The organism is Paenibacillus sp. DMB5, assembly GCF_001517085.1.
Classification (GTDB): domain Bacteria; phylum Bacillota; class Bacilli; order Paenibacillales; family Paenibacillaceae; genus Paenibacillus_AQ.
The window spans coordinates 57672-115342 of sequence record NZ_LRAC01000109.1; the positions used below are offsets into that span (position 1 = coordinate 57672).

Genomic DNA, 57671 nt, shown 5'->3' on the forward strand with positions numbered 1-57671 from the left:
ATCTCCTTTACCGGACCGTCGGTACTGCCTATTCCGATTACAACAGCTATACAGGCCAGCACAAGCGCCGCCTTGTCCGTTTTCATGCAACTGTCCTCCCCGGTTAGATACGGTCTACATCGTCCCGCACAGCACGTACAGGACGCTTTGTCCCAGCCTATGAATGACAGAAATGAAATATGACACTTCAACTTTAAAGTAACCGGCTTCAGGAGCAAAGCTGCAGGAACGTTAAAAAAGAGCCAGAATGCATAAGCTTCTGTCTCTTCTTCATACATATTCCTTATAGACCGGAATGGGAAGGCTTAGGCCTTCGCACCGCTCTCAGCAGTTAATACCGCCTTGCGTGACAGGTTAACACGGCCCTGCTGGTCGATTTCGGTTACTTTAACGGTGATGGTATCACCGATGGCAACAACGTCTTCAACCTTGGCTACGCGCTCTGTGGACAGCTGGGAAATGTGAACCAGACCGTCTTTTCCGGGAATCAGTTCCACAAACGCACCGAACTTCTCAATACGGCGGACTGTACCCACATAGATTTCACCCACCTGAACTTCCTTCACGATACCTTCGATGATACCGCGGGCTTTCTGAATCATCGCTTCGTCGGAGGAACCGATAAATACGCGTCCATCCTGCTCAATATCGATCTTCACGCCGGTTTCTTCAATGATCTTGTTGATGATCTTGCCGCCGGCACCGATAACATCACGGATCTTGTCCGGATTGATATTGATGATGATGATCTTAGGCGCATATTTGGACAGGTTAGGTCTTGGCGCAGAGATCGCTTCATTCATTTTGTCCAGGATGAACAGACGTCCTTCTCTGGCTTGATCCAAAGCTTCCTTCAGGATTTTGCGGTCAATACCGGCAATCTTGATATCCATCTGGATTGCAGTTACGCCTTCAGCAGTACCTGCTACCTTGAAGTCCATATCACCGAGGTGATCTTCCATACCCTGGATGTCAGTCAGAATGGAGACATGCTCTCCGTCTTTGATCAGACCCATCGCTACACCGGCTACAGGAGCCTTAATCGGTACGCCTGCATCCATCATTGCCAGGATACTGGCGCAGATGCTTGCCTGGGAAGTTGAACCGTTGGATTCAATAGCTTCCGATACCAGACGAATGGTGTATGGGAATTCCGTTTCACTAGGGATAACCTTCGACAAGGCGCGTTCACCCAGTGCTCCGTGACCGATCTCGCGGCGGCCCGGTGCTCTCAGCGGACGGGCTTCCCCTACGCTGAACGGCGGGAAGTTGTAATGATGCATGAAGCGTTTGGTTTCAGCCGGATCGATTCCATCCAGAATCTGCACGTCACCAAGCGCACCAAGTGTACATACGCTGAGGATTTGTGTCTGTCCGCGTGTAAAGAGCCCGGAACCGTGTGTACGCGGCAGCAGTGCCGTATCACATTCGATCGGACGGATCTCATCCAGCTTGCGGCCATCCGGACGCACTTTGTCATGCGTAATCAGGCGGCGCACTTCATCCTTGACGATATCATGCAGCACTTCCTTGACATCCTTCAGCAGCTCAGGTGTTTCTATGTATTTCTCAACGAAATACTCCACGGTTTCGCTGTTGATCAGATCAATTGCGTCCTGGCGCGCGTGCTTCTCGGCGATTTTAACGGCTTCCACCAGACGGTCTCCGGCAAAAGCACGAACCTCAGTATTCACGTCAGCATTTACAGCATGCAGCTTCACGGCCATCTTTTCTTTACCGGCAACAGCTACCAGCTCTTCAATAACGGCTACGATCTTGCGGATTTCTTCATGCCCGAACATGATGGCTTCCAGCATCACATCCTCCGGCACTTCGTTTGCTTCTGCTTCAACCATCATAATGGCATCTTTGGTTCCGGCAACCACGACATAGATGTCGCTGGCTTCCTGCTGGGCAACGTCAGGATTAATAACGAATTCGCCATTGATCCGGCCGACAGCCACTCCGCCGATCGGACCGTCAAACGGCACATCGGAAATGCTCAGCGCAGCAGAAGTACCGATCATTGCCGCGATATCCGGCGCACAGTCCTGATCCACGCTCATTACCATGTTCAATACCTGAACATCGTTACGGAACCCTTCCGGGAACAAAGGACGAATCGGACGGTCAGTCAAACGGCTGGACAGAATCGCTTTTTCGCTTGGTCTGCCTTCGCGTTTGATGAATCCGCCCGGAATTTTACCTACTGCGTATAGTCTTTCTTCATAGTTCACTGTAAGCGGGAAAAAATCAAGATCTTTAGGCTCACTGGAGGCAGTAACCGTACACAATACTGCAGTATCTCCGTAGCGGACCATTACAGCGGCATTTGCCTGTTTAGCAAGACGCCCGGTTTCCAGCACAAGGCGTCTTCCGCCAAGCTGCATCTCAACACGTTGTTCCATAAAATCCCTCCTTGATGGGTAATTTGTTGCGATTCATTCTACAAGCAAAAACGGCTTGTCCTCCATAAAGGTAAAATAGCCGTTTCTGCGAATCATATCCTTTTGAAAACTGGAAAAATCTCCGTAAATTTTCAAAAAGCAACCCGGCTGTCCCGTTGTCGATCGTAAGAAGGACATACGGTATACAACCAGGCTGCTTTAAGGTTACTCTTATGGAAATTAGCGACGCAATCCCAGTTTTTCGATCAGGGCGCTGTAACGTTGGATATCCTTATTCTTCAAATAAGCCAACAGTTTACGACGTTGTCCAACCATCTTCAGCAGTCCGCGGCGGGAATGGTGATCCTTCTTGTGCGTACGCAAGTGGTCAGTCAAATTAACGATATTCTCCGTAAGGATAGCAACTTGCACCTCAGGGGATCCTGTATCGGATTCATGAGTTTTGTGCTCGTCGATCAATTGGTGTTTACGTTCTTGAGTCAATGCCATCCTGTTCACCTCCTTCATTATAATCGCCAGTAGCCTCGTCGCCGTCGGTGAGAACGTGCAACCAAGCTAAGGTTATGATGCTGTCATTCCAGCAACGTTAATCAGTATAGCATCTTCGGAGACAAAAGTAAACGCATGTCCGCAGAAGATTATGAAGAATAACCCAGCAGCTCTTTTGCCGTGCCGGCATCCTGTGCAATCTGCGAGATGAGCGCATCAATCGACTCGAACTTCCGTTCAGGCCGTATAAAAGCCTGAAGCTCAACCTTAAGCTCCTGTCCGTAAATATCATCAGCAAAATCGAACAGATGCACTTCAAAGCTCGGCGCTGCCATTCCGTCATGGAAGGTAGGTTTGACACCGACATTCATGACACCATACAGGGTTTCATTCTTATAGAAAACCTTAACGGCATAAACGCCTTTTGCCGGAATGACATAACGGTCCTCAAGCTGAAGGTTCGCTGTCGGGAAACCGATCGTACGACCCCGCTTCTCACCATGTCCAACCGTTCCGCGCAGATGATAGCAGCGGCCGAACCAGCTGTTCGCCAGGGCCAGATCTCCGCTGTACAGGCTTCTCCGGATTCCCGAGCTGCTCACCTTCTCCCCTTCAAGCAGAAAAGGCGGAACCGTCTCGACACCCATTGCTCCCTGCCCCAGTTCACGAAGCATATCCGCATCCCCTTCGCCCAGATAGCCGAAGCGGAAATCAAATCCGACCACGGCCGTTACAATCTGCAGCGGCAGCAGCATTACAGATACAAAATCCTGCGGGCTGACCCTGGAGAGCTGCTCATTAAATTCTATTATATACAAAATATCGACGCCCATACCGTCCAGGATTTCCTGCTTGTCCTTTGGCGGGGTCAAATATCCATCATAATCGCCTTTGCCCATAACATCCTTGGGATGAGGATGAAAGGTCATCACTGCAGCCGGTACACCTTGTCTGCGGGCCAGGGCAACAGCGGATGTAATGACGCTGGCATGTCCGCGGTGCAGCCCGTCGAACTGTCCCAGGGCGGCTACTTGCGGCTGAGCCCACTCCGCCGCAGTCTCCGGCGGTATTGGATAGCTTAAGGTTACGGTTCTCACGCTGTTTCTCACCTACAATTCACAAATAAATTAATAATTAGCGCTGTGCGAATACCTTGACCGGAGCAATAGCTCCCGCCTCGTCGAGCTTGTAAATGCCGAGGAACTCGCCTGCACCGTCGTACAGCCGGAAATCTCCGCTGTCCTTCACCTCAGGCGTTACATAACGGATGGAGAGACGCTGCCCCTGCAGGGCAGCCATTTTCTTCTCATCAGTCACCGTATGCCGGGGCAAATGGGAGATGGCTTCATCCGCAGCAATCAGATGCTGCTGAAGTGTACCGGCTTCCTTATATTCCGCAATCTGCTCCAGTGTCAGACAGTGGCTGGCAGAGATTCCGGCAGACATCGTACGTGTAAGCTGCGCCATAACACCGGGTATCCCCAGGGCACGGCCGATATCCACACAAAGCGTACGGATATAGGTCCCCTTCGAGCAAAGCACACGGAAGGTAATATCGGGATATTTGCCGTTCCAGACCATATCCGTCATTTCAATCTCATAGATTTCCACTTCACGGCTCTTGCGCTCCACGGTCTTGCCTTCCCGGGCAAGCTCATAAAGCCGTTTGCCGTCAACCTTGACCGCCGAGTACATGGGCGGCACCTGTGAAATAACTCCTCTGAACGATTCCAGTACAGCCAGCACTTCAGCCTCGGTTACCCGGACCTCATCCACCGATTCCGTAATCGTTCCCGTCATATCTTCCGTATCACTAGACAGGCCCAGACGCAGCGTGGCTACATATTCCTTGGGAAGTTCCTGTATGTACTCCACTACCCGCGTAGCCCGTCCAAGACACAGCGGCAGCACCCCGGTTACTTGAGGATCAAGCGTCCCGGTGTGGCCAATCCGCTTCATACCAAGAATACGCCGGGCTTTGGCGACCACATCATGTGAGGTAAAGCCTGCAGGCTTAAAGACTGCGAGTACACCTTTAAGCTCACTCATAGATGGCGTCTGACCTCCTGAAGCACCAGCGCAACCGCTTCGTCCAGTGTCCCGTCGATACGCGCTCCTGCCGCCCGGGTATGTCCGCCTCCGCCGAATACCTGGGCCAGTGCAGCAACGTCCACCTTGCCGGCTGAACGCAGGCTTGCTTTGACCGCATGCTCATTTATTACCTTGAACAGGATGCCAACCTCTACCCCGCGGATGTTACGCGGATAATTGACGATACCTTCCAGATCTTCATTTGCTGCACCGCAATCGATCATGTCCTGCGGGGTAACATGCAGCCAGGCAATATCCCCTTCCGGCGAGAGCTGCAGGGTATTAAGCGCCCGGTTCAGCACCTTGACCTGAGCCAGCGTCATCTCCTCCAGCAGGTTCTCCGCCAGTTCAGGGCCATTCACACCCATTGCCAGCAGCTCCGAAACGGCCGCCATAACCTTTGGTGAAGTATTCGTGTAGCGGAAGCCCCCGGTATCTGTCAGCAGTCCGGTATAAATGGCTGTAGCAATATCAAGGTCCCATTCCACCTGAAACGTCTTCAGCAGGTCGAACAAAATTTCTGCAGTCGCAGCAGCATCCGGCTTAATCAGCGTAACGAGGCCGTAACCGTTATTGGTTGGATGATGATCAATATTCACGATGCGCGCATCGCTGGCAAAGTAGCGCTGGGTCAGGCCCACACGCTGAAAATCTGCACAATCGACGCAAATGATATTGCTGTATTGGCGGGGCAGCTCACCGTCCGCCAGATTCACGATTTCACCGGCATGCCATAAATATTCCATCCGCTTAGGAATCGGACCTTCATTCAGCATAGTGTATTTTTTGCCCAGACATGAGAGAAGCCAGCCCACCGCAAGGGTGGAGCTGACTGCATCTCCGTCCGGCTGAACATGCGACACTACAAGATAATCGTCGTGTTCCAGCAGAAACTCACGGGTCTGCTGGAGACTTTGTTCATAGCTCTGCATTCGCCGTCTCCTTTATGTTTCCTAGCTTTCTTCGTGCATGATCTCGCCGAGCAGCTTCTCGATATGACTTCCGTAAGCAACGGATTCGTCAATCTTGAAGATCAGCTCCGGCGTATGGCGCAGGCGGATCGCCTTGCCAAGCTCAGAGCGGAGAAAGCCATTGGCCTTCTCAATCGCTTTGAGCGAGGCATTCTGCTGCTCCGCATCGCCGAACACGCTCAGGTATACTTTGGCCTGCGACAGATCGTTCGTCACGTCTACGCCGGTTACGGTAACAAAGCCTACCCGCGGATCTTTTAATCCGCTCTGGATGAGCTGGCTCAGCTCTTTCTTGATCTGCTCGCCAACCCGCCCTGCTCTGATTTTAGACATTTGTATTCACCTCTTCGCTTAGCGCTCTACCTTTTCCATGATGAACGCTTCGATAATGTCCCCCTCTTGGAGGTCATTATAGCGTTCCAAAGTTATGCCGCATTCATAACCCTGCGCCACTTCTTTTGCATCATCCTTAAAGCGCTTCAAGGTATCGATCTTGCCTTCGAAGACAACAATTCCGCCGCGGATCAGGCGCATTTCGGCATTGCGGGTAATTTTGCCGTCTGTAACCATACAGCCTGCAACACTGCCCACTTTGCTGATTTTGAAGACGTTGCGCACTTCGGCATGACCGATAATATTTTCTTTGAAGACCGGATCGAGCATGCCCTTCATGGCACTTTCGATTTCTTCAATTACGTTGTAAATGATGTTGTGCAGGCGCACATCAACCTTCTCCTGCTCTGCAGCAGCTTTGGTCTGTGCGTCCGGACGGACGTTGAAGCCGATTACGATGGCATTGGATGCTGCAGCCAGTGTAATATCGGATTCTGTAATGGCGCCGGCACCGCTGTGAATAATCTTCACGCGTACGCCTTCAACCTCGATCTTCGCCAGGGAGCTCTTGAGCGCCTCAACCGAACCCTGTACGTCACCCTTGATGATTACGTTCAGGTCTTTGATCTCGCCATCCTTGATGTGTTTGAACAGGTCATCCAGTGTAACACGGGTATTTGTGTTCAGCTCGGACTGGCGCTGGGTTGTGGAGCGTCTGTCGGCAATTGCACGGGCTTTGCGCTCGTCTTCGAAGGCCATGAACGGATCGCCCGCCTGCGGCACTTCAGTCAGACCGGTAATTTCCACCGGAGTGGAAGGTCCCGCTTCCTTGATTTTGCGTCCCTTGTCATTCACCATAGCGCGGACACGACCGAAGCAGTTACCTGCTACAAATGCGTCTCCCACCTTCAGCGTACCGTTCTGCACGAGAATACGGGCAACCGGTCCGCGGTTCTTGTCAAGCTCGGCTTCTATAACAGTACCGCGTGCCCGTTTGTCCGGGTTCGCTTTGTACTCATTAACTTCGGCTACGAGCAGGATCATTTCCAGCAGCTCTTCCAGGTTAATGCGCTGTTTGGCTGACAGGTTAACGAAGATGGTGTCTCCGCCCCACTCTTCCGGTACCAGCTCATAATTAGTAAGCTCCTGCTTCACGCGGTCTGGATCAGCACCCGGCTTATCGATCTTGTTAACAGCAACAATGATCGGCAGACCGGCAGCCTTGGCGTGGTTAATCGCTTCTACCGTCTGCGGCATAACGCCGTCATCGGCAGCTACAACGATAATGGTCATATCAGTGACCTGTGCACCGCGGGCACGCATGGCGGTAAACGCTTCGTGACCCGGAGTATCCAGGAACGTAATTTTCTTGTGGTTGATTTCCACCTGATACGCACCGATGTGCTGGGTAATCCCGCCGGCTTCGCCGCCGGTTACGTTCGTTGAACGGATCGCATCCAGCAAAGTTGTTTTACCATGGTCAACGTGACCCATGATCGTAACAACCGGCGGACGGGTCTGCAGATCCTCTTCGGAATCGTTCTCTTCCACTGTTTCGAAGCTGTCTTCGTCCACAGGGATCTTCACTTCTACTTCTACGCCAAATTCTCCGGACAAGAGCAGAATGGTGTCGATATCAAGCTCCTGGTTGATGGTCGCCATAACGCCCATCAGGATCAGCTTCTTGATGACTTCGGAAGCATCCTTATGGAGCAGCTTGGCTGTTTCACCGACAGTCATATTACCGCGGACAATAATCTTCTTCGGTGTGTTGTCAATCTTCTCACGGTGTACGACCGGCTGGTTTCTGCCGCCGCGGCTATTCTTGCCGCCGCGGTTGTTGCGGAAATTACCGCCGCCTTTACCGTCTTCAAAGCGCTTCTGGCCGCCATTGTTGTTCGGTCTGCCGCCGGAAGTGTTCTTCTTCGGACCTCTGTCTCCGCCGCGGGAGAAATCACCGCCGCCTTGTCCTTGCGGACGGCTGTCTGTGCGCGGAGCACTGCTCTGCGGACGGTCGCCGGTACGCGGAGCACCGCCGCCTTGTCCTTGCGGACGGCTGCCTGCGCTGCCGCCTTGTGGACGGTTACCACCGCCGTTACTGCCCTGCGGACGGTTGCCGCCAGTGGAGCTGCCTTGCGGACGGTTACCGCCAGTGGAGCCGCCCTGCGGACGGTTACCGCCAGTGGAACTGCCCTGAGGGCGGTTGCCGCCGGTTCCGCCTTGCGGACGGTTGCCTTGCGGGCGGGAATTCTGGGTGGAGCCTGAGTTGGTTCTGCGGGAATCTTGTCCGCTTTGGGGCCTAGGTGACGTTGTCGATTGGTTGTTGTTTTGGTTACTGTTCATACCTACCTGCTTTTCCGGTTGATTTTTGTTGGCATTCTGAGCACTCTGGGGTTCGGCGGTTACCGTACCGGCTGATGCCGGACGGCTGCTGGTGCCGGTGTCCCGCTTGGCTGCAGCGTTTGACTTGATATCCTTAAAGAACTGCTCCACTTTGTTTACGGAGCCGTCCTCCATCACACTCATATGATTATTCACAGGAACATTCAAACGCTTCAGAATTGTAATAATTTCTTTACTGCTCATATTCAGAGATTTCGCGTATTCATACACGCGCAGTTTATCCTTATTGTCTTCTTTAGTCAATAACTCCACCTCCGACAGTATCTCCAAGCGTTCTGGAGATCATTTCCGCGAATCCTTTATCCGTAACGGCCAGCACAACGCGCTGGTCCTTACCAATACTTGCACCGAGTTCATCCCGGTGAAATGCGATTACTAGTGGAATATCGTAGGTTCCGCACTTATCGCGAAACTTTTTTTGGGTATTATCTGAAGCGTCACCTGCCAGGACGACCAGCTTCGCCTCTGAGGACCGCACTGCCTTGAGTACAGCCTCGTCTCCGGTGACAATCTTGCCTGCTCTCATCGCAAGCCCTAAATAAGAAAGGGTTTTACTCATTGTCCTCACTATCCTTTGCTGCTAGAAATTCTTCCTCTACGGATGCAAAATCCCTGGCCAGCTGGGCATAGATTTCAGGACTCACCTGACACTTTAATGCACGGTCAAGCGCTTTGTTTTTTTGTGCCAGTTTAAAGCATTCCAGTTTGCCGCAGATGTAAGCGCCCCGTCCTGATTTCTTCCCGGTCAGATCGATCATCACTTCGCCGTCCGGTGTGCGGACTACGCGGATCAGCTCTTTCTTGGGCATCATTTCCTGGCTGGCAACACATTTGCGCAGCGGAACCTTCTTTTGCTTCATTCTAATCGCCCCCCGTCAGTCAACAGCCAAATTAATCGATGGAGACGGAATCCTGATGCATTTCATCGCTAAACGTTTTCGGTCTGCCATACTCCTGCTCCGCTTGCGTCTCGCTCTTGATATCAATTTTCCAGCCGGTCAGCTTGGCGGCAAGACGGGCGTTCTGGCCCTTGATGCCGATAGCCAGCGAGAGCTGATAGTCAGGCACGATAACGCGGGCCATTTTCTCAGCTTCAAAGACTTGAACTTCAAGCACCTTGGACGGGCTGAGCGCATTGGCCACATACTCCTGTACCGCGTCAGAGTAACGCACGATGTCGATCTTCTCGCCGCGCAGCTCTGTCACGATAGTCTGTACACGCGTACCTCTAGGACCTACGCAGGAACCGACCGGATCAACTTCTTCATTGCGGGAAAAGACAGCAATCTTGGAACGGAAGCCTGCTTCGCGGGCAACAGAACGAATCTCAACGACTCCGTCAAAAATTTCCGGAACTTCCAGCTCGAACAGACGCTTGAGCAGGCCGGGGTGGCTGCGTGACAGCATAATCTGCGGCCCCTTGGTCGTGTTCTCCACCTTGGTGATATACGCCTTGATCCGCTCGCTCTGTTTGAACTTCTCACCAGGCATCAGCTCGCTGAGCGGAAGCACAGCTTCGATTTTGCCGAGGTCGACGTAGATGTTGCGCATATCCTGCCGCTGGACAAGACCGGTAACAATATCATCTTCCTTATCGATAAAAGCATTATAGATAAGTCCGCGTTCCGCTTCACGGATACGCTGGGTTACGACCTGCTTCGCAGTCTGCGCGGCAATGCGTCCGAAATCGCGCGGTGTTACTTCAAGCTCGGCGACATCTTCCAGCTGGAAATGCGGATTGATTTCCCTTGCGGCAGGCAAGGAAATTTCAGTTCTGGCATCGAGAACCTCCTCGACTACCATCTTGCGCGCAAACACTTTAATAACACCTGTGTTACGGTTCATATCCACACGCACGTTCTGCGCCGCATTGAAGTTGCGTTTATAGCTGGAGATCAGCGCAGCTTCGATGGCTTCAAACAGCACATCCTTGCTGATGCCTTTCTCCCTTTCCAGTTCATTCATAGCTTCAATAAAATCCATACTCATGAAATTCCGGTCCCCCTTTCAAAACGTTAAAAAATAATGGCCAATCTCGCGCTGGCGACTTTGGCATACGGCACAACATGTTCTTTTTTGCCCGCGGAGATGAGCAGTTCCTCATTCTCGAACGAGACCAAACGGCCCTCGAATTCCTTAAGGCCCTGAATCGGCTCATAAACCGTTACATATACGTCCTTGCCTACCGCTTTGGCTACATCCGCTGCTTTTTTGAGCGGCCGTTCAGCCCCCGGAGAGGAAACCTCCAGGAAATAGGCCTCGGGGATCGGATCATTCTCATCCAGCTTTGAGCTGAAATATTCGCTGATCATGCCGCAGTCATCGATATCGATGCCGCCTTCTTTATCTACGAATATGCGCAAAAACCAGTTGGAACCTTCCTTCACGTATTCAACGTCCACCAGTTCGAAACCATTGTCCTCAAGATAGGACCCGAGCATCTGCTCTACCGTTTGTTTGATTTTGGATTTGGATGTGCTCAAAAGAAAATTACCTCCACGAACTTGTCTTTTGCTATATACCAAAGATAAAGAGTGGGTTTCCCCACTCTTTACACAACGGACTTATCTCATTATTACCAAGAAAAATTATACCATAGTGCATCTGCACTGACAAGTACCAGCCCTTGACTGCCTGTCCGGCAAGGCTTTGCCCGGCTGATATTCCGGGGGTCCCCGCAAAGTACCAGGTGATTCTTCGGAGCCATCGGTTCACTTTGCGGGGTATTTTTAGAACAGTGACAGCTGGTTGCTCTCCGGAAGTCCGCGGAAGCAGCCCATCCCGGTCAGCAGCTCGATAACCGTCTTACTCGCTTTGGATTTCTGCTGGAAATCCTCAATCGACAGGAACTCGCCGGCATCCTTGGCGGCCGCAATATTGATCGCCGCATTCTCACCGATTCCCGCAAGCGCGGAGAACGGCGGAATCAGGCTGGTGCCGTCCACGGTAAAACGGTTCGCATCGGAACGGTACAGATCGATGTTCTTAAAGGTGAACCCGCGCGCCGTCATCTCCAGTGCCATCTCGAGCACAGGCAGCATCGCTTTTTCCTTAGGCAGCGCCTGGAAGCCCTTGGCTTCGATCTCGCCGATCTGGCGGTTGATCGCTTCATAGCCCTGGCAGCAGAGCTCGATGTCAAAGTCAGCGGCACGTACCGAGAAGTAGGTCGCATAATATTCAATCGGATGATACAGCTTGAAGTAGGCGGTCCGCACTGCAGAGATTACATACGCAGCGGCATGCGCCTTAGGGAACATGTACTGGATCTTCAGACAGGAATCAATGTACCATTGCGGCACCTTGCATTTCTTCATCTCTTCAATCCATTCGGGCGGCAGCCCTTTTCCTTTACGCACGCTTTCCGTAATTTTAAATGCCAGGCTCGCATCCATACCCGCCTTATAGATCAGATAGAGCATGATATCGTCACGACAGCCGATTACGGTCTTAATGTTGCAGGTGTTGTTTTTGATCAGTTCCTGTGCATTGCCCAGCCATACGCCGGTACCGTGTGACAGTCCTGATATCTGCAGCAAGTCGGCAAAGCTGGACGGCTTCGATTCAATCAGCATCTGCCGGACGAATTTGGTCCCCATTTCCGGTACACCGTAGGTGGCCACAGGGGTACGGATCTGTTCAGGCCGCACACCTAACGCCTCTGTGGAGTTAAACATGCTCATAACCTTCGGGTCATTCATCGGAATGGTCGTCGGATCGACGCCGGTCAGATCCTGCAGCATACGCATCATGGTCGGATCATCATGGCCCAGAATATCAAGCTTCAGCAGGTTGGCGTCAAAGGCATGATAATCAAAATGGGTCGTTTTCCACTCGGCTGTTACATCATCCGCAGGGAACTGGACCGGTGTAATATCCTCGATCTCCATATAATCCGGCAGAACGACGATACCGCCGGGATGCTGTCCGGTGCTGCGCTTAACGCCTGTGCAGCCAGCAGCCAGACGGTTAAGCTCGGCCCCCCGCCAGCGCTTCTGGTGATGCTCCTCATATTTCTTGGTGAAGCCGAAGGCTGTCTTCTCCGCTACCGTACCAATCGTTCCTGCACGGAATACGTTATCCGGGCCGAACATCGTTTTGGTAAAGTTATGGGCATTGGGCTGGTACTCCCCGGAGAAGTTAAGGTCGATATCGGGAACCTTGTCCCCTTTGAAGCCAAGGAAGGTCTCAAACGGAATATCCTGCCCCTCTCCCTTCAGCCTGCCGCCGCAGTTCGGGCAGGCTTTATCCGGGAGGTCAAAACCGCTCGGCACGCTGCCGTCCAGGAACCATTCGCTATGCTTGCATTCGGGATTCAGGCAAATGTAATGCGCCGGCAACGGGTTAACCTCGGAGATGCCGAGGAAGGTTGCAACTACAGACGAGCCGACCGAGCCGCGGGAACCTACGAGGTATCCGTCCTGATTCGACTTTTTAACAAGCCGCTCCGAAATCAGATAGTTGGCCGAGAAGCCGTATTTGATAATCGGCGCAAGCTCTTTTTCCAGGCGGGCCACCACGACTTCCGGGAGATCCTCACCGTAAATGGACTTGGCCGTATTATAGCAGGTGCTGCGGATTTCATCGTCCGCTCCTTCAATATTCGGTGTAAAGAGTTCGCTGGGAAACAGATCATATTCCTCGAACCGCTCGGCAAGCGCTACGGTGTTGGTGACAACAACCTCCATCGCTTTTTCCGCACCCAGGAATTCGAACTCCGCTAGCATTTCATCCGTTGTCCGGAAATGGGCATCCGGCTTGACCTGATCCTTAAGCGGACTGAAGCCGGTAATGCCGTGGATCGTGATGTCACGGAACAGCTTTTGGCGGGGCTCCAGATAATGAACATTGCCCGTGGCAATGACCGGCTTGTTCATCTGTTCGCCGATTTCACAGATTTTGCGCACAACGTCCCTTAAATCCTCAGCCGTTGCCACAAACCCTTTATCCACGAGATGCATATACATGGTCAGCGGCTGAATTTCCAGAACATCATAGAACTGGGCAACCTCCATCGCTTCCTCTACCGTCTTGTTGAGCACTGTCTCAAAAAATTCCCCGCGCTCACAGCCGGAAATCACGATCAGTCCATCGCGGTGCTGCTCAAGCTTCGATTTCGGGATGCATGGTACACGCTTGAAGTACTCCGTATGGCTCATGGAGATCAGCTTATACAGGTTCTTTTTGCCGATAGGATTAAGAGCATAGATTCCGCAGTGGAATGGCCGGACATTGGACAGATCATTACCAACATAGTCGTTCAGCCGCTCCAGCCGGGTCAGATTCTTCAGCTTCTCGGCATCATTCAGAAGGCCCGTCAAAATACCGCCGAGCGCAATGGTATCATCAACTGCCCGGTGATGGCTTTCCAGCAGCACTTTATATTTATCCGCAAGTGTGTTCAAACGGTGATTCTTCATGCTCGGAAACAACAGCCGCGCCAGCTCCAGCGTATCCAGTGAAGGATTTGGCAGCTGCGGCTGGCCCAGCTTCAGCAGTGAGGCCTGAATAAAGCCCATATCAAACCGCGCATTATGAGCTACCAGAACAGCATCGCCTATGAACTCGACAAATTCCTTCAGTACCGGTTCCAAATCCGGGGCATCCTTAACCATTTCGTCAGTAATGTTAGTCAGCTGCTGGATATGGTACGGGATTTTTTCGTGCGGATTAACGAATGTTGTATAACGGCCGATCTCCTTGCCTTCACACATTTTGATAGCAGCAAGCTCGGTAATATTATTGCGTGTGATGGATAGACCGGTGGTCTCGATATCGAATACGACATAGGTGGCTGTCTTGAGATCCATCGGCTGCGGATTTTCCACAATATTTACGGCGTCGTTGACCACGTTGGCTTCCACACCGTAGAGCATTTTGATTTTATGCTTATGGACAGCATGGTTGGCTTCCGGAAAACTCTGCACGTTCCCGTGATCGGTAACGGCAATGGCGGGATGGCCCCATTTGGCGGCCGTTTTGATGTACTCTCCGATCGGCGTAACAGCATCCATTGTGCTCATGGTCGTGTGCAGGTGGAATTCAACCCGTTTTTGCTTGGCATTGTCTTTGCGGGCCGGAGGTGCGTTTACCTCGGACAAGTCCGACGGGATCATTACCAGCTCAGGGATCTGCATGAACCGGTCATACTCAACCTTGCCACGCGCTCTAACCCACTTACCGTTGGCCAGCTGACTCATAATTTTCAGATCTTCTTTGGTTTTGGCGAACATCTTCATCTGCAGGGAATCGGTGAAATCGGTTATACAGAAGGTGAACAGCGTATTGCCGTTGCGAAGCTCCTTGCTCTCCAGCCCAAAAATCGTCCCTTGAATTGTAATTTTCTTCTCTTCATCCTGAATTTGCAGAATCGGTGTTGCCTGCTCCTTGATTTCATAGCCAACCTGGAGCTTGATCACTTCATTCGGATCGGTTTCGTCCTCCGGCTCCTCCGGTTCGCTGCTGGTCATCATCATCATTTCCACGAGTTCACGCTGCTCCTGCTGCAGCTTCTGCTGGAATTCCTCATAAGCATCCGCTTTGCTGGTTTCATTCTCGGCAATCTGCAGCTTTACTTTCAGCGGAAATCCGAAATATTTATCATAAAATTTAATAATGGCGGCCTCGATTCCCTTTTTGCGGGCAAGCTCCAGTGACATCTTGTCATTCAGGCTGAGCACAAGCGTACTGTCCTGCAACTCCTGTGCAGACCGGGTCAGCCAGCCGTTAACCGACGGGATCTCCCGCTGCACCCATTCAATGAACAGCCCCCAGTACTCCTGTACAAGCTCCTGTCTGCCAACCTTGTTTTCATCATATAAAAACAGGAAGCTGACTTTGGCGATATGCTGCAGCTTCTCACGCATTCTCAAACAAAAGGTCCGGTACGCCTGTGCCGGGACGAGACTATCCTTGGCGATGACAATATGCCAGTCTTTATTACCACGGCTGATCTCTACACGCTCAATCTGTCCGTCCATGAAATAGGAATCAATCAGCGCAGGCGGAATCTCCCCCTGCTTCATCAGAAGCTCGAACCTTTTTCTTCTCTCCGCGTTCTGTTCCATGCTTCCCCCACCCACTTACACAATGATAAATTGTAAAAAGCTTCCGGGTCGACAAAGTGTTGGGTTCTTTCGGCCCGCCGACTCCTCTCGCCAGAAGCTGCATTCAGATACTGTCTATTATAATCGATTGTTGTTTAATAAGCTTTGGCAAAAACAACCGTATGCTTGGCCGGTTTGCCGCAGCAGATGCAGGTAGTCTTTTGCTCTGCCGGATTAAACGGAATATTGCGGCTGCCCGCTCCCGTTTCTTCTTTGACTTTATCTTCGCACTCTTCGGTTCCGCACCAGCCTGCCAGGGCAAAGCCGCGCTTCTCCTCCATCGAGGCCTTCATCTCTTCCAGGCTATCCACGGAATAGAAGTGGTCTTCGCGGAATTTCAGCGCACGCTCAAACATTTCGTTGTGCACCTGCTCCAGCATGGCCTGCACTTCTTCCACCAGATTATCCTGCTGGATGACTTTCTTTTCGCCGGTAATCCGGGACACCAGTACACAGACGCCGTTTTCCATATCACGCGGGCCCAGCTCAAGACGAACAGGTACACCGCGCATTTCGTATTCGTTAAACTTCCAGCCCGGGGTCAGATCTGCACGGTCGTCTACACGCACACGCACTCCCGCATCCTTCAGCTGCTTGAACAGCTCGTCCGTCCGGCCAATTACCGCTTCACGGGTCTTAGGCGGTCCGATTGGAATCATAATAACCTGAGTCGGAGCAACCTTAGGCGGCAGCGCCAGTCCGCGGTCATCCCCGTGAACCATGATCAGCGAGCCGATCAGGCGGGTTGTAGATCCCCATGAGGTAGTGTGTACATACTCCAGCGAGTTCTCGCGGCTCAGATACTGAATTTCAAACGCTTCGGCAAACTTGGTTCCGAGATAATGGGAAGTGGCCGCCTGAACAGCCCGTCCATCCTTCATCATTGCTTCAATAGAATAAGTGTCCACTGCACCGGCAAAACGCTCTGAAGGCGTCTTCTGGCCGGTAACAACCGGAATTGCCAGATAGCTCTCTACAAAATCACGGTAGTTCTCCAGCATCCGCATCGTTTCTTCGCGAGCTTCGGTTTCGTTCTCATGCGCCGTATGGCCTTCCTGCCACAGGAACTCTGTGGTCCGGATAAACGGCAGTGTGCGTTTTTCCCAGCGTACTACGTTCGCCCACTGGTTGATCAGCACCGGCAGGTCGCGGTACGACTGAATCCATTTGGAATACATGTGTCCGAACATGGTTTCTGAGGTCGGGCGGACTGCCAGACGTTCCTCCAGCACATCACCTCCGGCCTCTGTTACCCAAGGCAGCTCGGGATTGAAACCCTCGATATGATCCTTTTCCTTCTGGAAAAAGCTCTCCGGAATGAACACCGGGAAATAGGCGTTACGGTGACCGGTCGCCTTCAGGCGGCGGTTCATTTCCTCCTGGATATGCTCCCAGATTTCATAGCCCTCCGGTTTGAACACGATACAGCCGCGGACCGGCGAATAATCCATCAGATCCGCTTTTTTGATTACATCGATATACCAGCGCGAGAAATCCTCGCTCTGCGGCGTTATTTCCGTAACGAACTGCTTATCTTTAGCCATGTCTTGAAATCCTCCTAAATTGCCCGGCAAAATAGAGCTTGGCTGCGGAGCCATCCGGCCGCCATTTGCGGGTCCGCCATAAATCAGCTTGGGTTAGATCAAAAATCAGCCTGTAATCAGGCGCAAAATATCATTATAGGTTACAGCAATCATGACCAGAAACAGCAGGGCAAATCCTACAAAATGGACCATACCCTCACGGTTCGGATCGACCGGCTTGCCGCGAAGCGCTTCAACCCCAAGGAACACCAGACGGCTTCCGTCAAGTGCCGGAATCGGCAGCAGGTTAAAGATCCCGAGGTACAGGCTGAGAATCGCCGCCCAGTAGGTGAGATAATCAATACCCTGCATGGCAATCTGTCCAGTCATCTGGAAGGTACCTACAGGCCCCGATACTTCATCCATATTGAAGTTGTTGATCAGCCGCTTAAATCCTGTGAATATCAGTTCGGTCGTGCTTACCATCGCTGTACCGGATTTACTGATCGTCTCACCGAATCCGGCTTTGCGTGTCTCCACATCCCGGGTTATCCCTACTTTGCCGCCTTCTTCCCCTTCCATGGTCCGGGGAATCATCGTCACTTCGTAGGTTTCACTGCCGCGCTGCAGCACCCAGTCCATCTCTTTACCCTTGGACGCCGAGGTCAGCTCGATCATCTTCATATAATCTCCGCCGATTTGCTCGCCGTTGACTGAGACTACGATATCTCCTACCTTTAATCCGGCTTCCTCCGCAGGCATGCCTGCACTGATATCGCCGATTCTGACCACGGTAGGATTTTCGATCGGTATGCCTGCGAGCTGCAAGTGCAGCGCAAACAGGACAAAAGCCAGAATAAAATTCATCACCGGTCCGGCTACGATTGCCAAAGCGCGCTGTCCGACCGTTTTACTGCCGAATTGACGGTCTTTAGGGGCGATTTGGGTCTGCTGGCCGCCTTTGATCATCATCGCCTGCGGATGCACGTCATAGGTAATAACCTCGCCGTCTACATCGAGGCGGATCTTCAGCTCATCCTCCAGGTCTGTAAACTGCGCTTCACCGCGGATTACATTTCTGCGGGTGTCCAGCGAGTCGAGATAGATGTTCTTAACCTTGTTGTCCTGCCCGAGCCTGACCGCAATCATCTGCCCCTGGCCGATCTCTACAATTTCGGGATCCTCCCCGGCCATCCGCGCGTATCCGCCGAAAGGCAGCAGACGAAGCGTAAACTGGGTTTCACCGCGTCTATAAGAAAACAGTTTCGGGCCGAAACCGATAGCAAATTCGCGTACAAGAATACCGGCGCGTTTGGCGAAAAAATAATGTCCCCATTCATGGACAGTCACCAGAACAAAAAACATAAGCACCGTTAAAAAAACGACCCTTACCATTTCCATCCGTAACATTCCCCCTTTAGGTGTAAGACCGAAGTATGTCCTCTTAATTTATCATTATTCCAAGGCCCGGCACAAGAGAATCAACAGTCTCAGCCTATTTTTACAGGGTAACGTAAATTCCCCGCCCGCATCAGACTTTAAACCGTTTCAACACGGTTATAGCTTAGCGGCAATTTCCCGGGTTACAGCATCACATTGCTCAATCTGCTGCAGATTCGGATTACCGGCATTTTCATGCCGCTGAAGTACTTCTTCAATAATTTCCTCTATGCGTAAAAATGAAATTTCACGGCGCAGGAAGCGGGCAACTGCAACCTCATTGGCTGCGTTATAGGCAGTCGTCGCAGTTCCTCCTGCTTTACCGCATTCGATCGCCAGCTTCAGCAGCGGGTACCGGACATAATCCATCTCCCGGAAGGTCAGGCGGCCGATTTCAGCCAGCGACAGCCTGGAGGCCGGTGAAGGCCAGCGGTTTGGATAAGTCAGGGCATACTGGATCGGGACGCGCATATCCGGGCTGCCCAGCTGTGCAATAATGCTGCTGTCACAAAACTCCACATAGGAGTGAATGATGCTCTCCGGATGCAGCAGTACATTAATTTTTTCATAAGGCAGGTTGAATAGCCAGTGTGCTTCAATAACCTCAAGGCCCTTGTTGACCATCGTAGCCGAGTCAATGGTAATTTTAGCTCCCATGCTCCAATTCGGATGACGAAGTGCATCTTCTACAGTAACATTTACGAGCTGATCACGCGTGTAATCCCGGAATGAACCACCGGAAGCCGTGACAGTAATACTGGCAATATCCGCACGGTTTTCCCCGTTCAGGCACTGAAAAATAGCAGAGTGCTCACTGTCGACCGGCAGGATCTTCACTCCCTTGCGGTCAGCGAGTTCTGTCACCAGATGGCCGGCTGTGACGAGCGTTTCTTTGTTAGCCAGTCCGATATGGCGGCCCGCTTCAATAGCTGCAAGGGTAGACTGAAGGCCTACACTGCCGACTAGAGCAGTTACAACCGTCTCTGCCTCCCCGCCTGCAGCAATCTCCACCAGACCCTCATTGCCGTAAAAAAGTTCAATACCGGCAGGCAGGCTGGAGCGGATCTCCTCCGCATGCTGCTTCGAAGAGACCGATACACGGCGCGGATTAAAGCGGCGGACCTGCTCAAGCAGAAGACCCGTATTGCTGCCTGCAGCCAAGCCATCCACAATAAACTGATCGGGATGCATGGCAACCACATCCAGTGTCTGTGTGCCGATTGAACCGGTAGAGCCGAGTATACTTATTCTTTTCACTGTTGGATCTTCTCCCGTCGTTTGTTAGTAAGGCATAAGCATTACGATATGTACGAAAGGAAATACGATAATCCAGCTGTCGCAGCGGTCAAGAATCCCTCCATGACCAGGCAGCAGCGAGCCTGAATCCTTAATACCGTACACCCGTTTATAGGCAGACTGTACCAGATCTCCAAGCTGACCGAGAACAGCAGCAGACAGACCGATCAGCAGGGCCCGTCCGATAGTCAGCAGATCAGGAGCAAATAATGCGAATAATGCCGAAATGATTACGGAAATAGCTACACCGCCGAGCGCACCTTCAACCGTTTTGTTGGGGCTGATGGCCGGCCAGAGCTTGTTTTTGCCGAAGCTTCTGCCGACAAAGTATGCCCCGGCGTCACTGCCCCAAATGCAGCACAGCAGCAGCAGCGTCCAGAACAAGCCATGGCCGTCGCCGGCAGCCCGGGTGATGCCCATATAGGAAAAGCCCATCCCTATGTATACAATTCCGGTAAACAAAAGTGCGGTGAACCGAATGTCATGTTTATTTTTGCTGAATACCGTAACCAGCAGGAAAACCAGCAGTAACAGCCATACTCCCTGTTCCCATGTCAGCCAGGCGGAAGCATTCAGCAATCCCCAGGGGATCATGAAGCAGACAAGCGAAGCGTAGCCAAGCAGGGCAGTGCCGCTTAACGGAGAGAGCCCTGTCATTTTGACAAATTCATATAATCCGACGAGTGCCATGGCAGTCAGCAGGAGCTGATAGGACCAGCCCCCGATAGCACAAAGCCCCAGAAAAAGCGCTCCGGCCACAATTCCGGTAATGAGTCGTTGCTTCAAAGGTTCCCATCTCCCATCACAGGCTACTTCAATCCGCCATAACGTCGTGTACGGCGCTGATATTCAGCTACAGCCTGCGTCAAATGCGTCTTGTCAAATTCAGGCCAGTAGGCATCCGTAAACCAAAACTCACTGTACGCGACTTGCCAGAGCATAAAATTGCTCAGCCGCATCTCTCCGCTTGTTCGGATCAGCAGATCCGGATCAGGTAAGCCGCCCGACAGCAGTCTGCTGTCAATCAGCTCGGAGGTGATCTCCTCGGGAGACAGCCGGCCGGCCTTGATCTCCTCACCGAGGTCCCGCATACAGTCTTCCAGCTCTTTGCGTCCGCCGTAATTCAGCGCGAAATTCAAGACAAGTCCGGTATTGTGCTTTGTCCGCTCAACAGCCTCTTCCATCGCTTTGCGGGTATGGGAAGGCAGGGCTTCACTGTCCCCCATCACACGTACCTGTACGTTTTTTTCAATCAGTTCATCCAGTTCAAGGGCAAGGAATTCTACAGGCAGCTTCATCAGAAAATCGACCTCATCCTTGGGCCGCTTCCAGTTCTCTGTAGAAAAAGCGTACATCGTCAGGAACTCTACTCCCAGATCATTAGCAGCGATGGTAGCACGTTTTACGGCCTTCATCCCGTTTTGATGACCGACAATGCGCGGCAGACCGCGCCTTTTCGCCCAGCGTCCGTTGCCATCCATAATAATCGCTATATGCCGGGGAATATTGTCAGGTGAGATCTCAGCGGGCTGTTCTTCCTGCCGGTCATTACGGCTAAGCCATGCTTGAATCCGTTTGATCATTTCCGTTTCCTCCAAGCTCTTATCAGAAAGAGACAAACCCCACCATATGCGGAGGGGCCTTGAGGTCTCTTGATTATCATTATACTTCCATAATCTCTTTTTCTTTGGACAAGAGCACCTTATCGACTTCAGCTATGAACTTATCCGTTGATTTCTGAATATCTTCCTGGTGCCCGCGTGATTCATCTTCCGAAATGCCGTTTTTCTCCATCTTTTTGATGTCATCGTTGGCATCGCGGCGGATGTTGCGGATCGCTACCTTTGCTTCTTCGCCAAACTTCTTGGTGAACTTCACCAGCTCAGTACGGCGTTCTTCGGTAAGCGGCGGAATGCTGAGACGGATGATTGTACCGTCATTGGCAGGCGTAAGGCCCAGATCCGACTTCATAATCGCCCGTTCAATATCCGCTACCGATGATCTGTCCCATGGCTGGATCAGCAAAGTCCGGGAATCCGGGGTGCTGATGTTGGCCAGCTGATTTACCGGTGTAGGTGCACCGTAATATTCAACCTGGATCCGGTCCAAAAGCGCTGTAGATGCGCGTCCGGCACGCAGGGTTGCCAGGTCACGCTTCAGGGAAGCAATCGCTTTTTCCATACGTTCTTCGGCATTTTTCTTAACCGTCTGTGGCATTAATCTACACTCCCTTTAACAATCGTTCCGATTCTTTCACCAAGAACGACACGTTTGATATTGCCTTGCTCTGTAATAGCAAACACAATGAGCGGTATATTATTATCCATGCACAGAGAGGAAGCGGTGGAATCCATAACGCCAAGGTTTTTGTTCAGCACATCCATATAGGTAAGCTGCTCAAATTTCTCGGCTGTCGGATCTTTGAACGGATCCGCAGAGTAGACACCGTCTACTTTGTTCTTCGCCATCAGAATAACTTCTGCTTCAATCTCGGCTGCTCTAAGCGCCGCGGTTGTATCGGTCGAGAAGAATGGGTTACCCGTTCCGGCTGCAAAAATAACCACACGGCCCTTTTCCAGATGGCGGATGGCCCGGCGGCGGATGTACGGCTCGGCAATCTGCTGCATGGAAATAGATGTCTGCACCCGTGTCGGAACGTCGATCTGCTCCAATGCATCCTGCAGGGCAAGCGAGTTCATAACTGTAGCGAGCATTCCCATGTAATCGGCTGTTGCACGGTCGATGCCGCTTGCACTGCCGGCGATGCCGCGCCAGATGTTGCCGCCTCCGCAGACAATGGCTACTTGAACACCAAGTTCAACCACTTCCTTAATCTGCTCAGCAATGGAATTAATCATCACTGCATCAATGCCATATCCGTTTTGTCCTGCCAATGACTCTCCGCTAACCTTAAGAACGACTCTCTTAAATACCGGCTGTCCCAATTGTATACCCTCACTTTCTTACAAAAGACGGAACACTAGGTGTACGTGTTCCGTTCTTTTGATGCTTGCCTTTATTCAATTCAAGGATGCTGTATTGCAGCTTATTATTGTTTAACTTGTGCCATTACTTCGTCAACAAAGTTGTCGACTTTTTTCTCAAGACCTTCACCCAGCTCGTAACGAACGAAGCGGCGGATGGAGATGTTTTCGCCAATTGTGCTGATTTTTTCGTTCAGCAGCTGAGCGATTGTTTTGTCCGGGTCTTTAACGAATGGCTGCTCAAGCAGGCAGTATTCTTCGTAGAACTTGCTGATGCGGCCTTCAACCATTTTTTCAACGATTTTCTCTGGTTTGCCTTCGTTCAGCGCCTGAGCTTTCAGGATTTCTTTTTCCTTCTCAACAGCTTCAGCCGGAACTTCTTCACGGCGTACGTACTGCGGGCTAGCTGCAGCAATCTGCATTGCAATGTCGCGAGCGAATTCTTTGAAGGAATCTGTTTTGCCGACGAAGTCAGTTTCACAGTTGATTTCTACCAGTACGCCGATACGTCCGCCAGCGTGGATGTAGGATTCTACAGTACCTTCAGTAGCGATACGTCCAGCTTTGTTAGCTGCTGCGGAAAGACCTTTTTCGCGGAGCAGTTCAGCGGCTTTGGTGATGTCGCCGTTTGCTTCTTCAAGCGCCTTTTTGCAATCAAGCATACCTGCGCCTGTTCTTTCACGAAGTTCTTTTACGGATTTTGCATCTACTGCCATTGTTATTCCCTCCAGGTAATTGTCGTTTTATTCCATTCAAGGCCTTTATCCTAAAAAAAGGGCAGTGAGAGGTTATCCACCTGCCAACCACCCTTTTCATTTAAGTTCTTGTTTATGTCCCGGCTAACTATTAAGCAGTTGTTGTGTCTTCGCCCTGGTGAGCTTCTACAACAGCGTCTGCCATTTTACCAGTCAACAATTTAACGGCGCGGATAGCGTCATCGTTACCTGGAATTACATAGTCGATTTCGTCCGGATCGCAGTTTGTATCAACGATAGCTACGATAGGGATACCCAGCTTGCGTGCTTCTGCAACAGCGATACGCTCTTTACGAGGATCGATGATGAACAGCGCGCTTGGCAGGCCCTTCATGTTCTTGATACCGCCCAGGAATTTTTCAAGACGATCTTTCTCTTTGCGGAGAAGGATAACTTCTTTCTTAGGCAGAACTTGGAAGGTACCGTCTTCTTCCCAAGCTTCCAGCTTCTTCAGGCGGTCAATACGCTTCTGGATTGTCTGGAAGTTAGTCAGGGTACCACCCAGCCAACGCTGGTTGATGAAGAACATTCCAGAACGCTCAGCTTCTTCCTTAACGGAATCCTGAGCTTGTTTCTTGGTTCCCACGAAGAGGATTGTGCCGTTGTCGGCAGCTACACTTTTAACAAAGTTGTAAGCTTCCTCTACTTTTTTAACCGTTTTTTGCAGGTCAATAATGTAAATTCCGTTTCTTTCAGTGAAGATATAACGATCCATCTTAGGGTTCCAGCGACGAGTCTGGTGACCGAAGTGTACCCCAGCTTCGAGAAGCTGTTTCATGGAGATTACTGCCATCTTCACACACCTCCTAGATTTGGTTTATTGTGTGTCTCCTCCGCCGTGTGTCATTTTCCTACAAGACTTTCTTCAGAAGAAAGCACCCCTTGTCGAAATCAACCGGCGTGTGTTTTAACACCGTCAATTACTATAACATATTAAAATACGGGATGCAACGATTAGCAGAAAGTTTTGTGATTTACTGGCACATTCTGCGTTATTTCACGGTTATCAGCTTTTCAATTATGGAGTTTACACTCTCACCTTTAATGAAATTGTAGCTGCCCGATTGAATCTTAGTATTAATTTTCCGGCTGATAGCTGTCTCCAGAAATCCGGCCTGATCAGTAATAACTCCGGCGTTAGCGAGCAGCTGTGCGGTTTGTGTGAGCGTGCTGCCGGCAGGAATCCGCACGGCAATAATGCCTGCTGCGGCAGCCTGCGGGCTGGCCGGAGCCGCTGGTACTTCAGCCGTCCCACTGCTTGGGACCGGCTGGGACGGTGCGGCCGGCGTGCTGGGCTCGGCAGCCGCACTGGGCTGGACCGCAGCGGCCGGGGTTGCTGCGGGAGCAGATGCAGGCGCTGGTGTAGCAGCGCCTGGCGTCTCTGTGCCGCCAGTCTGCTCCTCAGGCGCAGGCTCAGCCACATCCGGCTCAACAGTGGCCTGCGGCTCGGCAGCCGGATCCGTAACGGTCAGGTTAAGTAGTGCAGCCTGCCTGACAAGCTCTTCCCGGGTCAGCGGCGCAGCGCCTCCCGAGAGCATCAGCTGCAGGAGCAGCGCGCCTGCGATCAGACCGGTTCCGAGACCGAGCATGAACGAACGGTTCTTGATCATACCGATTCCTCCTGCTTGGCCAGCTGAAGAATAAGCTGGACTTCTCCACGCTGCAGGCCGGCCGTTTTGGCGATGGAGTCGATGGATTTGCCCTGCTCATGCAGCTCAAACAGCCGCGGATAGCGCAGCTTAATTGAGCTGACCGGCTTCGGCTTCGGTGCTGGAGCGGACTCAGCACCTCCGGAGGCATCGTCTGCCGGCTGCCTGGCTGCATTGTCTTTAGTGAAGGCTGTCAGCTGGAGCAGGCCCTTTTCCTCTGCCGTCAGACGTGCATCCAGCAGCATTGTGGTCTTCTCCAGCCCGGCAACCTGCTCACGGAGTAAGGCTATCTCTTCCTGCAATGCTGCTTTGGTGCTCTGGGACTGTTGCTTGATGCTGCTGACAAGCTGCAGCATTTCTTCGTTTTCGCGTTCCAAGTCTGCCATATAGAGCCCAAGGGCGCCTCGGTATCTTTAAGGCTTTGCTTCTCGGCCCCTTCTTCTTTCCGGCGCGCCGGCAGGATCATGCCATAGACAATAGCTACAGCGCCTACCAGCACAATGTATACCCATGGTTGCAAATGCTTGTTCTCCTTTGCGATTATCTTTGAACAGCTCAGAGACTGAGATCAATTCTGCGCCCTTTATACGGATGCTCTGCATCATGCGGGGTATCCTTGTTCTTCTGGCCCTGACCCGATGACCGATTGCCCTGATCATTTTCCCGTTCCCCGTCCCCCCTCAGCTTCGTTTCTGAAGATTCATCAACGCCGCTCGTACGCTGCGCCTGCTCTGCTGCATGTTTCACATTCTGTCCGGCCAGCATCTGTTGATCGAGCACAGGGCGGTGAAGCAGCTCATTCTGCACTTTCCCTGCATCCGTTGTCCGGGGTAGGGCAATTTGCAATTCCACCGGTTTCAGGCTCATGGCAATCCCCTTTTCACAAACAAAATGTTCTTTTACAGCATAAAGCAATGGCCGGCTGCCTCAGCTGCCCGCCTGTTTAGTTATACGGCGCCAAGGTAATATCGCCATCACTATAGTAAAAAACAACCCGCTCCGTCGGATCCTTCACAAATCTCGTATATCTGCCGATTACGATTTTGGAACCGCCATAAACGGTTTTTACAACCACTACCTTGGCTTTGGTTGTATCCTCGAGCATTTTTTCAATTTCCAGCACACGCTCTTTGATCCGTCTCTCATCACGCATATGAGCCTGCTTGGTAGCATTCAGCTTCACGCGGAGCGCCACCTTGTCCGAAGAAAGCTGCCCGTTGTTAGCCAGCTGATTCAGCAGGTAGAGTGCCTTATCCGTCTTGTCTTCATTATCCAGCAGCTGCCGCAGTTCCTGGCGGAGTTCATTGATCTCGTTACGCAGCTCTGGAACGACTCCAACCTCAACCGCTGTAGCGGTTGACATCGTATTCCCAATAGTCCGGGCTACTACCTTTTCCCCGGCCTGTACAATTCCGCCAACAATCAGACCCTTGGTGCCATTGCATAAAACATCCCGGCCTGCACGGATATTGGAATGCATAATACTCTGGGATACAATGACATCTTCAGCGGCAACCACGTTCCCGTCCTGAATAAAAGATACTTTGACATTTTTGCCGGCGCTGACAAGACCCTTGTTGTACCCGATAATACCGCCTGTTATTTCTATGGATCCGCCTGCAGTCAGCTCCGCACCCTCAACTCCGCCCACAACCCGGATATCACCTGCGGATTTCACAGTGAATCCTGTCAGCACATTGCCGCGGATAACCACTGTACCTACAAAATCAATATTGCCGGTGCTGTAATCCACATCGCCGTTAACCTCATATACCGGAAATACATTGATCTTTCCCTTATCGGTAAGTGTAACCAGGCCATCTATTGCCGCATACAATGCCGTTTCACTCTGGTCAAGCAGCACATTTTTACCGACTTTGAACCGGGCTTCCTTGCCGGGTCTAAAGGGAATCTCTTCTCCAGTAACAGTTCGGCCCTTCTGGCCGGGTACAGGGGGTATCGATTTACAAATAAGCTGGCCCTTCAAAACATTGTTCAGCCGCACCAGATCCTTGTAATCCACCTTGCCGTCTTCCATTTCCAGCGGCTTGCGGTCTTCGTCAAGATCAATAGCCATAACAACCAGCCCGTCAATGCCGTGAACCGGCTCTTCCCCGATAGCGATTGGCACTCTGCTGAAAAAATATTCTTCCGGGTTGCTGCTGATCCGTCTGACAATGTCGTGCTGAATACCGTAACGAATCTCATGACTGTGAAGGAAGCCTTCGAGATCTTCGGCGGAGCAGGAGAAATTCTCGTCTTTCTTAGAAAACTCCAAGTAGGCGACCCCTTTATCCTCCGAAAACGAAATACTTACGTATTGATTCAAAGCATAATGACCTATCAATTATTGCTCCCCCTTGTCACCGTCGTCCGGTTAATCATTTTGCATGAGCAGGTCGCGGTTTTTCTCAAGTGTCCCTCGCAGACGCAAAATAGCTTTTGAATGAAGCTGCGAAATCCGTGAAGGCGATAATGACATTACCTCGGCAATTTCGCTCAAAGAAAGATCTTCATAATATAAAAGGGACACAACGGTCCGTTCTTTCACCGTTAGTTTTTCGATGCCTTTGGTGAGTGTATCGCGCAAATAGAATTCATTTACTTTACGGTCCGGATTTTTGGCTTTATCGTCCACCAGTATGGACATCCGTGTTTCCGACTCTTCTTCGCGGATCGGGTCTTCCAGAGAGCAGAGTGACATGACAGCCACATCCTGCAGCATATTTTGAAACTCCGTCTCCGAAATGTTCAGATGCTGGCTCATTTCCTCATCACTGACTGATCTTAAGTATTTCTGCTCCAGCTGCTGATAAGCATCCTCGATTTTTTTTGCTTTTTCACGAACGGATCTTGGAACCCAGTCACTTTGGCGCAGCGAGTCAAGAATGGCTCCACGGACGCGCCAGGATGCATACGTCTGGAACTGCAAACCGCGTTTGTAATCGAACTTCTCAATAGCATCTATAAGCCCCATTACACCATTGCTGGCCAAATCATCTTTGGATACATTTTTGGGCAGTCCGACAGCCAGACGGCTGGAGACATAATCTACAATATGGAGGTAATTCTCAATCAGCTTTTTTTTGGCTTCAGGATCACCGTGCTCTTTCCACTGCTCCCACAGCCCGTCTGTTACTGATTGAGAAGCTTTTTGCTCGTTCAATGGCTTTCACCCTTCCCAAAGTTTAGTCAGCGGACACCCTGCGGGCATGAAAACCGTTTCGCCGCAGGCGCTCGCTTATTCTTCTTTCAGGTGACGAACGGCCTTGGCCAATTCTTCAGGATCCTTCATGGAGACCAGTTTGGGCGGCTGCAGCGGGGTAAAACCTTCACTGCTTCCGCTCTCCTCTGGCGGCTTCTGTTTCAGCAGATTTATTAATTCCTCATCTTCATCAGGTGTGCTCAGATCGAACTTGGCACCCAGTGCTTCATTACCGCCGGCCTGCTCGCCGCTGTTATCACCCGATGCAGATTGTTTAACAATAAAACCCAATACCCATCTCAGGAAGAAAGCAAGCACAAACCACAGAATAAATCCGTAAATCCCGCGAATCAGACTCGTCCCAAGCAAATTGTGCCCGTAATTTGTTAGAAAGGTAAATACAAAACCAATCAGTCCAGACAAAAGGCTAATTATAATTTTTCCCATCGCTATATTTCCTTGGTGCCTTTTTGGACACTCCGGATATGAAGCACCCCGGTGCTGCAGGCAATTTCAATCGTACGGCCGAAATTCCCGCCCGTATCCTCAGCGATAAGAGGAATTTGGAGCGCCTCCAGGGCCAGCTTGCAGGATTCCACGTTACGAGGCCCGATCCTCATGGTGTCATTCCCCCCGGCAAAAGCAAACATCTGTGAGCCGCCGGCCATCTTGGCTACGATCCGGCTGCGGACCGCCCCCAGTGCCAGCAGGCGGGACAGCAGCTCAGGAACGGCAGTATCTGCAAACTTGGCTATGTTAAGCTGCCCCTCCCGGGCAATCTCTGACGAAGGAAGCATTACGTGCGCCATCCCCGCCAGTTTTTTGCCGGGATCGAACAACGTAAGACCCACACAGGAGCCAAGACCCGTCGTGCGGATCAGACTGTCCTGGCTGCCTACATTAAGATCTGCCATTCCTACTTTAATAATGCTTTGTTCCTCAATCATTATCAAACGGTACTCCTAAGGCTTTGAAAATTTCGGGAATGATTCGGGATCCGGGATAAGGAAAAATTGGCCTTCGATTTCATTTTGCCCTTCCAGGAAGGTTGTATCAATGAGCAGCGCATCATCCCCCATCTGGCCGAACTGCAGCAGCCCGTAACCGAGAATGGCCCCCGCCATATCCATAGCCAGCGCAGGGACAGTCGGATACATCGACAGTGAAGTGAAATCTGCAAGCGAAGAGAGATAAGAACCTGCGAGTATATTGCCGATCTCGCTCAGCGCGGAGAATTCCATCTCCCCGAGCTCCTGATCCGGAAGAATCTCAATTCCTGCAATCCGGTTGAGGAGGCTGATCGCCGCATCCGGAGCTAGAATGAAAAAGAGATTGCCCGGCGCTTCCCCTTCAACACGCAGGAACACCGCATAGACGAGTTCTTCGGCTCCGCCCACCTTATCGGTGATTTCCTCAAAGTTCAATAGCTGAACCTTGGGTACTGCCATATCAATCGGCTTATTCAGGAGCTGGGATAACGCGGTGGCTGCGTTGCCGGCTCCAATATTACCGACTTCTTTTAGTACATCCATCTTGAAATCCTTGAAGTTCTTAAACAGCTCCATCGACTATCCCTCTAGGCTTTCCAGTTGCACAATTTCATTCTTATTCAGCACCTCAGACAAGTTAAGCATAATCAGGAGACGGTCTTCTCCGATTTTGGCCACCCCGTCCAGATATTTCGCCTTAATCCCGCCCACAACCTCAGGAGGAGTGTCGATAGATTCACGATTTAAATCAATGACATCATTAGCGGAATCTACGATAAATCCGACTTCCATCTCATTAACATTGACGATGATTACACGGGTCTGATCCGTGTGCTCCGCCTCCTGAATTCCAAAACGGCCGCGCAGGTCAATCACCGGAATAACCACACCGCGCAGATTGATTACCCCTTTAATGAAGGCATACGTTTTGGGCACCCGGGTAATCGGCATCATACGCTCGATCGTCTGGACCTTATCCACTTCAATGCCGTATTCTTCAGATCCTAGCTTAAACACAATTACTTTAATATCTTCAGCCATGGAATGAACCTCCCTGTTCTATCCTGATTATTTTATAAATGCGTTCGGATCAATAATAAGGGCAACTTGTCCGTCACCGAGTATGGTCGCGCCCGAGATGCCTTGAACCTCCGGCAAATATTTGCCGAGATTCTTGATAACAATCTCATTTTGTCCGATAAAGTCCTGAACAGCCAGAGCAGCTAGGCGTTCGCCCTTGCGGACAACCACAATTTCTGTCTCCTCTTCCGTGCTTTCATCAAAATCCGGTATGGCATAGAACTTGCTTAGCGAGAGCAGCGGAATATGGCTGTTGCGGAACTCAATCATCCGGGTTCCGTGAATCGTGCGGATCTGGGTCTTTTTCACAATCCCTGTCTCGACTATCGACGAAAGCGGAATAGCATATTTCTCTGATCCGATCTTCACAAGCATCGCTGCAATGATGGACAGGGTCAGCGGAAGCTGTACCGAGAAGTTCGTTCCTTTGCCTGGCGTCGAATAGACAACCACGTTGCCGCCTAAAGAAGTGATTTTCGATTTTACAACATCCAGTCCAACTCCGCGACCCGAAACATCGGAGATAACCTCTGCTGTACTGAAGCCTGGTGCAAACAGCAGCTGAATCGCCTCATCGTCAGAATAGCCGGCAGCCTGCTCCTGTGTGATAATGCCTTTCTTGATAGCTGACTGCAGGATTTTCTGCGGCTTGATGCCCGCACCGTCATCCTCGATTTCAATAAAGACATGATTTCCGCTGTGGACGCCCGCAGATTAACTGTCCCTGTCTCCGGCTTGCCTGAAGCAGTCCGGTCCTGGACCGATTCAACACCATGGTCCACCGCATTGCGCAGCAGATGCACCAGCGGATCGCCGATTTCATCGATTACTGTGCGGTCAAGCTCGGTTTCAGCGCCGGTAATAATCAGATCGATTTTTTTATCCAGCGATTTCGCCAGATCCCGTACCATCCGCGGGAAACGGTTAAATACAGTATCTACCGGAACCATTCGCAGCTTCATGACAATGTTCTGCAGATCGCCGCTGACCCGGCCCATGTGCTCAACCGTTTCGGTAAGATCGCTGTTCTGCACCTCTGAAGCAAGCTGTTCAAGGCGCACCCGGTCAATCAGCAACTCGCTGAACAGGTTCATCAGCACATCCAGGCGCTCTATATCGACGCGGATCGTCCGGGAAGGTGCCCCGCCTGTACGGGCAGGTGCTGCTTTGGCTGCGTTCTCTTCCCTGCCAGCAGGTGCTGCCGGAATGGAAGCGGCAGGCGCAGCCTGAGCTTCTTGCACAGGAGCAGGGGCTTCGGCGGTTGCCGCAGCCTCCAGAGCCATCTGGGCAAGCGATTCCTGATCAAGGGCTACCGCTGTTACCGTGTCGATTTCAGATACATTCATAATCATCGACTTCATCTCGTCGGCACCCTTTTGGGTTATGTAATAGAGAGAGAAGCTGTGATCGAACTTCTCCTGCTCTATATCCTGAACCGAAGGGAAGGATTTGACCACTTCTCCTGAACGCTCCAGGAGATCAAAAACCATATATGCCCGTACTGCTTTGAGCTGACAGTCCTTGCGGATTGCCACGTCAATATACAGTACTGATGCCCTTCCTGCAGCGACTGATCCAGAACCGAATACTGGAATTCATCAAGTGTGATCTGGAGCTCGGCCGAGCTTTGGGCCGCCGCCGGAGCGGAAGCAGCTCCGCCAGCTGCCGGAATTTCACCGCGGACAATAGCCTGCAAGGCAGAGACAATCGCTGTGACATCGGCCTTGCCTTCCCCGCCTGCCGTAATATCCTGCACCATGGATTCAAGGGCGTCCAGGCTTTTGAACAAAGTGTCAAAAATAAAATCCTGCATCCGCAGTTTATTGTTGCGCACCAGGTCAAGCACATTTTCCATCTGGTGGGTAAGGGAAGCCAAATCCTCAAATCCCATTGTGGCCGCCATACCCTTTAGGGTGTGCGCAGAGCGGAAAATCACCTGTACAATACTAATATCTTCAGGATTTGCTTCCAGCCCCATCATGCTCTCATTCAATGACTGCAGATGATCATTTGACTCATCAATAAACATGGATAAATATTGATTCATGTCCACTAACGAGCACCTCCCCTTCGAGTTCGCTTTTCCTTATTTAACTGCCTGTACCAGCCGCGGTGCAATTTCCTGCAGCGGCAGCACGTATTTCACACATTGCAATTCCACCGCAGAACGCGGCATTCCATAGACGACGCAGGTTTCTTCATTCTCGGCAAACGTCGAGGTTACACCTGAGTCGTGCAGAGCCTTCATCATTCTCGCACCATCGCTGCCCATCCCGGTCATTATGACCGCATGCCGCTCAAGGTCCGTAAGCGGTAGGAGGGATTCGTACAAGGTATCCACCGAAGGCCGGTGTCCGTTACGGGCTTCCTCCGTTGTAAGCTCAATCGCATATTGCCCGCCGGCTGCAGGGACAACCTTGAGATGATAGCCTCCCGGAGCAATGTATGCTGCTCCCTGGCGCAGAATCATACCATGTTCGGCTTCCGCCACTTCCAGCGGACTGAACGTATTCAGACGCTGGGCCAGTGATTTAGTGAAATTGGGCGGCATGTGCTGCACAATCACTATCGGCGCAGGGAAATCTGCCGGGATATTCTCAAGAAACGTTTTGAGCGCCCGCGGTCCGCCTGTGGAGCAGCCGACCGCAACCAGCTTGCGCAATCCCTTCGTTCCAGGTTTGCGTTCCCCCCCCGAAGCTGGCGGCTCAGAGCGCGGAACGGAAGGCAGTTCTGGCAAGGGCTGTACCGTATCAGGCTGCTTGCGGTTCTTCGGCCGCTCGGATGCAGCAGGTTTAAGAGGAGCTGCCGGAGTCTTGGGCAGATTCCGCGTGGTGCTTATCCCGGATTTACTTGTATCCGGCAGCTTCGTGCCGGCATCCTGGACAGGCTGCTTAGGCTTGTCCACTGCAGGCTTAACGGGCACTTCCGCCGTTCTCTTTGGAAGCCCGGGCTTGCGTACCGGAAGCTCCGGCACAGCCGGCTTGCCGGTATTCACCGGCCGGGCGGATCCGGCAAGATTATGTCAGGTGCGTTCAGGGAAGCATTTCTCGCCTCACGCTGCTCACGGGCCAGCATAGCTCCCTTCATCTGCTCTATTAGCGATAAGCCAACCGCTATAATATCCTGGGAATTCGTAATCGACGGTTTGCGGATAAAATCGAAGGCCCCTGATTCGAGTGCCATGATCGTTTCCCGCATTCCCTCTTCGTTAATCCCTGACAGCATAATGACCGGCAGCGGATGATTGGCCATAATGACCTTCAGAGCTTCAAGGCCGTTCATCTCCGGCATTTCCACATCCATCGTTACCAGATCAGGCTGGAGCTCGTTCACCTTGTCTACCGCTTCACGGCCATTCGCTGCTGTAGCAGTGACCTTGAAGTCAGGATCATTTTCGATTAAATCGGATATGATCTTACGCATAAATGCGGAATCATCCACAACCAAAACTTTATAAGGCCTCATAGCACTTCCACCTCTGTTCATCTAATTCTGAACAATTACTGTTTTCGCTTCAACCACTTGTTGATAAATCCCCTGATGCCCTGTACCTTGACTGCTTCCACCGGTTCGGCGGACAGGTAATTGAGGGCAAGCCGTTGCACGTCTTTGGCTGCTGCACTGTTCGGAAAAGCCACTGAGAATGGAACTTGTTTCTTGACTGCCTGAACCACATGCACATCACTGCTGATAAAACCGAGAAAAGGGATATCCAGCTGCAGAAAGCGGCTTGCCGCCATACGTATTTTGTCGCCGGTGCCTCTGGCTTCCTTTTCATCCCCTGCCTGGTTCACAATCAGCTTGAAGGATACGTCAGGATGAGAATTGTGTACAACTTTCATCAGTGCATAAGCATCCGTAATTGCGGTTGGCTCCGGTGTTGTAACCACCAGACAATCATCGGCGGAGGTTATAAATTTCAGCGTTTCCTTGGAAAGCCCGGCGCCAGTATCAAACAGGATGAAGTCCATGGTGTCGGCAATCCGGGCGATCTGTGATGTAAAATAATTAAGGTCAGACTCGGAAAGGGAGAACAGCTCATCCATGCCTGAGCCGCCTGCAATAAACGGCAGATCACCGGGCCCGTTCTGGATAATCTGAGCAATATCTACTTCTCTTTTTAGCAGGTGGTACAGATTATATTTAGCCGTAACTCCCATGAGCACATCGATGTTGGCCATCCCGATATCCGCATCGAACAAAAGCACCCGTCTGCCCATCGCTTTAAGCGCCAAAGCGAAATTCAGCGTGAAATTGGATTTCCCCACCCCACCTTTCCCGCTGCATACGGTAATAATCCGGGCCGAAGGACGTCTCCGGGCTCGGGCTTGGAATCCCGGCTGGATACCAGCTGCCGCAAAGATTGTGCCTGATCCATCAGGAGCCCCCTGTTCCCAGCAGCATTTCACTGAGCTGTTCTTTGGAAGCCATCAGCAGATCATCCGGAACATTTTGACCGTTGGCCAGGTATGACAATTTAAGCGGAAAGTCATTTAATACATTAAACAGCGGACCGTAGCTTCCTGTCTCATCCAGCTTGGTGAAAATGACCTTATCCAGCTGGTAGCGGCCGAAATGCTCGGCAATCAATTTCATATCCCGGCTTTTGGAAGTCATACTGAGCACCAGGAAGGTCTCACTCTTTAATTCCTTGGCAAGCAGGCTCTGGAGCTCCGCTACAAACATTTCATTACGGTAATTGCGTCCAGCCGTATCCATTAGTACCAGGTCACAGCTTTCCAGACGGAACATGGCTCTTTGCAGATCTCCCGGCGACTGTACTACCTCCAGCGGAATATTCAGAATGGCAGCGTATGTACGCAGCTGCTCCACTGCAGATATCCGGTAGGTATCGGAGGTAATAAGTCCTACTTTACGGCCATGCTTGAACAGCTGCTCGGCTGCCAGCTTGGCAATTGAGGTAGTTTTGCCTACACCGGTCGGTCCGGCAATATAGACGATTCTGGTATCCGGAGCAATCCCGCCGGCAATTCTTCCAGCCAGGAACTCATTTATCTGCTCGCGCAGCTTCTTCCCAAACTGGTCAGCCGTCCAGGTCCGCCCATCTTCATTCCAGCGGTCATAAATATTGCCGATCCACTCCTCTATGAGCACCGCATCGGTATCCTGGTCGATCAGCTGACGCTTAAGCTCTTCCAGCATCTGAGGCAGCTCGACACCGCTTGATGAATAACGGGCAATCCGTTCCATCCATTGTTTCATGTCCCTGATCTCGCGTAGTACATCGCTTTCCAGGGCTGAGGAAACAGCCGGATCAAGCCCTGCGTCAAGACTTTCGTACAATGTCGACAGTGAACCTTTGGATTCCTTGGATTGTACAGAAGGCATAGTCTCGTCAGGCTTAATCTCGTTCTGCTCCTCTTCAACCGGCGGCATCACGGCCACCGCCCCTCTTGCCTCCTGGGCCTCGGACAGTGCCGCCGCAACTTCGGCGTAAGAATTGGCAGCAGGCCTTTCCTTGACAGGCGCCTGTGAGGCACTGGCTGCCTTCTGGTAAGCCTGGGGCACAGCGCTTCGCGGAATGCTTGGAGGCGCTGGCGGAGCGCTGCTTGCGGCGGCAGCTGGCTTGCGTGCCTCTTCAACCGCGGCTACCACCTCTATTTTCTTTTTCTGAAACATTCCCAAAAAACCGCCGATTTTAATCTCTTTGGTACTGAGGATTACAGCATCGCTTCCCAGTTCGCTGCGGATGGAATGCATCGCGTCAGGCATCGTGTCGACCACATAACGCTTTACCCTCATAAGTTCACCACCCCAACGCTTTGAATTTCAATATTAGGCTCCAGTTCACTGTATGATAATACTGGAATGTCCTGCATCGTCCGCTCGATCACCTGGCGCAGATACATCCGGATGGTCGGGGATGTCAGCACAATCGGCTGCTGGCCGGATTGAAGAAGACGGTTAATCTGTTCAGTAAGTCTTTGATAGACCGTTTGTGTGGACACCGGATCAAGAGCCAGATAACTGCCCTGCTCGGTCTGCTGGACGCTTTCTGTAATTTTCTTTTCCAGATTGGGTCCGACTGTAATGACCCGCAGGGTTTCTCCCGTCTGGGAGAACTGCTGGGTAATCTGTCTTGAAAGCGACTGGCGCACATATTCCGTGAGTATATCCGGATCTTTGGTATAAGTACCGTAGTCAGCCAGCGTCTCGAATATCGTGACCAGATCACGGATAGAGATTTTTTCGCGGAGCAGCTTGCCCAGCACCTTCTGAATGTCACCGATAGCAAGTACCGAAGGCATAAGTTCATCAACCAGCACAGGATAGTTCTCACGCAGGTTGTCCACCAGCTGCTTCGTTTCCTGACGTCCAAGCAATTCATGCCCGTGGCGTTTAATCAGCTCTGTCAGATGTGTAGCTACAACTGAAGGCGGATCTACGACGGTATATCCGGACAGCTCAGCCCGATCCTTAACCGTTTCGTCAATCCACAATGCCGGAAGACCAAATGAAGGTTCGACAGTTTCTATACCGTTAATTGACTCATCATCATACCCGGGACTCATGGCAAGATAGTGATTAAGTAATAATTCACCGCCGCCGACGGTATTTCCTTTAATTTTTATGACATATTCATTCGGTTTTAGTTGAATATTGTCGCGGATCCGTACAACAGGAACAATAAGCCCCATTTCCAGGGCACACTGACGCCTGATCATAATAATCCGGTCAAGCAGATCCCCGCCCTGTGAAGTATCAGCCAGCGGAATCAGCCCATAGCCAAACTCAAATTCTATAGGGTCAACTGACAGCAGATTGATCACACTTTCCGGACTGCGTACTTCTTCAATCTGTTTCTCTTCAACCAGCTGTTCATCAGCGATCTGCTTTTTATTAGCCCTCTGTCCCATACTATAGGCCGCATAAGCCAGAAGTCCTGCGAGTGGCAATGTGGACATTACAGTAATAGGGGTAAAGAAACCAAGGAAAGCGATCGTTACTGCCACGATGTAGAGAAGATTTGGATACGACATTAGCTGACCTGTGAGGTCTTCGGCCAAATTTCCGTCCGATGCGGCTCTTGTAACTATCAGACCGGAAGCAGTAGAAATCAGCAAAGCGGGAATCTGGCTTACAAGACCATCGCCGATGGTCAATACCGAATATGTTGACAAGGCTTCGGAAAAATCCATGCCATGAACAACCATTCCGATAATAAAGCCGCCGATTAAGTTAATTAACAGGATGATAATACTGGCAATTGCATCGCCTTTAACAAATTTACTCGCACCATCCATCGATCCGAAAAAGTCTGCTTCGCGCTCTATTTTGAGGCGGCGTTCCTTTGCCTGCTGCTCGTTAATCATCCCGGCATTCAAATCGGCATCAATACTCATCTGTTTTCCGGGCATTGCATCCAGGGTAAAGCGGGCGCCTACCTCGGCAACGCGTTCGGAACCTTTAGTAATAACTATAAATTGTACTACAACCAAAATAAGAAACACGATAAATCCGATGGCGATTTGTCCGCCGGCGATCCAGCTGCCGAAGGTTGCAACAACTTCACCTGCATGGCCATCTTTGAGAATCAGCTTGGTTGTAGAAATATTCAGTGCCAGACGAAATAGCGTTGTTATCAACAATAAAGAAGGGAAGATGGAAAATTGCAACGCTTCCTTATTGTTCATAGCAACCAGAATAATCATGAGAGCCAATGAAATATTAATAATGAGCAGTATATCCAAAAGCCAGACCGGGATAGGCAGAATCATCATAAGCACAATGCCTATAATGCCCATCAAAACTGATATATCTCTAGCTTTCAATGTCCGTTACCTCCCCCGGTTATTTCCTTTTACCTTTTAACTTGTATACATAGGCCAGCACTTCGGCAACCGCCTGGAACAGATCTTGGGGGACTACATCCCCGATTTCTGCCCTTTGGAATAAAGCCCGTGCGAGCGGCTTGTTCTCCATCGTTGTAACACCATGTTCCTTAGCTAGCTCCCTGATCCGGAGCGCAACATAATCCTGGCCTTTGGCAACAATCTGCGGAGCCTCCATAGTGGAACCGTCATATTTTAATGCTACTGCAAAATGAGTAGGGTTCGTAATAATTACATCTGCATTGGGAACCTCCTGCATCATGCGCATCATAGCCATTTTACGTTGGGCCGCTTTGATCTTCCCCTTAATCTGGGGATCACCCTCCTGATTTTTGTATTCATCCTTAATTTCCTGCTTAGACATCTTTAGACTCTTCTCATGCTGGAATCTCTGATAGATATAATCGAAAATAGCCAGAACCAATAGAACAGATCCGATTTTGAGCCCCAGATTCATCGTCATCTTTGCCGCATAACGGTAGGCTCCTTCTGCATCAACATGAGTAAGTGAAGCAATACTGTCCCTCTCACCCCAAAGAGCGCTGTATACCAGGTATGCAACAATCAGCAATTTAAACACAGATTTGAGAAATTCCACAAATGATCTCATCGAGAAAATATTCTTAAATCCGCTAATCGGATTTAATTTGCTGAATTTAGGAGTGATTCCGGTTGTAGTATAAAGGAAACCTACTTCAGCATAATTAACGACTAAAGCAGCTACAAGGATAATAATCAGAAGCGGAGCCAATAAAATCAGAATCTGTATCCCGTACTCATTAAACATTTTGATAACATTGTCCGAAGTGACTTCCATCAGCATACGGTTCTTTAAAACATCTGTATAAAGTGTTATTAAACGTTCCTTCATATAGCTTCCAAACGAAATCATACTTATCAATGCAGAAAGCAGGACTATAGCACCGGACAGCTCAGCACTTTTGGGAACCTGACCTTGTTTGCGGGCATCTGAACGTTTTTTCCCTGTAGGCTTCTCGGTCTTGTCTCCTCCAAAGAGCTGGAGATCCAGTTTATATCTTCTTACTTCATGCATATCACATTCTCTCCTCACAGTTACCTAAGGACTCTTCCTCAAGAGGACGAGCAAATTCTGCATAGACTCAAACATGATGTCGTAAAGATTCTGAAACAAATAAGCAAGGCCCGGCATAAGGATAAGAAATAATGCAAGGCCTATAATGATTTTGAGCGGAACTCCAATTACAAACACATTATATTGCGGGGCTGTCCTTGCCAGGAATGCCAATCCTACATCAGTAAGAAACAAAGCTGTTACCAACGGAGCTGACATTTGAAAAGCTAACATAAAAGATTGTGCGAAACTGCGAACCAGGAAATCAGAAAGGCTCCCGTCCAGCATTTTAGAAAATATGATATTGTCAATAGGCACCCAGTCATAGCTGTAGACAATGGCATTAAGCAAATGATGATGACCATTCATGATCACAAACATGGTCAGCGCAATCATATATTTGAAGTTACCAAAAATCGGAGCAGACGTGCCAGTGAGCGGATCTATTACGTTAGCGATGGCAAAGCCGATTTGGATATCAATAAATGAACCGGCTGTTTGAATCGTCATAAACATTAGATAACCGATAAATCCGAGCAGCAGCCCTATTAACACTTCTCTGATAATAAGAATGATGTAGGTCAGGTCCTGGGGAACAGTTATTCCCGTCCCGCCTGAGCTAAATATGATCATGGACACAAAAAAAGACAATCCGATTTTGAATTGTAACGGTATACTGCGCGAGGAAAAGACCGGAACAACAACAAAAAAGGAGGTAATTCGACAAAAAATCAGCAGAAAGACAGGAAAACTTTGCAGCAGAGTCTCTATGTTCATGAGCTTAACCGATATACATATAGAGATTGCCCAAAATTTGTCCGGTAAAATCTACTAGTTTGGTAATAATCCAAGGTCCAAACAGCAGCAAAGCGAGCAGCACGGCAACAATTTTCGGGACAAAGGCTAAGGTCTGCTCCTGAATTTGCGTTGTCGCCTGAAAGATACTGACGATCAGCCCCACCACCAGACCAAGGATCAGCATGGGGGCACTTGTTTCAAGTATCAAATATACAGCCTGACCGGCTATACCGATGATAAACTCCGCATTCATCCCCGTTTGCCTCCTCTCAATTGTCAGGTGTTGAAACTAAGCAGCAGTGATTGTACGACCAGGTACCAGCCATCCACCAGTACAAAAAGCATTATTTTGAATGGTAATGAAATCATAACCGGAGGCAGCATCATCATACCCATGGCCATCAGTGTACTGGAAACAACAACGTCAATAACCAGAAAAGGGATAAATATCATAAAACCCATCATAAAGGCCTTTTTCATCTCACCAATGGCAAAAGCAGGCACCATTACCGTAAGCGGAATATCGCTGTAGGTGGCAGGCTTGACCGTAGCATTGCCGCCGGTATAATTCATAAACAGCAGCAAGTCTTTGGTGTTGGTCTGCTTGAACATAAATTCCTTCATCGGGTCGGCTGCTTTGGCGAGCGCCTCGGTCTGGGTAAGCGTCCCCTTCATGTACGGCTGCAGTGCCTGTTCATTCACCTGTGAAAGCGTGGGTGACATAATAAATAGCGTCAGAAACAAGGCAAGTCCCACCAGCACCTGGTTAGGAGGCATTTGCTGCGTGCCGAGGGAGGTTCTGACAAAGCCCAGCACGATAACGATCCGCGTAAAGCTGGTCATAAGGACTAAAAAAGCCGGGGCCACACTCAAAACTGTCACAAGCAGCAGAATTGAGATGGAGCTGGTTCCCCCGCCGGCTGTGCCGTCACTGTCTCCGACCTGAATATTAATATTCGGAATAGGATCTGCGTGAATCGGATGCATAAGCAACATACTGAACATACCGAGCAAAAGAAATGAAAGAATCAGCTTTTTGTTCATAAATTCCTCGACTCATCCTTAAGACTGTCATCCCGGAGAAGCTCTTCCATTTTCTCTTTACGCTCAGGCGACTGCGCAAGCTTGGATTGCAAGGTCTCATAAAAAGAGGATGTTTCATTAAGTTCGATTTCCTGGGAAGGCACCTCTCCGCGCACCTTGGTTTTGATCTTGGATAAAAGCGGCTCCAGCAAATTACTCTGCCCTGCCGCCTGATCCTCAAATCTGGAGATGATAAGCGCTACCTCAGCGGGATCAGTGATTTTGTCCAAAATGGATATATTCTCACCAATCCCGATCAGGTAGAGGCTGCCACCGATTTCCAGAATCTGCACCGACTTGTTGGGACCCATACCGACCGCTCCAAGCGTCCGGATGGACTGTCCGCTCATTAAAGTCTGATTGCGGCGACCGAGAAAGCGGATCAGCAGCACTATAAGAACCACAATAATAACAAGAACAAATATTACTTTCAGTAAACTCAGCAGGGGATTGCTGTCTCCGAGCGTTCCGGAATTGGCTAACATGCCTTATGTTTCCTATACGCCCAGCGTCTTGTTGATAGCTTCGATAACACGGTCTGCCTGAAACGGCTTCACGATGAAATCTTTGGCACCCGCCTGAATAGCATCAATAACCATAGCCTGCTGACCCATGGCTGAGCACATGATGACCTTGGCGCTGGCGTCTACTTTTTTGATTTCTTTCAGGGCGGCAATACCGTCCATTTCAGGCATGGTGATATCCATTGTAATCAGATCCGGGCGCAGCTCCTTAAACTTTTCGATCGCCTGTGCACCGTCCTGGGCTTCCCCCACTACCTCAAATCCGTTTTTCGACAAAATGTCACGGATCATCATTCTCATAAATGCTGCATCGTCCACGATTAGAATTCGGTTAGCCATTTTAAAAAAATCCTCCCTAAGTATGTTTATTGTAGTTTTTGAATGCGGTCCCACTGGCTGACGATATCCGTAACGCGAACTCCAAAGTTTTCGTCGATGACCACGACTTCCCCTTTGGCGATAAGCTTGTTGTTAACCAGAATGTCAACCGGCTCACCAGCCAGCTTGTCCAGCTCGATAATCGAGCCTTGTGACATTTCTAAAATATCTTTGATCTGCTTTTGGGTCCTTCCTAATTCTACGGTTACTTTCAGTGGTATGTCCATCAATAAATTTAAATTATTTTCATCGACATTGCCAAATGCTCCTGAGCTCAGGTTAGCAAACTGTACCGGCTGTACATTCACATTGCGGTTAGGCGGCGGTGTCTGCGGCGGAGCCTGTTCATACTGCATACCCTGCGGCGGCATTCCGTATTGTGGCATACCGTAAGGCGGCATTCCTGGCATTCCGTAAGCCGGCATTCCAGCTGGAGGATAATAATAGCCACCTTCCATTCCCGGATACGGGGGCATAGGCGGCATCCCCTGCGGCGGATACTGAGGAGGAACTCCTCCCTGCTGAGGCGGAATTTGCTGCATTGGCGGCGCTGACGGTGCAGGCTCATTAGCCGGTGGAGCAGATGCTGCAGGGGCTGGCGGCGCCTCTGTGCGTGCTGCAGCCGTTTCCTGTTCAGGCTGGCTCACATCACCCAGCAGCATAGTCACCATATCCTTGGCAAATTGTACCGGCAGAAGCTGCATAATCGTCGAATCGATCAAATCCCCGATTTTCAGGCGGAACGAGATTTGAATCAGCGTTTCATCATCCGGCAGACTGCCGACGCCTTCACCGCTCGACATATTGAGGATATCGATCCCCGGAGGAGAAATGTTAACAAACCTGTTGAAGATCGTAGACATGGATGTCGCAGAGGAGCCCATCATCTGGTTCATCGCTTCCTGTACGGCGCTGATATGGATTTCATTCAGCTCTTCGTCCTTGGGCTCGCCTTCACCGCCGAGCATAAGGTCGGCGATGACCTGGGCATCCCTGATCTTGATGACCAGAGAATTGATTCCCTGGAAGCCGTCCACATATTGAACGTGTACAGCTACATGGGGTTTTGGAAATGCTTCTTCAAACTCACTTCGTGTAATAATGGATACCTTCGGGGTAGTAATGTCAACCTTTTTACCAAGCAAGGTGGAAAGTGCAGTCGCTGCACTGCCGAATGTTATATTTCCGATTTCGCCCAGCGCATCCTGCTCAAACGGTGTTAGAAAATCATCTACCGTTTTGGTCTGGGGTGCCATAGAGCCTTCCGCAGATTGTCTGAGAAGAGCATCGATTTCTTCCTGGGATAAATAATCTTTACTCGTCAAACTCCTCAACTCCTTCACTGACAATCTCGTCTATTTGTACAGCCACACGATCTTTTATCATCCCTGGACTTCCGATGAATTTCAGCCTATCCCCTACTTTAATGGACAAGCCGGCGTCCACTGTCTTATTAAGAGAGATAACGTCGCCGACACTAAGCCCGAGAAATTCAGCAATGGATAACCTCGATTCACCTAGCTCTGCCACAATAGGCAGCTGCGCCTGGTTAACTCTGGATCTTATGGCTTCTAACTCCACTTCATCACGGACCTTCTTCTCCGAGACAAACCATTGATGGACAGAGAGCCTTGACATGATCGGCTCCAGAACGACGTGAGGGATACAAAGATTTATCATTCCTGTAGTATCGCCGATTTTGGTGCTCAAGGAGATCAGGGCGATCGTTTCGTTCGGCGACACAATCTGCATAAACTGCGGATTCGTCTCCAGTCCTTCCATCCGCGGACTAATATCAAGCACGGTTTTCCAGGCCTCCTGCAGACTCTCAAAGCATCTGCTGAAGATCCTTTCCATAATGGTTGTTTCGATTTCGGTCAATGCAGTGATCTTAGTAGGGGCAGTACCAAATCCTCCGAGCATCCTGTCCAGCATCGCAAAAGCTATATTCGGATGTACCTCCATGACCATGCGTCCTTCAAGCGGTTCTGCCTCAAAAATATTCAAAATCGTCATTTTGGGAATGGAGCGGATAAACTCATCATAAGGGAGCTGCTCTACTTGAACGACATTGATCTGTACGAAGGTGCGTAATTGGGCCGAGAAGTACGTTGTAAGATAGCGGGCAAAGTTATCATGAATGCGCGTCAGACTTCGGATATGATCCTTTGAAAAGCGTACAGCCCGTTTGAAATCGTAGGAGCGGATTCTTTTCTGGGTTTCTTCTTTTTTCAGCTCATCGGCATCCATTTCACCGGAAGAAAGTGCGGCAAGCAGAGCATCAATTTCATTTTGTGATAGTACATCAACCAATTTATTCACCCCCCCATCAAGGAATTATCCTGTCAGCAGCTAAATTGAAGTCATGATGAAGTTCGTTACTTCAACCTGGGTCAGCTTGCCTTCAGTTAAGGTCTTGTTTATCAGATTTACCAGCTTGCTGCTCAGCTGATCCTTGCCGTTCGCCCCGTTAAGCTCCTCGGGCTTCGTATCGGCAAGCGTCTTGATCAGCAGCGGCTTGATCTTGAGGTCTTTGATCTTTTCAAAATCTTCCTTGGCACTAACACTATCCAGCTGGAATGCGAAATTTATTAAAACGATATAATCGGGATCGGCAAGATTAGTTTTGATGTCCGTGATTTCTGAACTCAGCTCAACGATCTCGTCTGCGCTCAGTTTTTTGGCTTCCACATTCTGGACAGCCGCATTTACATCACTTGCATCACTCGGAAAAATTTTATCCATCAGTAAAAAGGCGGCAACCACTATAAGCGTAATCGCCAGTAAAATCGTTATGAGCCACGGCAGCATTTTTTTCATGAAAGCTCCTCCATTGACTGGACTTTAATGGTGGCAGCATATGTGCCTATGTCCCTGTTATAATCCCGAATCTTTGTTATTACCTCTTCGGCCTTCTCAAGCACGATTAATCTTTTGCCTGTTACAAGGGTGATGTACGTATCCGGACTTTCTTCTACCATTTCTACGAGCAGCGCGTTAAGCCACATAGGCGCCCCGTTCAATCTTGTTACTGAAATCATAACAGGCCTCCTAACAAAAAATAGGGGGAGGAGTTCTCCCCCACAGACTGTGCAATAACGGTAACGCCGCAAGGCGAAACATTATTGTTATACAGCAAGTTTATGATGCTGGTCTAAATAAATTAGCGTTTCAGGTTTACAACTTCCTGAAGAACTTCATCGGAGGTGGTGATGATCCGGGAATTCGCCTGGAAACCGCGTTGTGTTACGATCATTTCCGTAAACTCGCCGGTCAGGTCGACATTGGACATCTCCAGCTGGCCTGCTACGATCGAGCCTGTACCAACCTCGGCGTTGTTCGCTGTTGTCGGAGCAAGCTCACCTTCAGCGTTGGCATTCAGCGTCATCCGGAACAGGTTGCCGCCGATCTTTTCCAGACCCTGCGGGTTGCTTACCTTCGCTACACCAATCTGTACACCGGCCTCAGTAGTTCCGTCAGCCATTGTCTGCACAATAGTGCCGTCACTGGAAATGGAGAATGCTGTTACATCCTCACCCAGCTGAATGGCTTCACCATCTGAATCCAGGACATGCAGCCCGTCCGATGTGATAAGGTTGCGGCTAGCATCGACATGGAAATCACCGGCGCGTGTCAGGAAAGGGGTTTCCTGATCGTCAGACAGCCTTACCAGGAAGAAGCCGTCACCGTCGATCCGCAGATCGGTAGGATTGTTGGTAGTCATCGCGCTGCCTGCCAGATGAAGGGTATCCACTGAACCAATGCTCACACCAAGACCGATTTGCTTGGCATTCACGCCGCCCTGTCCGCCGTCTACAGGTGCAGAAGCGCCGGAAGTCGTCTGACTCATAATATCCTTGAACATTACGCGGCTCGATTTGAAGCCGATTGTATTCACGTTGGCAATGTTGTTACCGATAACATCCAGCTTTGTCTGGAAACCGCGCATACCCGAAACGCCTGAATACATAGATCTTAACATTGTTATTGTCCTCCTGGATTAAGAGTCAGCTGACTCTTCGTTTAGTAATGAAACGGATTCTTTCGTTATGGCCGCGTCAGTCGGTCGGCGGCCATTCCGGCTCTCCGGTTAGGACCGGCCGGTCAGGATATAATCACTGCACTGTCAATTTGCGTAAAGACATTATCTTTCATAGAACTGCCATCCATCGCTGTAACCACTGTACGGTTCGGTACACTGACAATCAGTGCCATGTCCTTCATCAGGATCAGAGATTCCTTGCTGCCTTTAGCGGCTGCCTTCTCTACTGCATTCGATATTTGATCCAGCTGGCGGCTGCCAAGCTCAATTCCCCGCTGCTCAAGCCGTTTGGCGGCATGATTACTGAACTTAAGCATATTCTTTTGCAATACGCTCTCAAAGCTGGCTTCAGTGCCGGCAGCGTTCTTAACCGATTGTGATCTCTGAAGCACCTGGGGGTGGACTGTACCCGGATACAGCTGGCCTATAGTCAGCCGTTCACTCATATGCTCGCCCCGCTCTCCTCACTGCTTCCTGATGACTCTGTGCTGTTAACAAGATCAGCTTTTGGAGCTGCGTTCTGAATTTGGGTAATGTCCGTCAGAGCAATACGCTCACTGCCAACAACCGCATATTGTACTCCGCTGCTGACTACGATTGATTCAACGTTGCCTGACTTCGGCAGTTCTGTCGAAGCATCCGTCCAGGTTATGTCCTTACCGATCAGCCCGGAGACCGAACCCAGTGACTGATTCATTGCTGTAATCTGGGTTGAAATATTCATAAGCTGTTCAACAGACGAGAACTGCGCCATCTGGGCTATGAACTCCTTGTCCTCCATCGGCTGCATCGGGTCCTGGTTCTGCAGCTGGGTGATCAGAATCTTCAGGAACTGGTCTTTACCGAGCGTGGAGCTGCCGGTTGTTTTGGCGGTTCCGGAAGTATTCGCCACATAATTCCACTGGTCATTGTTTGAGACCGGATTGGTTGATGCCATATTTCTTCACCTCGCTCTTCATTAAACTATGCTTCGGCCGAGAACCTTCCATCCGGGTTGCGGATGTCCTGTCCAGCGTTAGCAGCCCATTCCTTAAATTCACCGTTCAGCTCAGCTGCAAGCAATGCATCAGCTATATCCTCACGGCGATCCCTGGAATGACCGTTTTGTTGCCCTCCTGAATTCGGCTGGCGTCCCTGCTGTCCATTGAATTGTGAGAAAAGCGGCGTATTATTCTGTGTCACCTCGAGCTTTTCTACTTGAATTCCCTGCGACTGGAGAGCTGCCCGCAGCTGACTCATCTGCTGCTCCAGCATTTCCTTTGCGCCGGAATGTGTAGTAGCAAACTGGGCAATCAAATTGCCGTTCTGCATAGTTAGCTTTACATCGACCTGTCCCAGATTTTCGGGGAACAAGGTTATAACGGCCTCAGCAACTCCCCCCTTGCGGACGATTTCCAGCTTGCCGCTAATGAATGTATCCATCTGCTGGGCAAATTGGGTGACCGGTACCCGGGCTGTTTCAGCCTTCAATGGTGCTGTAAGGCCTTCTCTGATTGACAGCTGTCCGGCAGTTAATACGTCATTGTTGTCTTCGGCTGTCCCTGCCTCTGTCAGGGTTTCCTCTGCTGCAACTGATTGCTGGCTACTTCCGGCTATAGCCGCTTTGGTAACCGGTGTGTCAGGTGTCTTTTCACCAGTCTTAGCTGTTACTGAAGGATCAACTAGTACCGGGACTGTTTTATCAGCAGACTGCGTTTTAGCCCCAATCTCCGAATGCTTGCCTTGTACAGCAGCCTCCGCATTATTCAAACCTTTACTTTTGGTTTTATTGTCAGGAACAATTGCTTCATCCAGGATTGCCGAAAACTGATTGAGAAGTTCGGCGCCTTGGGTAGCCATTGCTTCGTCTCCATTCACTGCGGCCTGCTGCAGCATAGTGACCAGGCTGTTAAGCTCATCCTGTACAACAAACCGGATAGTCTCTGCGTTCTGGGCGAGCGGTGACAATGCAGCCGTCACAGTGCCTTCAGCAGCTTTTTGTCCCTGTCCTGATGTTCCAGTAGCCGTAAGCATCTGGTCAAGCGCGGGTAACGCAGCCGTCACTGTGTCTTGACCTGCAGCTTCTCCTTTGCCTTGTGTCGCAGTTCCAGAGAGCAACTGGGCAACCTGCATCAGCCAGCCCTGGAGAGCCGCCAGCAGAGCAGGATCAGCGCTCAGACTCTCATCAAGCTTGTCCATATCCTCTGTAAGACTCTTCAACAATTCTATATGCTTGACTTCAACCTTACCGCTTGTCTCTTCATCACCGGACTGAACTGCAGCCAGCAGACCTTGAAGCAGCGAAGCCATAGTTCCGGCCTGAGTAGTCGTTTCAGCATTAACGGTTGCTCCGCTCATAGTCTGAATGAGGGTCTGAGCAAACGGCTGGGCTGTTGAAGCGCCTCCCGCGGAAGCTGTTGTTCCGGTTGTCACGGCTGTTCCGCCTGCTCCGGCAGTCCCGTTAGCCTGCAGCATATTGCCGCCTGAAAATGATGGTATAACTAAACTCATCTTTGTTTTTCACCTCCTTTCAGGAATATTATTTACCGCCCATTAGACGGTTCAGAATTTTTGCTGTAAGTGCGCTGTCCTTTTTGGTCATCTCACCCAGGATCGAGGATCTTACAGAATCGCCTACTGTATTCAGCACCGTGATAACCTTGTCGGGACTGACACTGTACATCGAGCTCAGCAACGTTGCTGCTTCCGCAGCAGGCATTGAGGTGAACGTCTGGCTAAGCTTTTCCTGATCCAGATTAGCGGTAGCCGCAGGCGTTGCAGCCGTACCTGCCTGGTCCTGTTTGAGTCTTGATTGAAGGGCTGCAATAGCCATATCGGTTGAATTTGTTGTTTCCTTTAGCTTAATTGATACTTCTGCGGCTTTTTCCGGATCCATTTTTTCCAGAATGGCCGTTTTGCTGGCTGTGTTCATTGCACTCAGGATCTGAACCTGCTCCTCAGTGGTCAAATTCTCCATAATCGGCGCTGCCTTGGAAGCCTTCATCCCCGAATACAGCTTGGCCAGCTCAGTTACTTTATCCTGGTAGGGATCTTCTTCCTCCGTGGCAGCCTCTGCGGCGGTGGCTTCTGCCGTCATGGTATCAATCTGCTTTTGCAATGCTTCGACCTGGGTAGTCTGCGCCGTCTTTTCTTCGTTAATTTGCTTCAACTGTGCATCCTTTTCGGCAAGCTGGGCTTTCAGCTCTTTGATCGTTGATTCCGAGCTTTCTGCCTGCTCCTCATTCGGGGAAGCCGCTTCTTCCTCTGCCGCTTCACTACCGGGCTGGATAGCCGGATCAGGAATCCATTGATTCACTACGGGAATCTTGTTGGCCACTTCCAGCGCTTTATTGCGGATATCCATATTAAAAAGAGTCAGCAGCACACCAAGCAGTACGAGGGTAAAAATAATAGGGATCATCAAAAATAAAAACCGCTCGAATTTGCTTGCTGACTCTTCGTTTTCAAGTTCCAAATCATTATTAGCCACTAGCGGAAACCTCCCGGGTTAGAGGGATTTCATCGCGAAGCGGACGGTAGCCATCTCATCCAGTTCGTTTTGTTCCCGTAAAATCATATTCTGCTGAAAAATCGTCTTCGCCTTGTCTCTGGCTTTCAGCCAGACCTTCTCATCCAGCACTTTCGTGCTAAGGTGATCCTGCTTATGCTGAACCTCCTGATGAGCCCTGTTAATATCCGTATGCTTACGGGCAATACAGGTGTCGAGATACTGCACGTAATTCTGCATTTCAATAATTTTGGCCATAGGAGTTCTTTGCTCGGCAGCGCTCTGAAGCGACAGCAGCAACGAACTGCGCTGAATCAGCAGTTCATCGAGGCTTTTTTCCTGTGCCTGCAGTTCTCCAAGTGCAGTCGAGAGCATCCACTCCGCCTGTGTTTTCTCGTTGCCCTTCAAGTCCACAACTTTTTGAAAAGTATAATGGAACTTCATTGCCTATCAACTCCTTGAGAACTGTGAAATTAAAGATTGCTGAACTTCTGACAGAGTAACCTTCTCGTTCACTTTTTGTCTGGTGAATTCCCATATACTATCAATGTAGTGCATCGACTCGTCAATCTGGGCGTTCGAACCGCGCTGGTAGGCCCCGATATTGATCAGGTCTTCGGAATCCTTATATACAGCCATTAGCCGCTTCACATTCTCGGCTGCTGCAATCTGCTCCTCAGGAGCAATGTCCTTCATTACACGGCTGATGCTGGCCAGCACATCGATAGCCGGAAAATGGCCTTTATTTGCAATGTTTCTGTTAAGAACAATATGGCCGTCGAGAATTCCGCGCACTGCATCGGCAATCGGCTCATTCATATCATCACCATCAACAAGGACTGTGTAGAAAGCAGTTATAGACCCCGTAGGACCTGTCCCTGCCCGTTCCAGCAGCTTGGGAAGACTGGCAAAGACAGAAGGCGTGTAGCCTCTCATAGCCGGCGGTTCACCGACGGCAAGCCCTACCTCGCGCTGGGCCATTGCGTAGCGTGTAACCGAGTCCATCATCAGCATAACGTTAAGCCCGCGGTCACGGAAATATTCGGCAATGGTAGTAGCGATTAGTGCCCCCTTGATCCGGATCAGCGCCGGCTGGTCGATGTGGCCACAACGACAACTGACCGCTGCAGACCCTCAGGCCCCAAATCCCGCTCAATAAAGTCAAGCACTTCTCTTCCCCGTTCGCCGATCAGCGCGATCACGTTGACATCAGCCGAGGTATTACGGGCAATCATCCCCATGAGTGTACTCTTGCCGACCCCTGAACCAGCAAAGATGCCAACGCGCTGTCCTTTCCCAATCGTAAGCAGGCCGTCAATCGCTCTGACTCCAATGCTGATCGGTTCATGCACCCTTGGCCGGGTTAACGGATTGGAAGGAATATTGAAGGTCGAGCTGTGCGGCATCCGTGCCGGAATCAGCGAGCCGTCCAGCGGCTGCCCAAGCCCGTCAAGCACTTTGCCCAGCAGCTCCGATCCTACCTGAACACTCAGCGGCTTGCCGGTACCAACCACGTCACAGCCCGGCCCAATGGCCTGCAATTCGCCAAGCGGCATCAGCAGCACCTTGTTGTCCCTGAATCCCACTACCTCAGCCTGCAGGGATTTGCTGCCTTTCGCAGGATAGATATAGCATACATCCCCGATGCTGGCATCCGGCCCCTCAGACTCTACCATCAGCCCGATAACCTGGGTAACCTTCCCGTTAATTCTTACCGGGTCAAAATTCCTTAAATATTCTTTATAACGTCCACTGTCAAGCATCGGCTTCCCCATTTCTCTGCTCGTCGGAGTCCAGCGCGATTCTTACCAGCGATTTTTTGATTTCGGCAAGCTGCGTATCAATCCGGGCATCAATGCTGCCGAAGGAGGATCGGATGACGCATCCCATATCCTTCACAGTCGAATCCGGCAAAATCTGAAGCTCGGCCTGGGAATCTACAGCCAGTGCGAGCTCTTCCCTTGCAGCATTGACAAAGGCAAACTGCGAAGGTGAGACACAGAGGGAGATAAGGCCCTGCTCACGTTTGCGCGCCAGATTTTTACGGATCAGATCCATGGCAAACTGCGGTTCAACGGTAAGCTGCTTGTCCACAATCTTCTCGGCGATGGAGCAGCTCAGCTCTACCAGGAAAGGCTCGGCTTCCTGAATAATCACGTCACGCGACCTGTAGGCTTCCTGCAATACCGCACGTGCCTCCTCCATCATTTCAGCCATACGTTTAGCCATTTCATGCCCGGCCTGTGTGAGGCCCTCCTGATATCCTTGCTGAAAAGCTTCGGATTTGACAGCCTCTACAAGATGCTCGTCCTGTTCCCGGCGCTGCCGCCACCATTCTTCCGCTTCCGTCCGTGCCGATTCCACAATATTTTCAGCTTCCAGAGATGCACTGCGCACCTGTTCTTCAGCAAATTGCTGAGCATCCTTCAGCATCTGCCTGCGGCTCTGCTCTGCCTCTTCACGGGCCGGGTCATGATAATGCACCTCACCTGCCGGTTCCTCCGCAGCGGATTCCTCGGCGATTCCGGCATTCTGTCTGGCCTGTTCCAGCCGCTTTAGCACGTCTACAGGAACATATTGGGAGTGTTTAATCAGCTTAGACAATTATGTCATCTCCTCCGCCACGGGCGATGATAATTTCACCAGATTCTTCAAGTCTGCGGATCGTTCCTACAATACGGGTCTGAGCTTCTTCAACATCACGCAGCCGCACAGGTCCCATGTACTCCATCTCCTCGCGGAAGGTTTCGGCCATCCGTTTGGACATATTGCGGAAAATAACATCCCGCACCTCTTCGCTTGCAACCTTGAGCGCCAGCTGAAGGTCGGCATTTTCGATATCCTTGATGATGCGCTGGATAGAACGGTTGTCCACATTGACAATATCCTCGAACACGAACATCCGCTTTTTAATTTCTTCAGCCAGCTCCGGATCCTGGATTTCAAGCGAATCCAGAATCGTACGTTCAGTTCCGCGGTCAACCCCGTTCAGAATCTGTACGATAGACTCGATGCCGCCGGCATTTGTATAATCCTGGGTCACTGTAGCCGAAAGCTTCTGTTCCAGCACCCGTTCAATCTGGGTAACAACCTCAGGCGAAGTACTGTCCATTATCGCAATTCTTCTCGCTACCTCTGCCTGCTTCTCTTGCGGAAGGGAGGACAGGATGCTGGCTGCCTGTTCAAACTGCAGGTAGGACAGAACCAGGGCGATTGTCTGGACATTCTCATTCTGAATGAAATTCAGAATCTGGTTAGGGTCAGCCTTGCGGGCAAAATCGAAAGGTCTGACCTGCAGCGTTGCTGTCAAACGGTTGATGACTTCAAGCGCCTTGGTTGAGCCCAGTGCTTTCTCCAGAATTTCTTTGGCGTAGTTGATACCGCCTTGTGAAATATATTCCTGTGCGAGACAGATCTGATGAAACTCGGACATGATCGACTCTTTTTCCACACTGTCCACCTTGCGGACATTGGCTATCTCCAGAGTGAGCTGTTCAATTTCTTCGTCTCGTAGATGTTTGAATATTTGCGCCGATACCTCGGGCCCTAGTGTGATAAGCAGGATTGCAGCCTTTTGGCGGCCGCTCAGACCCTGCTGGCTAGCTTTTGCCATTAGTTCACCTCTGTTCGTCTGCAAGCCATGTACGCAGCAGGTTTACGAATTCATCCGGCTTCTTCTTAGCGAGGCTTTCCAGTTGCTTGCGAACCTGACTTTCGTTAGTCACGCTCTCCAAGTTAATGGATGGGAATTCGGTAGGAACCTGCAGCGGAATGTCTTCTTCCACTTCTTCCTCTTGCTTGTTCTTGCGGCTCCGGTAAATCAGGAACCCGCCGCCTGCACCGACAAGCAACGCAGCTGCTGCAATTGCCCAGATCATCCACGTCGCCAGCCCGCCAGTCGCGGTTTCAGTTGTGGTGCCACCAAACTGTTGCGAGTACACCGAAACTTTTTTGGTCAAATCAGCGTCTGTATAAGTGACTCCTGAATCCGCCAGCGAAGCCCGTACAATGTTGACCAGAATATTCTGGATTGCACCTGAAGTCGCCTCATCCAAAGTTGTTTGTCCGGCAGGTGGTTCAACTGCGACGTTTATGGTTAAATCTTTAACAGTATATGGGCTTGTGATGATATCCTTTGTAATCCGGTTGACCTCATAGTTTCTGGTCTCCGAAGATTCTTCAGAAGTAGAGGTGCCTGTGTCCGCCCCCGAAGGATAACCCGAGACATCTTCCGATCCTGTACCTGCAACCCCCCCGGTAGTGTTACCCTGACCCGAATAGGTGTTGCTGATGATCTGTGAGCTTATCTCAATCCCACGCATATTCTCCGTATCCACAGGCGCAACGATGTCTTCCTTCCGGCTTTCCTTATCAAAATTCAGCTTGGAGAAGACCAGAACATCCACTTTGTCAGGACCTGTTAATGTACTGAGAAATTGCTTGACGTTCTTTTTGACTTCCTCTTCAAATTTTTTCTGAAGGGCAAAGTTTTCTTCAACCTGGCTGGACACTCCAGCTTGGCCCCCCTTTGCAGTCGGCATTAGCTCAGTCTCATTGCTTGTAATCGTAATGTTGTCCACCGGCAAATTCGGAACAGCAGTCTTCACAAGATTAAAGTATCCGTCGATATTATCCTGTGACGGCCTGAATCCCGGATCAAATGTTAGCACGATAGAGGCATAAGCCTGCTCCTGGCCCTCCTGTGCGGCGAAAACAGTCTCTTTGGGGAGGGTAACCAGCACTTTAACATCCTTGATCCCCTGCATCCGCCTCATCAGCTGCTCAACTTCTCCATTCAGCGCATTGTTGTATTTAACATCAAACTCGCTGTCTGTCGTTCCGATCATAGATGAAGACTCATCAAAGACCTTGTATCCGATCGAGCCTTCCTGCACAATCCCCTGAGAACCAATATCCACCTTAATGCGGTTTGCCTGGGTGCTTGGCACTGAAATACTTCTGCCATCCGGACTCAGCCGGTAAGGAATCCCTGCGGAATCCAGGTAGGTCATGACTCCTGCGGAGTCCGTATTGTCCAAATCCCGAAAAGCCACTTCGTATTCCGTTTTCGATAGCTGCATCGTCAAAACTACGACTATGATAATGATAATAAAAAGAGTAGAGAAAAATAGTATTTTTTGTTTACCGCTGAATCTGTTCCAATACTGGACTACCTTCTCCCTGTATTGGGCAAATCTTTCATTCACAGTGTCACCCCATCCGAAACTAAGCTAGGATTATTTAGATCTGAGTTCTCATAATTTCCTGATAGGCTTCAATCACTTTGTTCCGGACTTGTGTAGTCAGCTGCAAACTCAGCAATGCCTGTTGTGAAGAAATCATCGCCTCATCGATATTGACTTCCCCCAAAACGAATTTGTTGCTCATATCCTTGGCCTGCTGCTCCTGGGCAGCTACCTGATTCAATGCATCCTCCAGATAAGAGCCAAAGCTCTGACCGGAACCGGTCACTGTTCCCGCCTGTGCAGTTGCGGACTTCATGGCAAGCGGCTGGACGGCCTGTGTTCCAATCATAAAATTCTGTATCAATGATTACCCTCCTAAATGTCAGTTAAGCTTATTTTCCGATTTCGAGCGCCTTGCTTACCATCGCTTTGGATGCATTCAGCATCGTTACATTGGCTTCATAAGAACGGGAAGCAGACAGCATATCCACCATCTCTTTGGTCAGATCGACGTTAGGCATGTACACATAACCCTCGGCGTCCGCATCCGGATGGGACGGATTGTAGACCGGCTTCAAAGGTGAGGAATCCTCGATGATTGACTGTACCTTGACGCCCTCAGTCCCGTTACCGCTATTCATTTTTGAATTTAAAATATTCGAAAAGCTATTATTTTGCTCTGTTCCGAGAACGACAAGCTTACGCTTGTAGGGTACAGCCTTACCGTCTACTACGGAGGCTCTGGTTGTCTCGGCATTGGCAATATTGGAGGAAATGACATCCATTCTGAGCCGCTGGGCGGTCAAGGCTGAAGCGCTGATTCCAAAACTGCTACCAAAGTTCACTATATATTACCCTCCCTGCACAACTGTACGCATCATAGTAATCTGGCTGTTCAGCTGTTCGATATACGAATTATATCTGAGCTGATTCTCCGCACTGAGCGCCATCTCCCGGTCCATATCAACATTATTGTCGTTATTGTTCATCGAAGTAGATGCATCTTTGCTAACGACTGCAGATGGTACACCGGAAACATAACCGAATTGGAAGTGGCGGGAATCCGATACCTTCGCACCCAGCGTCGGTTTCGTTCCGTTTTCCTGCGCGGCTAGTACACTTTCAAAAGAAACATCAGAGCGTTTAAATCCCGGCGTATCAGCGTTGGCTATGTTATTAGCCAGGACACTTTGTCGTTTCGTGGCAGCCTCAAGACCGCCCTGCAATCTCTGAAAACTGACACTGTTCAGCAAACCCATGGAAATCCCCCTTCCAAAGCTATCATAATGAAAAGAATTCCACAACTTCTTACGGATTCCTGCTTGTTTCGACAAAAAAAGCTAATTTTCTTGCCATTTTTTTAAATAAGCAGTCGAAAGCTGTCGATGGATGATTCTACAAGCAATCTCACATACATTGATTCTCGTAGAATTTGTATATTATTACAATAAGAAATAAGCCCTATCTTTTCAGAAAAGAGAGGGCTTAAAGCATGGTTTTTCAATTTTTTGACATTTATTCACCATAATCTTCTTTTATTTGGCATTATATTGCACGATTTGACCGTTTTTCCGGGCTTTTATGCAAACCACTAATTCCATATACCCAAATTTTAAGAAATTCTAATTCTTTCCTGTTTTACAGGATGTATTGACTTAAATCGCGGTCTTGGGTGATTCCTGACAGTTTTTCGCGAACATACTCCGGTGTAATGACCATAGTCTCAAGCGTCAGCTCAGGCGCCTCAAAAGAAAGGTCTTCCAGCAGCTTCTCCAGAATGGTGTGCAGGCGCCGGGCTCCGATATTCTCCATGTTCTGGTTGACAGAAGCGGCAATTCTGGCGATCTCCTGAATGGCCTCGTCCTTAAACTGGATCTCGATATTCTCAGTTTTGAGCAGATTTACATATTGCTTGGTCAGCGCATTCTGGGGTTCGGTCAGAATGGACACAAAATCCTCCAGCGTCAGGCTGCTCAGCTCTACCCGGATCGGGAAGCGCCCCTGAAGCTCGGGAATCAGATCTGAAGGCTTGGCGATATGAAACGCTCCGGCTGCGATAAACAGCACGTAGTCGGTCTTCACAGGGCCGTATTTGGTCATAACCGTAGAGCCCTCGACAATAGGAAGAATGTCGCGCTGTACGCCTTCCCTCGAAACATCAGGCCCGGAGCCTTTCCCCTGGCTGGCCACTTTGTCAATCTCATCAATAAAAATAATGCCGGATTGCTCGGCACGGGCCACCGATTCCTGGATGACATCATCCATGTCAATCAGCTTGGCAGCCTCGTCCTGAATCAGCACCTTGCGAGCCTCCTTGATAGGCAACTTGCGTTTTTTGGTGCGTTTGGGCAGAAGGCTTCCAAACATCTCCTGCATGTTCATCCCCATCTGATCATTGCCCTGGCCGGCAAACATATCCAGCATTGTCGGAGCCGTATCCTCCACGTCAATTTCGATGATGTCTTCTTCCAGCTGTCCTGCCAGCAGCTTGAACTTTATTCCGCGGCG

The 57671-nt window shown here is 50.4% G+C and carries 55 protein-coding genes and 6 pseudogenes (2 of these 61 cut by a window edge); all 61 read right to left on the reverse strand.

Annotated features, from left to right (window positions below):
- Positions 1 to 86 (reverse strand): annotated as a pseudogene (locus AWJ19_RS11910) (polysaccharide deacetylase family protein) (it extends 903 nt beyond the left edge of the window).
- 219 nt (positions 87 to 305) lie between these two features.
- Entirely contained in the window at positions 306 to 2408 is a 2103-nt protein-coding gene (gene pnp, locus AWJ19_RS11915; protein ID WP_068723948.1) for a polyribonucleotide nucleotidyltransferase, read from the reverse strand.
- 219 nt (positions 2409 to 2627) lie between these two features.
- On the reverse strand, positions 2628 to 2897 hold the full coding sequence (gene rpsO / locus AWJ19_RS11920; protein ID WP_068723950.1) for a 30S ribosomal protein S15: 270 nt from the start codon (positions 2895 to 2897) through the stop codon (positions 2628 to 2630).
- A gap of 149 nt (positions 2898 to 3046) precedes the next feature.
- Complete coding sequence (locus AWJ19_RS11925; protein ID WP_068723952.1) at positions 3047 to 3994, reverse strand: bifunctional riboflavin kinase/FAD synthetase; 948 nt, start codon at positions 3992 to 3994, stop codon at positions 3047 to 3049.
- A 37-nt stretch (positions 3995 to 4031) separates the two neighbouring features.
- Positions 4032 to 4946 (reverse strand): tRNA pseudouridine(55) synthase TruB, encoded by a 915-nt coding sequence (gene truB, locus AWJ19_RS11930; protein WP_068723953.1) that lies wholly within the window; start codon positions 4944 to 4946, stop codon positions 4032 to 4034.
- Positions 4943 to 5920, reverse strand: a complete 978-nt coding sequence (locus tag AWJ19_RS11935; RefSeq protein WP_068723955.1) for a bifunctional oligoribonuclease/PAP phosphatase NrnA — start codon at positions 5918 to 5920, stop codon at positions 4943 to 4945. The genes truB and AWJ19_RS11935 overlap by 4 nt, the downstream gene beginning before the upstream one ends.
- A gap of 21 nt (positions 5921 to 5941) precedes the next feature.
- Positions 5942 to 6292 carry a 30S ribosome-binding factor RbfA gene (gene rbfA / locus AWJ19_RS11940; protein WP_068723957.1) on the reverse strand — a complete coding sequence of 117 codons (351 nt, stop codon included), beginning with the start codon at positions 6290 to 6292 and terminating at the stop codon, positions 5942 to 5944.
- Between the two features lie 18 nt (positions 6293 to 6310).
- Positions 6311 to 8938: a translation initiation factor IF-2 gene (infB, locus tag AWJ19_RS11945; protein ID WP_068723959.1), complete on the reverse strand. Its 2628-nt coding sequence runs from the start codon at positions 8936 to 8938 to the stop codon at positions 6311 to 6313.
- Positions 8936 to 9254, reverse strand: a pseudogene (locus tag AWJ19_RS35800) (YlxQ family RNA-binding protein); the annotation flags it as partial. The gene infB and the pseudogene AWJ19_RS35800, both read right to left, overlap by 3 nt.
- The gene (locus AWJ19_RS11955) at positions 9247 to 9555 is read right to left on the reverse strand and encodes a YlxR family protein (protein ID WP_042177492.1); all 309 of its coding nucleotides are present in this window, start codon (positions 9553 to 9555) and stop codon (positions 9247 to 9249) included. The pseudogene AWJ19_RS35800 and the gene AWJ19_RS11955, both read right to left, overlap by 8 nt.
- Before the next feature lie 31 nt (positions 9556 to 9586).
- Positions 9587 to 10684, reverse strand: a complete 1098-nt coding sequence (gene nusA / locus AWJ19_RS11960) for a transcription termination factor NusA (protein WP_068723961.1) — start codon at positions 10682 to 10684, stop codon at positions 9587 to 9589.
- 26 nt (positions 10685 to 10710) lie between these two features.
- Positions 10711 to 11178, reverse strand: a complete 468-nt coding sequence (gene rimP / locus AWJ19_RS11965; RefSeq protein WP_082707846.1) for a ribosome maturation factor RimP — start codon at positions 11176 to 11178, stop codon at positions 10711 to 10713.
- A gap of 246 nt (positions 11179 to 11424) precedes the next feature.
- Complete coding sequence (locus AWJ19_RS11970; protein ID WP_068723963.1) at positions 11425 to 15759, reverse strand: PolC-type DNA polymerase III; 4335 nt, start codon at positions 15757 to 15759, stop codon at positions 11425 to 11427.
- 134 nt (positions 15760 to 15893) lie between these two features.
- Positions 15894 to 17342 carry a proline--tRNA ligase gene (gene proS / locus AWJ19_RS11975; protein WP_068723965.1) on the reverse strand — a complete coding sequence of 483 codons (1449 nt, stop codon included), beginning with the start codon at positions 17340 to 17342 and terminating at the stop codon, positions 15894 to 15896.
- Between the two features lie 105 nt (positions 17343 to 17447).
- Positions 17448 to 18722, reverse strand: a complete 1275-nt coding sequence (gene rseP, locus AWJ19_RS11980) for an RIP metalloprotease RseP (protein WP_068723966.1) — start codon at positions 18720 to 18722, stop codon at positions 17448 to 17450.
- A gap of 156 nt (positions 18723 to 18878) precedes the next feature.
- On the reverse strand, positions 18879 to 20018 hold the full coding sequence (locus AWJ19_RS11985; protein WP_068723968.1) for a 1-deoxy-D-xylulose-5-phosphate reductoisomerase: 1140 nt from the start codon (positions 20016 to 20018) through the stop codon (positions 18879 to 18881).
- 24 nt (positions 20019 to 20042) lie between these two features.
- Positions 20043 to 20843, reverse strand: a complete 801-nt coding sequence (locus AWJ19_RS11990) for a phosphatidate cytidylyltransferase (RefSeq protein WP_068723970.1) — start codon at positions 20841 to 20843, stop codon at positions 20043 to 20045.
- A 23-nt stretch (positions 20844 to 20866) separates the two neighbouring features.
- A complete protein-coding gene (locus tag AWJ19_RS11995; protein WP_068723971.1) occupies positions 20867 to 21640 on the reverse strand; it encodes an isoprenyl transferase in 774 nt (257 codons plus the stop codon).
- A 79-nt stretch (positions 21641 to 21719) separates the two neighbouring features.
- The gene (gene frr, locus AWJ19_RS12000; RefSeq protein ID WP_039874210.1) at positions 21720 to 22274 is read right to left on the reverse strand and encodes a ribosome recycling factor; all 555 of its coding nucleotides are present in this window, start codon (positions 22272 to 22274) and stop codon (positions 21720 to 21722) included.
- Positions 22274 to 23002 (reverse strand): UMP kinase, encoded by a 729-nt coding sequence (gene pyrH / locus AWJ19_RS12005; RefSeq protein ID WP_068723973.1) that lies wholly within the window; start codon positions 23000 to 23002, stop codon positions 22274 to 22276. The genes frr and pyrH overlap by 1 nt, the downstream gene beginning before the upstream one ends.
- A 104-nt stretch (positions 23003 to 23106) precedes the next feature.
- Complete coding sequence (gene tsf, locus AWJ19_RS12010; protein ID WP_068723975.1) at positions 23107 to 23757, reverse strand: translation elongation factor Ts; 651 nt, start codon at positions 23755 to 23757, stop codon at positions 23107 to 23109.
- 130 nt (positions 23758 to 23887) lie between these two features.
- Complete coding sequence (gene rpsB / locus AWJ19_RS12015; protein WP_039874217.1) at positions 23888 to 24589, reverse strand: 30S ribosomal protein S2; 702 nt, start codon at positions 24587 to 24589, stop codon at positions 23888 to 23890.
- 199 nt (positions 24590 to 24788) lie between these two features.
- The gene (locus tag AWJ19_RS12020) at positions 24789 to 25406 is read right to left on the reverse strand and encodes an endolytic transglycosylase MltG (protein WP_068723977.1); all 618 of its coding nucleotides are present in this window, start codon (positions 25404 to 25406) and stop codon (positions 24789 to 24791) included.
- Positions 25403 to 25831 carry a hypothetical protein gene (locus AWJ19_RS12025; RefSeq protein WP_082707847.1) on the reverse strand — a complete coding sequence of 143 codons (429 nt, stop codon included), beginning with the start codon at positions 25829 to 25831 and terminating at the stop codon, positions 25403 to 25405. The genes AWJ19_RS12020 and AWJ19_RS12025 overlap by 4 nt, the downstream gene beginning before the upstream one ends.
- Positions 25832 to 26000: 169 nt before the next feature.
- The gene (locus tag AWJ19_RS12030; RefSeq protein ID WP_068723979.1) at positions 26001 to 26312 is read right to left on the reverse strand and encodes a hypothetical protein; all 312 of its coding nucleotides are present in this window, start codon (positions 26310 to 26312) and stop codon (positions 26001 to 26003) included.
- Positions 26313 to 26388: 76 nt separating this feature from the next.
- On the reverse strand, positions 26389 to 27792 hold the full coding sequence (locus AWJ19_RS12035; protein WP_068723980.1) for a FapA family protein: 1404 nt from the start codon (positions 27790 to 27792) through the stop codon (positions 26389 to 26391).
- A gap of 30 nt (positions 27793 to 27822) precedes the next feature.
- Positions 27823 to 28611 carry a FliA/WhiG family RNA polymerase sigma factor gene (locus AWJ19_RS12040; protein WP_068723982.1) on the reverse strand — a complete coding sequence of 263 codons (789 nt, stop codon included), beginning with the start codon at positions 28609 to 28611 and terminating at the stop codon, positions 27823 to 27825.
- 75 nt (positions 28612 to 28686) lie between these two features.
- Positions 28687 to 29097: a hypothetical protein gene (locus tag AWJ19_RS12045; protein WP_068723983.1), complete on the reverse strand. Its 411-nt coding sequence runs from the start codon at positions 29095 to 29097 to the stop codon at positions 28687 to 28689.
- A gap of 2 nt (positions 29098 to 29099) precedes the next feature.
- Entirely contained in the window at positions 29100 to 29597 is a 498-nt protein-coding gene (locus tag AWJ19_RS12050; RefSeq protein ID WP_068723985.1) for a chemotaxis protein CheD, read from the reverse strand.
- Positions 29590 to 30215, reverse strand: a pseudogene (locus AWJ19_RS12055) (chemotaxis protein CheC). The gene AWJ19_RS12050 and the pseudogene AWJ19_RS12055 overlap by 8 nt, the downstream one beginning before the upstream one ends.
- 3 nt (positions 30216 to 30218) lie before the next feature.
- Entirely contained in the window at positions 30219 to 30680 is a 462-nt protein-coding gene (locus AWJ19_RS12060; protein ID WP_068723987.1) for a chemotaxis protein CheW, read from the reverse strand.
- Between the two features lie 27 nt (positions 30681 to 30707).
- Positions 30708 to 32772: pseudogene (locus tag AWJ19_RS12065) on the reverse strand (chemotaxis protein CheA).
- A gap of 33 nt (positions 32773 to 32805) precedes the next feature.
- Complete coding sequence (locus tag AWJ19_RS34045; RefSeq protein ID WP_347231106.1) at positions 32806 to 33714, reverse strand: chemotaxis protein CheB; 909 nt, start codon at positions 33712 to 33714, stop codon at positions 32806 to 32808.
- Positions 33711 to 34184 (reverse strand): response regulator, encoded by a 474-nt coding sequence (locus AWJ19_RS37585; protein WP_068723989.1) that lies wholly within the window; start codon positions 34182 to 34184, stop codon positions 33711 to 33713. The genes AWJ19_RS34045 and AWJ19_RS37585 overlap by 4 nt, the downstream gene beginning before the upstream one ends.
- 35 nt (positions 34185 to 34219) lie before the next feature.
- Positions 34220 to 35100, reverse strand: a pseudogene (locus tag AWJ19_RS12080) (MinD/ParA family protein).
- The gene (gene flhF, locus AWJ19_RS12085; RefSeq protein WP_068723991.1) at positions 35097 to 36482 is read right to left on the reverse strand and encodes a flagellar biosynthesis protein FlhF; all 1386 of its coding nucleotides are present in this window, start codon (positions 36480 to 36482) and stop codon (positions 35097 to 35099) included. Before flhF ends, AWJ19_RS12080 begins: the two are co-directional and overlap by 4 nt.
- On the reverse strand, positions 36479 to 38512 hold the full coding sequence (gene flhA / locus AWJ19_RS12090; protein WP_068723992.1) for a flagellar biosynthesis protein FlhA: 2034 nt from the start codon (positions 38510 to 38512) through the stop codon (positions 36479 to 36481). The genes flhF and flhA overlap by 4 nt, the downstream gene beginning before the upstream one ends.
- 19 nt (positions 38513 to 38531) lie before the next feature.
- Positions 38532 to 39626 (reverse strand): flagellar biosynthesis protein FlhB, encoded by a 1095-nt coding sequence (gene flhB, locus AWJ19_RS12095; RefSeq protein ID WP_068723994.1) that lies wholly within the window; start codon positions 39624 to 39626, stop codon positions 38532 to 38534.
- A gap of 24 nt (positions 39627 to 39650) precedes the next feature.
- The gene (gene fliR, locus AWJ19_RS12100; RefSeq protein ID WP_068723996.1) at positions 39651 to 40442 is read right to left on the reverse strand and encodes a flagellar biosynthetic protein FliR; all 792 of its coding nucleotides are present in this window, start codon (positions 40440 to 40442) and stop codon (positions 39651 to 39653) included.
- 4 nt (positions 40443 to 40446) lie between these two features.
- A complete protein-coding gene (gene fliQ / locus AWJ19_RS12105; RefSeq protein WP_068723998.1) occupies positions 40447 to 40716 on the reverse strand; it encodes a flagellar biosynthesis protein FliQ in 270 nt (89 codons plus the stop codon).
- Between the two features lie 23 nt (positions 40717 to 40739).
- Entirely contained in the window at positions 40740 to 41507 is a 768-nt protein-coding gene (gene fliP, locus AWJ19_RS12110; protein ID WP_068724000.1) for a flagellar type III secretion system pore protein FliP, read from the reverse strand.
- Complete coding sequence (locus AWJ19_RS12115) at positions 41504 to 42031, reverse strand: flagellar biosynthetic protein FliO (RefSeq protein ID WP_068724002.1); 528 nt, start codon at positions 42029 to 42031, stop codon at positions 41504 to 41506. The genes fliP and AWJ19_RS12115 overlap by 4 nt, the downstream gene beginning before the upstream one ends.
- 12 nt (positions 42032 to 42043) lie before the next feature.
- Positions 42044 to 42409: a response regulator gene (locus AWJ19_RS12120; protein ID WP_068724003.1), complete on the reverse strand. Its 366-nt coding sequence runs from the start codon at positions 42407 to 42409 to the stop codon at positions 42044 to 42046.
- Between the two features lie 26 nt (positions 42410 to 42435).
- The gene (gene fliY / locus AWJ19_RS12125) at positions 42436 to 43773 is read right to left on the reverse strand and encodes a flagellar motor switch phosphatase FliY (protein WP_068724005.1); all 1338 of its coding nucleotides are present in this window, start codon (positions 43771 to 43773) and stop codon (positions 42436 to 42438) included.
- The gene (gene fliM, locus AWJ19_RS12130; RefSeq protein WP_068724007.1) at positions 43763 to 44761 is read right to left on the reverse strand and encodes a flagellar motor switch protein FliM; all 999 of its coding nucleotides are present in this window, start codon (positions 44759 to 44761) and stop codon (positions 43763 to 43765) included. Before fliM ends, fliY begins: the two co-directional genes overlap by 11 nt.
- Positions 44762 to 44800: 39 nt before the next feature.
- Entirely contained in the window at positions 44801 to 45268 is a 468-nt protein-coding gene (locus tag AWJ19_RS12135) for a flagellar basal body-associated FliL family protein (RefSeq protein ID WP_068724009.1), read from the reverse strand.
- Positions 45265 to 45489: a flagellar FlbD family protein gene (locus AWJ19_RS12140; protein WP_039874275.1), complete on the reverse strand. Its 225-nt coding sequence runs from the start codon at positions 45487 to 45489 to the stop codon at positions 45265 to 45267. Before AWJ19_RS12140 ends, AWJ19_RS12135 begins: the two co-directional genes overlap by 4 nt.
- Positions 45490 to 45611: 122 nt before the next feature.
- Complete coding sequence (flgG, locus tag AWJ19_RS12145) at positions 45612 to 46430, reverse strand: flagellar basal body rod protein FlgG (protein ID WP_068724011.1); 819 nt, start codon at positions 46428 to 46430, stop codon at positions 45612 to 45614.
- 122 nt (positions 46431 to 46552) lie between these two features.
- The gene (locus tag AWJ19_RS12150) at positions 46553 to 46936 is read right to left on the reverse strand and encodes a TIGR02530 family flagellar biosynthesis protein (protein WP_068724012.1); all 384 of its coding nucleotides are present in this window, start codon (positions 46934 to 46936) and stop codon (positions 46553 to 46555) included.
- Complete coding sequence (flgD, locus tag AWJ19_RS12155) at positions 46933 to 47427, reverse strand: flagellar hook assembly protein FlgD (protein WP_068724014.1); 495 nt, start codon at positions 47425 to 47427, stop codon at positions 46933 to 46935. The genes AWJ19_RS12150 and flgD overlap by 4 nt, the downstream gene beginning before the upstream one ends.
- Positions 47428 to 47453: 26 nt before the next feature.
- A complete protein-coding gene (locus AWJ19_RS12160; RefSeq protein ID WP_068724016.1) occupies positions 47454 to 48980 on the reverse strand; it encodes a flagellar hook-length control protein FliK in 1527 nt (508 codons plus the stop codon).
- A gap of 28 nt (positions 48981 to 49008) precedes the next feature.
- On the reverse strand, positions 49009 to 49959 hold the full coding sequence (locus tag AWJ19_RS12165; protein ID WP_068724017.1) for a kinesin: 951 nt from the start codon (positions 49957 to 49959) through the stop codon (positions 49009 to 49011).
- A gap of 18 nt (positions 49960 to 49977) precedes the next feature.
- Positions 49978 to 50421, reverse strand: coding sequence for a flagellar export protein FliJ (fliJ, locus tag AWJ19_RS12170; RefSeq protein ID WP_068724019.1), 444 nt, complete (start codon positions 50419 to 50421; stop codon positions 49978 to 49980).
- Between the two features lie 6 nt (positions 50422 to 50427).
- Positions 50428 to 51740: pseudogene (gene fliI / locus AWJ19_RS12175) on the reverse strand (flagellar protein export ATPase FliI).
- Positions 51733 to 52581 (reverse strand): FliH/SctL family protein, encoded by an 849-nt coding sequence (locus AWJ19_RS12180; protein WP_068724020.1) that lies wholly within the window; start codon positions 52579 to 52581, stop codon positions 51733 to 51735. The pseudogene fliI and the gene AWJ19_RS12180 overlap by 8 nt, the downstream one beginning before the upstream one ends.
- A complete protein-coding gene (gene fliG / locus AWJ19_RS12185; protein WP_068724022.1) occupies positions 52574 to 53590 on the reverse strand; it encodes a flagellar motor switch protein FliG in 1017 nt (338 codons plus the stop codon). The genes AWJ19_RS12180 and fliG overlap by 8 nt, the downstream gene beginning before the upstream one ends.
- A 4-nt stretch (positions 53591 to 53594) precedes the next feature.
- On the reverse strand, positions 53595 to 55184 hold the full coding sequence (gene fliF / locus AWJ19_RS12190) for a flagellar basal-body MS-ring/collar protein FliF (RefSeq protein ID WP_068724024.1): 1590 nt from the start codon (positions 55182 to 55184) through the stop codon (positions 53595 to 53597).
- Between the two features lie 34 nt (positions 55185 to 55218).
- Entirely contained in the window at positions 55219 to 55527 is a 309-nt protein-coding gene (gene fliE, locus AWJ19_RS12195; protein ID WP_068724026.1) for a flagellar hook-basal body complex protein FliE, read from the reverse strand.
- A gap of 28 nt (positions 55528 to 55555) precedes the next feature.
- Positions 55556 to 56008 (reverse strand): flagellar basal body rod protein FlgC, encoded by a 453-nt coding sequence (gene flgC, locus AWJ19_RS12200; protein WP_068724028.1) that lies wholly within the window; start codon positions 56006 to 56008, stop codon positions 55556 to 55558.
- Between the two features lie 6 nt (positions 56009 to 56014).
- Positions 56015 to 56422, reverse strand: a complete 408-nt coding sequence (gene flgB / locus AWJ19_RS12205) for a flagellar basal body rod protein FlgB (RefSeq protein ID WP_068724030.1) — start codon at positions 56420 to 56422, stop codon at positions 56015 to 56017.
- A gap of 379 nt (positions 56423 to 56801) precedes the next feature.
- Positions 56802 to 57671: the 3' portion of an ATP-dependent protease ATPase subunit HslU gene (gene hslU / locus AWJ19_RS12210; protein ID WP_068724031.1), read on the reverse strand. Its footprint extends 531 nt past the window's final position; the window shows 870 of its 1401 coding nt (coding positions 532-1401); its start codon lies off the right edge, out of view — the gene reads right to left on this strand; the stop codon is at positions 56802 to 56804.

What these genes read in the sequence shown, in the direction of transcription:
- AWJ19_RS12050 (WP_068723985.1), bottom strand. Translation starts at nt 29,597, where the DNA reads ATGATTGAGGAACAAAGCATTATTAAAGTAGGAATGGCAGATCTTAAT.
- AWJ19_RS12045 (WP_068723983.1), bottom strand. Translation starts at nt 29,097, where the DNA reads ATGGGAAAAATTATAATTAGCCTTTTGTCTGGACTGATTGGTTTTGTA.
- flhF (WP_068723991.1), bottom strand. Translation starts at nt 36,482, where the DNA reads ATGAGGGTAAAGCGTTATGTGGTCGACACGATGCCTGACGCGATGCAT.
- tsf (WP_068723975.1), bottom strand. Translation starts at nt 23,757, where the DNA reads ATGGCAGTAGATGCAAAATCCGTAAAAGAACTTCGTGAAAGAACAGGC.
- flhB (WP_068723994.1), bottom strand. Translation starts at nt 39,626, where the DNA reads ATGCATGAAGTAAGAAGATATAAACTGGATCTCCAGCTCTTTGGAGGA.
- rseP (WP_068723966.1), bottom strand. Translation starts at nt 18,722, where the DNA reads ATGGAAATGGTAAGGGTCGTTTTTTTAACGGTGCTTATGTTTTTTGTT.
- AWJ19_RS12160 (WP_068724016.1), bottom strand. Translation starts at nt 48,980, where the DNA reads ATGAGTTTAGTTATACCATCATTTTCAGGCGGCAATATGCTGCAGGCT.
- AWJ19_RS11935 (WP_068723955.1), bottom strand. Translation starts at nt 5,920, where the DNA reads ATGCAGAGCTATGAACAAAGTCTCCAGCAGACCCGTGAGTTTCTGCTG.
- frr (WP_039874210.1), bottom strand. Translation starts at nt 22,274, where the DNA reads ATGCCACAGACGGTTAAGAAAAATGCCGAAGAACGTATGGAAAAAGCG.
- fliG (WP_068724022.1), bottom strand. Translation starts at nt 53,590, where the DNA reads ATGGCAAAAGCTAGCCAGCAGGGTCTGAGCGGCCGCCAAAAGGCTGCA.
- fliJ (WP_068724019.1), bottom strand. Translation starts at nt 50,421, where the DNA reads ATGAAGTTCCATTATACTTTTCAAAAAGTTGTGGACTTGAAGGGCAAC.
- flgB (WP_068724030.1), bottom strand. Translation starts at nt 56,422, where the DNA reads ATGGGTTTGCTGAACAGTGTCAGTTTTCAGAGATTGCAGGGCGGTCTT.
- AWJ19_RS12020 (WP_068723977.1), bottom strand. Translation starts at nt 25,406, where the DNA reads ATGATCAAGAACCGTTCGTTCATGCTCGGTCTCGGAACCGGTCTGATC.
- AWJ19_RS12150 (WP_068724012.1), bottom strand. Translation starts at nt 46,936, where the DNA reads ATGAGTGAACGGCTGACTATAGGCCAGCTGTATCCGGGTACAGTCCAC.
- AWJ19_RS37585 (WP_068723989.1), bottom strand. Translation starts at nt 34,184, where the DNA reads ATGAGGCCTTATAAAGTTTTGGTTGTGGATGATTCCGCATTTATGCGT.
- pnp (WP_068723948.1), bottom strand. Translation starts at nt 2,408, where the DNA reads ATGGAACAACGTGTTGAGATGCAGCTTGGCGGAAGACGCCTTGTGCTG.
- rpsB (WP_039874217.1), bottom strand. Translation starts at nt 24,589, where the DNA reads ATGGCAGTAATCTCCATGAAACAGCTTCTCGAAGCTGGGGTACACTTC.
- flgD (WP_068724014.1), bottom strand. Translation starts at nt 47,427, where the DNA reads ATGGCATCAACCAATCCGGTCTCAAACAATGACCAGTGGAATTATGTG.
- AWJ19_RS12140 (WP_039874275.1), bottom strand. Translation starts at nt 45,489, where the DNA reads ATGATTTCAGTAACAAGATTGAACGGGGCGCCTATGTGGCTTAACGCG.
- fliP (WP_068724000.1), bottom strand. Translation starts at nt 41,507, where the DNA reads ATGAACAAAAAGCTGATTCTTTCATTTCTTTTGCTCGGTATGTTCAGT.
- truB (WP_068723953.1), bottom strand. Translation starts at nt 4,946, where the DNA reads ATGAGTGAGCTTAAAGGTGTACTCGCAGTCTTTAAGCCTGCAGGCTTT.
- proS (WP_068723965.1), bottom strand. Translation starts at nt 17,342, where the DNA reads ATGGCTAAAGATAAGCAGTTCGTTACGGAAATAACGCCGCAGAGCGAG.
- AWJ19_RS11970 (WP_068723963.1), bottom strand. Translation starts at nt 15,759, where the DNA reads ATGGAACAGAACGCGGAGAGAAGAAAAAGGTTCGAGCTTCTGATGAAG.
- rbfA (WP_068723957.1), bottom strand. Translation starts at nt 6,292, where the DNA reads ATGTCTAAAATCAGAGCAGGGCGGGTTGGCGAGCAGATCAAGAAAGAG.
- AWJ19_RS11995 (WP_068723971.1), bottom strand. Translation starts at nt 21,640, where the DNA reads ATGATCAAACGGATTCAAGCATGGCTTAGCCGTAATGACCGGCAGGAA.
- nusA (WP_068723961.1), bottom strand. Translation starts at nt 10,684, where the DNA reads ATGAGTATGGATTTTATTGAAGCTATGAATGAACTGGAAAGGGAGAAA.
- AWJ19_RS11955 (WP_042177492.1), bottom strand. Translation starts at nt 9,555, where the DNA reads ATGAAGCAAAAGAAGGTTCCGCTGCGCAAATGTGTTGCCAGCCAGGAA.
- AWJ19_RS12120 (WP_068724003.1), bottom strand. Translation starts at nt 42,409, where the DNA reads ATGGCTAACCGAATTCTAATCGTGGACGATGCAGCATTTATGAGAATG.
- AWJ19_RS12030 (WP_068723979.1), bottom strand. Translation starts at nt 26,312, where the DNA reads ATGAGCCTGAAACCGGTGGAATTGCAAATTGCCCTACCCCGGACAACG.
- rpsO (WP_068723950.1), bottom strand. Translation starts at nt 2,897, where the DNA reads ATGGCATTGACTCAAGAACGTAAACACCAATTGATCGACGAGCACAAA.
- fliR (WP_068723996.1), bottom strand. Translation starts at nt 40,442, where the DNA reads ATGAACATAGAGACTCTGCTGCAAAGTTTTCCTGTCTTTCTGCTGATT.
- fliQ (WP_068723998.1), bottom strand. Translation starts at nt 40,716, where the DNA reads ATGAATGCGGAGTTTATCATCGGTATAGCCGGTCAGGCTGTATATTTG.
- AWJ19_RS12135 (WP_068724009.1), bottom strand. Translation starts at nt 45,268, where the DNA reads ATGAAAAAAATGCTGCCGTGGCTCATAACGATTTTACTGGCGATTACG.
- AWJ19_RS12025 (WP_082707847.1), bottom strand. Translation starts at nt 25,831, where the DNA reads ATGGCAGACTTGGAACGCGAAAACGAAGAAATGCTGCAGCTTGTCAGC.
- AWJ19_RS12060 (WP_068723987.1), bottom strand. Translation starts at nt 30,680, where the DNA reads ATGGCTGAAGATATTAAAGTAATTGTGTTTAAGCTAGGATCTGAAGAA.
- flgG (WP_068724011.1), bottom strand. Translation starts at nt 46,430, where the DNA reads ATGTTAAGATCTATGTATTCAGGCGTTTCGGGTATGCGCGGTTTCCAG.
- AWJ19_RS12115 (WP_068724002.1), bottom strand. Translation starts at nt 42,031, where the DNA reads ATGTTAGCCAATTCCGGAACGCTCGGAGACAGCAATCCCCTGCTGAGT.